Genomic DNA, 57671 nt, shown 5'->3' on the forward strand with positions numbered 1-57671 from the left:
GATAAGACTTAATTTAAAAGGAAAGAGTCCGATAGAATATCGAACTCTTTATTATCAAAAGATTATTTAATTTTGTCTAAACTTTTGGGTGCACTCTATTTGGGAGCTTTTTTAGTTTAAATATGATGCATAACGGGAGCTTATTTTTTATCAATTCCAAATCCTGTACATCCCTGAAACAGAAATAAGGTCAGGAACATTAAATACAGGGTTTGCGGAAGATAAAGAAAATAGCTCAGCCAGGTAAAAGGATCCATTTCATAAATTCCGGTCTCCGGTTTAATAGGGATAAGTTCTTTTGGAATTGTATTCAGATCATGGGTAAATAATGCGACAAGTATAATGATAATTAAGACCGAAGCACTTATTCTTGTCCATAATCCAAGCATCAGAAACAGCCCAAACATACACTCACAAAAAGCAGTAAAGTGAGCCGTAAACCCAGGAAAGGGAAATCCGATACCGCTAATGGTATTGAACATGTATCCCTGAAAAATAGGGTGGAACAGTTTATTAAAGCCTGCGATAAAGAAGAACAGACCAATTAATATACGACATATGATATAAATGGTATTTGTGTTTTTTTCGAATTTTGATCTTATTGTATTCATGATATTTTCTATTTCATTTTTTGATTCATACCTACGACCAGCCCATAACCAGGACTTTGTCATAGTATTTAATATTTAACAATTGAATAATAGGATAGCCATACTGCCTCTTACCTATTTCATACAGTACGGATTGTTGTCTCATTACCAGTACATATCACAATACATCTTATCATAGATTGAATAAGACAGTATAGTGTAGCAGTTGATTATATGAGAATTAACAGTTTATTTTAGGAGGGATCCAAATAGAATTAAAAAAAGATGAATAGGCCGGATCATTGTATAAAAAGAAACGGTTTCTTATATCCCGCCCTAATAATGAATTGAATGTAAAAGAAGAAAATGAAGTGGTAAAAAAGGATGAAAAATTATTACAGTAATTGCTGTTGCATTTCATCGGACTTTTAGTATTGTGCTCAAGATACATCCTGTTACATTCCTGCTCGGAATCTATTTTAAAATGATGAAAAGTCTTTAATACGGCCGTAGAAAAGCGGTTATAATCAGCTTTAAGAATAAACAAATGAGACAGTACTAAAAATACACTCAGTATTTTTATATAATGCAATAAACCAGTTTGTTTAAGTGTCATTCGTTTTTCCACTGAGACAAATATACTGAAATATTTATGGCTGGTTTAAATGAATAAAAATAGCTGAAATTGACTAATTAAATTCGTTTTCTATTCAATAGCTTTGTAAAGCAATAATTATTCAATACTAAAGAAGTAGAAAATGATGAAAAATAAATTATTTTTAACCATATTATCCTTCTCAGGATATATTTTATCAGCGCAGGAAGCAGATAATTCTTTACAGGGTTATTATAAGGCAAGTAATGATAAAACACTTTATAATAGTTTTAATTTTGACGGCAATGGAAAAGTCTTAATATCTGATATGGATTATGGGGATTATTTCACAAGAAATGACAGTCTGATTATTTATCCTGATAAAAGTATATTCATTTTTAAAATCAAAAAAGGAAAACTGACCGGAATCTCAAATTGGGTAGATAAAGGAGTCTGGATTCCCAAAAAAGACAGTTCTGAAATCAATAACAGACACCATCCGGCAGATGCCAAAAAGAAAGCTCAGCTATTAGCCGAATACTATGATAAAACAAAGAGTTCCACCGGATCAGATCTTGATTTTGAAGCATTAGCTTCCGGTAAAACCTCAAAAATTAATGAAGACCTATGTAATAAAGGGTTGGCAAAGGCTTGTATGAATCTTTTTGGGTTAAAAATGTTGGAATATACTCCTGGTCTTTTAACAGATCCTGCGAAGATTTCTTCAAAAAAAATAAAACCTCACCCTGAGTTACTCTCACTATCAAAGAAAATTATAGATCTTGGAGAGCCGGAAGGATATACCGTATTGGGAAGCTATTATTTCACATTGGGATTAAGGGAAAAAGCCTTTAAAACGTGGGAAGAAGGAGAAAAAAACGGAAGTTTAAAATCCGGTAGCACAAAGGCTTTAATTGAGTTCCAGGAAGAACTGGACAAAGAAAATAAAGACTAAAGGTAAAGCATACAAATATCTAACAATACATTAACCAACGAGCACCTATCTCAATATCAAACTTTTACAACATGCATTTCAATACAATATATTTTTCATTACTGTCTGTGGCAATGACTCTAAGCTGCAAACCGGAAAAGAAAACCATCCCGGAAACTCAACCTCATGATACTATTAAGACCCATATAAGCAGTACTAAAGAGCATGATAGCTTTACAAAGAGCAAAAAAATTCCTATTATTGATACAACAGCAGTACTGATGGCTTTTAAGAAAGCTTCACAGACAGAAAAATTTGGTAAAGATTTATATTTCAACTTAAAAGATGAGCTTTCCGGTTCTATTTTTGATTCGGAACGGCCCATTCTTATAGGAGATCTGAATGGAGACCACTTAGAAGATGCTATTATGCCTTTTTCTATTGAAGGCCGTGATGGCGGCAATAACTGGGATGCCCATTATGCTGTTTTTATCAATAAAGACGGTCAGCTCAAGTATCAGTATTCTTTCGACAGGGGAGCCGATCTGGCAGAAACACAGACCTTTTTCAAAAGTATAAAAGATGGGGTAGTAGAGGGAATAATAGAACCCGGATTTCATGTTCAGGAAGGAGAAAGTATACCCGTCAATTATATTTACAAAAACAACAGGCTTGTGGAAGTGACACCTCCTTCAAAGGTCAAATAAGAGAGGTAGAAAGCAACCCATATTGGAAATCAATAATAATCGGGAGAAGCTTAATTAAACGTTTGCCTGAATTCAAGAGGTGAGATTGCAGTCCTGTTTTTAAATAAACGGTGAAAAGACTGCGGATGTTCAAATCCTAAATGATAAGCAATCTCAGATACGGTCATCATGGTTGTGGACAGTAATTCTTTAGCTCTTTCGATCAGCCTGTTCTGAATGTGCTGCTGCGTAGTCTGGCCTGTATGAACTCTAAGCATATCACTTAAATAATTGGGACTGATATTCATTTCTGAGGCAATAAACTGTACTGTAGGAATTCCATCGATAATTAATCGGTTATTTTTAAAATAATCATCCAGTACACCTTCAAGCTGAATCAAGAGATCATGATTCATTTTCTTTCTGGTCAGAAACTGGCGGTTATAAAAGCGGTCACAGTATTTCAGCAGTAAGTCAATATTGGAGACTAATAAATCCTGAGTAAAAACATCCATATTATTTTCGGTTTCCCTCCGGATATTATCAATGATATCCGTAACAGACTTTTCTTCTCTTTCAGAAAGGTGCAAAGCCTCATGGGCTGCATAGGAAAAATAGCCATATTCTTTTATCGTAGCTGCTATAGGATATCCCTGTAAAAAATCAGGATGAACAAGCAATACACTGCCCTTGACTTCGGAAAGTAAAATATCCTCGAACTGCATCACCTGATGGGGTGCAATAAAATACATGATCCCATCCTGAAAATCATAATATTGCTGACCATATTTAAATTTTCCTGCACAATCATTCTTAATGGCCACAACATAAAAATCTGTAGTTACAGCAGTACGAAGACTGCTGGGGTCAGCGGCAACTTCAGTAAAGTCAAAAACACTGATCAAAGGATTGGATGGCCTCCCCAGCTTTAAATAAAGATGCAGTGTCGTAATGGAGGTTATTTTTTCAGGTGCTTTCATTCGCTTTCTGCTTTTACCACTTTAAATCTATTGATAAATTACCTAGAAAAGGTACAAAATTTTATTTTTGGAGGTCTTCCCACCCTCTTCGGAGGAAGGTTTACTTTGCTGCCAGCTGTTCTTTTCGGATTTGCTCAATTCCTTGTCTGTAGGTCGTTACCTTAAAATCGGGAAATCTTTTTCTAAATTGAGAATCATCAAACAGATTATCATACTCATACCTTGGAAGCAGTTCCAGCAGTTCTTTTGCATTTTTATTGAAAAGAGCGCCTATCCTGAAAGCCATTTTAGGAATGACAGAATAGCGGAATTCTTTTCCATATATCTCAGAAACCAGGGCAATGAATTGTTGATAAGTCAGTTTATGATCATCTACCGGTAAGTGCCAGGTCTGACCGAAAGCGTCAGGTGTATTTCCTATTAAAGCGGTAGCACTGCTGGCATCAGGAGTCCAGATCAGGCTTCGAAGTTTATTATCTCTCAATGGCACTTTCAGTTTTTTATCTTCTTTAATGGCATTGAAAATAAGACTATTGGTAATACTTTGTGTCTTTCCCGGTCCATAAAACTCAGGTGCTCTGCAGATCACCGCTTCTATAGTTCCGGCTGCCATTTCCTTCAAAAGCATATCGGTCATCTCTTTTCTTACCCTTCCTTTTCTTCCTACAGGAGCAAAAGCAGTCTGTTCCGTCAGGACCTGGTTATTTTGAGGGTACATATAAGTATTGTCAAAAAACACCAACTTGGTTCCATTGATTTTACAGGCATCAATTACATTTCTAAGAATCATTGTAAACTGTTCCTCCCATAGATCCGTATCCATAGGAAGTCCCAGGGTAAAATAAGCAATGTCACTTCCTTTTACCGCTTCTATTGCTTTATTCCTGTCTGTGAGGTCTGCAGAAAATACAGTATCGGTATCATTTACTTTAACGGCCTTTCTGCTGACGATTCTGATATCGGAGGTATAGTTCCGTTTCAGTTCCTTTGCCAGTTCCTGTCCAATCTGTCCATTGGCTCCTAATATTGTTTGCATACTATTTTATTTTCAGAGTTTTGTATGAAAGCTGATCATTAACAGTTGAGTACCATTGATGACCCTCTTTATTTCTGATACAAAATTCGGGTATTATGATCAAAAATAGGTATCCCAATCATCGGAATTTGTAACGCAATCTCTGAAAGGCGGCTGAAGGTGAGAAAATTTCCCTCACCTTCAGCTATTGTATCACTTCCTGTCCACGGCAAGATTATCATCCTCTATTTTGCTGATCAGCATATAAAATAACCCGGCATAGATCATTTGAATTCCCATGGCCTCCCAGTTTTCAACCGTACTGCTTCCAAAAAGCAGCATCACAATGAGTGACGCTCCACTCATAGCGGCAATACGGGTTTTGAAACCTATCATAAGCAGCAGGCCAATTGTAAACTCGAGAAAGGGTAGTGCCATACTAAAAGCATGTACCAATACCTGTGGCAGCCAGCTTTTCTCAAAACCGGCAGTCATTCCGTCTGCAAAATCCTGTAATTTGGTAAGCCTCACAAGCCCATGTCCAAAAAAATTGATTCCCATTGAAATACGAAGGAAAAAATATCCTGTTTTTTTACTCATTATTGTTATTTTTTATTTGTTGTATTGTTTTAAAGATGGGAAAGCAGAAGGCAAAAAATCATGAAAGCATTACACATGATTCTTAATTTCTGTAAAGGAAATAATAGTAAGCTATCCATCACTTTAAGAGTCTCTTTCTTCCGACACTCTGACTCCTTACTTATTATATTTCTCTTCACTGTTATCCACAGGAGTATTGGGATCATTCATCACCATTTTGGCAATATCATCCTTTCTCATAAAGACAACCCCTTGTTTCTTCTGAGTGTATTTGATAAATTCTTCCATAGCATGAATCATAGCAGGCGCTCCGCCAATTCTGTCATGAAAACTTATACTCATCATTCTCCTTTTAGAAGCCCCTTCCTCATAGAGACGGTCAAACTCAAATTTCAGTTGCGTCAGAAACTGATCAGGGCTCCAATGTTTTCCTTCAATATTCACAATGTCATTATTACGGATCGTATAGGGGATTACCATAAAATTTTTCCCTTGAACTTTAGTAATGAAAGGCTCATCATGGCTTACATCGTCTATATGGTACAGAAAACCGAGTTCCTGTAGTACTTTCAAGGTATTCGGACTTCTCCTCAGCCAGTTGCTGTTATAGCCTACCGCTCTTTTGCCGGTTATTTTTTGGACAACATCTACACCTTCTTTCACAAAATACAATTCATCGGCATAGCTTTTATTCCACTGGTTATCCCAGGTGAACCCATGAGCCGCTACTTCATGTCCTTCATTTGCAATGGCTTTGGCAACCTCCGGATATTTTTCGGCAGCAGTTCCCACGATATGGGATGTTACTTTAATGTTGTACTTTTTCCAAAGATCCAGCATACGGTAGATACCTTCATTGCCTCCATAACGATACCAGCTTTCCGCTGGAAGATCTGGCTGGCCTGCAGGAAGAGGAGTGCTGCTAAAAGGGCTTTCAGCACCTTCAGGCTGTCCGCCGGTTTCAAACTGCATAGAGACGGAAATGACCAGCTGAGCACCATTGGGCCAATACTTTTTTCCTTTGGTTGGGGTTTCATTTTGGTTACTAATTCCCCCTTTGATTCTGTCTTTATTATTGAAACAGGAAACCAGGAATACTGTAGAAAAAAGCATCAGCGCTGATTGTCTTAAATATTTCATTTCGAATGTTTTTTGTTATGCAAAATTGCTTCGAATGTCAGCATTATGTATTGTAAAAATTAATGGTAAATTTGTAAAAATCCATTCTTTATGAAACGCATTGTTAATTTCAATTCCTTTAATGTTTTCAGTATTGAAAAAGAAGTATGGGATGTTGAATACCATAATCACAACTTCTATGAATTGATTATCATTGAAAAAGGAAAAGGATTTCACCATCTGAACGGTATTGTATTTCCCTATAAAAAAGGCGATGTCTTCCTGCTCAGACCCAGTGACGGACATGAGTTTTCTATCAAAACTAAAACAAAATTTATCTATATAAAGTTTACAGAGCAGTACATATGGGAAACCCTGTTGATAAACAAAAAGAATGAGCTGAAAAAGGTCATTCAGCTTCTTATGGAAGATCGGTCTTTTGTTTACGAATCGGCCATTAAAAATAAAACAGACAGGGTTCATCTGTTACAGCTGGCCCATATTCTTCTCTATGAATTCAGCCATCAAAGCAGATACAATAAAGACATTGTAGTTGATATCTTTTCAGCCATTATAACCGTTCTGATTAGAAATACGATGGAAACCACGACCAATAAAAAATGGATTTCCCAGCATCTAAGCAGAATTGAAAAGATTCTATATTATATCAATGTCAATGTACTGGATACAGATAAAATGAAAATTGAGAACCTGGCCAAAGAATTCATGCTTTCTTCCAACTATATCAGTATTTATGTAAAAAAACAAACCGGATTTTCTATACAGCAGCATATCATTCAGTACAAAATAAAAACAGCAGAAAAACTTCTCCTGCAAAGTCCGTACAATATCAATGAAATTGCTGATAAATTGGGGTTTAATGATACCAGCCATTTTAATAAAATATTCAAAGGGTACCAACAGCTGTCTCCCACTGAATTCAGGAAAAAAAATAAATAATTCTGGAAACACCTAAATTAAGTGTCAGCTGTATTAAAATAAGAATATTACAGGTGATATTAAATTTATCGCCTATCCTTTATCCCGATTACTTTTAAAGCATGGGCGGTTAAATAAATATCATCGAAGACAGTAAGGGATTCCACATCATTGTAACCCAGGGGAATCATATCGTTTTTATTAAAAGATAATTCTATGGAAGGATCATATGACGCCACGATTCTCACCTTTGAGTACCCGTTATAATCTACTTTAAAACCTTCAAACATACATTTTTGCTCTGCATTCTGGTATTCGGCGTATTCTTCAAATCCTACCGCATCGGTTCTTTTTCCGTCATTATGTTCCAGAGACTTCCATGAAGCATAATTTTTAGGCTCCTTCAGGACATTTCCTTCCGTATCTACAGGAACAAACATTCCAAGATAGAGAGGCTTTCTTAGAAAATTGGCATAATTATTCATCAAATTTAAAATTTGAAGATCGGCATAACCTTCATTCGAATAGTATTCAATTACAAAGGTTGTCATCGGAATCAGCTTGAGAGAAGCATCAGTCGGCATAATGAATGTTTTCTTTTATCGGAGGATAAAAATAGTATTTTTATTTTCTTTTCCCAACGGAAGTCTGCAATAGGATGGAATTTATACCCATTCTGAATAACAATAACAAACATCAATCTGTTTATTTTTTCGGTATTTTTGAAGAACAATAACGTAATAATGATAGTGAACACCTTTCTACAGGATATTGATGAAGTTTTTGATCTTTATAAAATGGCTTCCGATTTTAAGAAAACAGTATCCGGGGTACAATGGCCGGAGTTTGACCGAAGCATGATAGAAACAGAAATTAAAGAAAACCGCCATTGGAAAATTATAGTAGACGGACAGATCGCCCGCGTCTGGAGCATTACATTTAATGATCCTCAGGTTTGGGAAGAAAGAAATGCAGATCCTGCTGTTTATATTCACAGGATTGCCACCCATCCTGATTTCAGAGGACAAAAATTTGTAGAACAGATCGTTGAATGGTCTGCAAAATTCGCAAAGGAAAATGAGAAACACTATGTCAGAATGGATACCACAGCAGGAAACCAGAGGTTGGCGGATTATTACATACGATGCGGATTTACTCAATTAGGACCAAAAAAAATAGCCGATACCGAAGGGCTTCCCGCTCATTATCATAATGCGACTATGGTACTTTTTCAGTTGGAAGCTTAACATTTTACTTACAGACAGGTTTAACATCGTTTAGTAAGGTAACTAAGGTTTTTCCGGGTTCCTCAATGGGGATCAGATGGGCAGAATTTTCAAACCATATCCCTTTTTTAAACGGAGCTTTTACATTTTGCAACCATTGCGCAGTGGGCTCAGAAGGGGTAGTGTAATCATGCCTTCCCATAAACATAAAAACCGGAATAGGGAAGGTTTTAATATTCTTAAAGTCAGTATCCAGAAATTCAGGAAGCACCTTTGCCAGGGTAAATACACTGCCTTTACCAATAGCCTCAGCATCCTGATAAGAATATTCCGGGGATAATAACGGAGCTTGGAGGAAATACCTGGAATTATTCCTGAAAGCTGTAAGTCCGCCATAATACTGGGGCCATTTCCGTGCAATAATGATCCTTTTTCTGGTAATAGGAGTGGTTCCCGGATAGGGTGCTATAGATGCCAATTCTTTCAAAGCCTCTTCATTTTTTAACCGGGTACGGCAAAATCAACACTCAAACGTTCATTGTCTCTAGTATTGATGACCTGTCCGATTCCTACATAAGCATAAAACAGATCCGGTCTTTTCAACCCCGCCCTCATAGAAATAATCGTTCCCCAGCTGTGACCAATCAGCAATACTTTCTTCTTTTTATACTTTGCTTTGATTAATTCAGCCAGTTCAATAGCATCATCTACATATTGACTGATATGAATGGTGTTTTTTAATGATAAGGTATCATTGGCATGATAAGTTTTGCCGGAAGCCCGCTGATCGTAATTGACAACAGTGAAATACTCCTCAATAGGTCTTTGAAACATCCACATGACCGGCGAAAGAGGTGAAGCCGGACCACCGTGTACAAAGAGTATCACCGGATTATCTTTATGCTGACCACGCACAAAAACCCATTGCTGAACACCCCGATATTTACTTTATATCTTTCCTGAATTCCATTGGGACTTACAATTGAATCCAGGTCCTTTATAATTTCCCTAGCTTCAGCATACTCATCTCCGGGTTTGCTGTTTTGTCCGAATATCGAAAGAGAAAACAATAATATGATGACGAATATTATCTTATTTTTCATAAGTCGCTGATTTTGTAAGCCAAATTAAAAAAGATAATTTTAATAATCAAATAAAATGCATTCATAGGTCGATCTTATGATCATGCTAATCTCTGTACTCAGATGCTTATTAAAATCCGAATAAATTTCTTCAAAATAACGCTTAAGTAGCATTAAATTTAAAAGGCCTACCTTTACAATAACCAAACAAAATTATTAATATGTCATTTGTAACCCCAGAAGGAGCAAGGAAAGCTCAGTTATCTGTAACAGAAAGAGAGCCCGTTGCCCATGCCGTACTCTCAGGTGCAGAGAATATCTCAAAGTATAATACCGGAGTATGCCACGATGTTGTAGCATATGCTTTGTATATGCGAGGCGCCCGGATAAGCCCCACTCAGCTGGCTGAATCAGCTGGCCAAAAATGGCTCACTGTATTCAGATATCCGGACGGAGAAAAGTGGGATGGCTATGCCCCCATTCCGGCAGGAAAAGCAATTGGTTTCTACAGACTTATCGACAAAACCTGGTTTCATTCAGCCATCACTACAGGAAACGGTAACGAAATCCGATCTGTAAACGGATTTTCATTAGGATCAGCATGGTCTGTTCCCGTAGATATGGACTGGGTTTTCTTAGGTAAAAGAAATTCAGACGGAACCTTTAATTATGACGGTACCAAAATAGAAGTGTACATTTCACCTTTATAGCCGTCATGATAAGACAGAAATAGTTCTACTAATAAATTATTTCTGTCTTATTTTTATCACAAGCTATTTCTTTTTCTTCCGAAACAACAGGAGTTCACCCATTGATTCCTTTATTTTCTCCAAATACCCTTTCCCTGTTAAGGCTATCGTAAGCAAAAACAAAACCTCCCCCGTAATAAGCAGGATCAGGATGGTGGATGCTTTATTGGGAAAATCCACAAAGAAAAGGACCGGAACTCCCGCTAAACACAATGTTCCCAATCCTAAAAAGATAAATACCAGTTTATTTTTAAAGCTTAGTTTTTCCTTCGCCATCGTATGTGAATCTGAGTACAAAAAAACTGATTTTATGTACATCATATTTCTATTTTGTGATCCAAACGTATATTCAGACCTTTGAAATGTCGATTTTTAAATATGAGACCTATTGTTGAATTTCAGGATCATATCTTTTCTTAAAATTATTGGGACAAATGATATTCACATCATTCCGTATAAAGCGTTGAAAAAATAATTTTAATGTAACACATAATTAACCTTAGTCTTGAAATAAAATCACGGGCTTATCAAATACTTCCTATTTACAGTATAATTTTAGTGTTAAAAAAATTATAAATTTCTCTAAAATCAGTCCGAATTCAGCCTTAAAAAAAGAATATTAAGACAAAATATCCCTCATATTTTCAATGATTTAAAGCTTTTTCATAATAAAAAACAAATCCCCATGCGGCTGTTTCAATAAAATGGCTATATTTACCACCAAGGAGTTCTTAACACCTTCTTTATCAACCGAAACTGGTTACACTTAGCTGTGTATTAAAAGGGAATCGTGTGCAAATCACGAACTGTCGCGCAACTGTAAGTAACATGAAGGTTTTTATCAATATATGTCCACTGTTTACCTGGGTAAATGGGAAGGATGATAAAAACTGTTACAAGTCAGGAGACCTGCCTATTTCGAATTGACGATGCTTTCGCGATCTGAAGCTTATAGTCAGGTATGATACGATATAGATAACTGTGCGCTGTTTTTTCGTAAGTTATTTTTTTGAGATAGTTGTAATGTGGCCGTGTGCCTTTTCATTATGTCTATAAGCTCATTCGTATTTCCCTTTCCATAGTTTTTATTTCCCATCAGGCATTGTGAAGTTTGGCAAGAGCTTTTTAAAAGGATTTTATCATTTAAAAAGTTGAAGAATGCAAACATATAATCGCTATGTAAGAATCAGTAACTGGCTTATAATGGAAAAGAGCAGTCCATTCCCTTGGATCAATAAGGTTTTGCTAAAAGCTTTCAACACAGATTTAATTTCTGTTCATCATTATCCGTTATCATCAGGTATTCCTATACATCAATAACTCCTATTGCTTTTATCAGCAATCCCATACACCAAAACAAATTTTTAACAAAACAATAGATATTAAATGATTAAGAATGAAAGTATGCAGTCTCCCGGGTTACGATTCCGCGAGGCTATGCAGAAAGAAAAACCTCTCCAGATTGTAGGAGCTATTAATGCCAACCATGCATTATTGGCACAGCAGGCAGGTTTTAATGCAATTTATCTTTCGGGAGGTGGTGTTGCCGCCGGTTCTTTAGGAATTCCCGATCTGGGAATTACTACCCTGGAAGATGTACTAACAGATGTTCAGCGCATCACCAATATCTGTGATCTCCCCCTTATGGTGGATATTGATACGGGATTTGGTCCGTCGGCTTTTAACGTAGCCAGAACAGTAAAATCTCTGATTAAAGCTGGAGCAGCAGCCTTACATATTGAAGATCAGGTAGGAGCCAAACGTTGTGGCCACCGTCCCGGAAAAGAAATTGTGAGTAAAGAAGAAATGACAGACAGGCTGAAAGCTGCCGCAGATGCCCGTGTCGACGAAAATTTTGTTATCGGAGCACGAACGGATGCATTTGCCAATGAAGGACTGGAAAAAACACTGGAAAGAGCTATTGCCTATAAGGAGGCAGGTGCCGATTTCATTTTTGCAGAAGCAGTACCGGACCTGAGCTACTATCAAAAATTTGTAGATGCTACAGGAATCCCTGTATTGGCCAATATTACAGAATTTGGAATGATCAGCATGTATACTGTTGAAGAATTGAAGACCGCGGGAGTAGGGTTGATTCTTTATCCGCTTTCTGCTTTCCGCGCAGCTAATAAAGCCGCTCAAAATGTCTATGAACATATCCGTAAAGAGGGTACCCAGGCTAATGTGATAGATACCATGCAAACCAGAGAAGAACTCTACCAAAGTATTGGATACCATGATTATGAACAAAAATTAGATAACCTTTTTAAAAAGAATACTGATGTCAACAAATAATGAACCTACCTTCAAGCCTAAAAAAAGTGTCGCGCTTTCGGGAGTAGCAGCCGGCAATACAGCACTTTGCAGTGTCGGAAAAAGTGGAAACGACCTGCACTACAGAGGATATGATATTTTGGACCTTGCAGAAAAAACGCAGTTTGAAGAAGTGGCTTACCTGCTGATCTATGGGCATCTGCCTACCGAAGCACAGCTGAAAAATTATAAGGCAAAATTAAAATCATTAAGAGGGCTGCCACATTCTGTAAGAAATATTTTAAAAAGTATCCCTGCTGCTGCACATCCAATGGACGTTATGCGGTCAATGGTATCTGCTATCGGTAGTATTCAGCCGGAAAAAGATGATCATAATATGGCGGGAGCCAGAGATATAGCCGATAAATTACTGGCATCATTCAGCTCAGGCCTTTTGTATTGGTACCACTATACCCACAACGGAAAAGAAATTGATGTAGAGACAGATGATGATACTATCGGAGGCCATTTCCTTCATTTACTGCATGGAAAAAAACCTTCCGATTCCTGGACAAAAGCCATGCAGATCTCTCTGAATCTGTATGCAGAACATGAATTTAATGCTTCTACATTCACAAGCCGTGTTATTGCAGGTACAGGTTCCGATATTTATTCTGCCATTACAGGAGCTATTGGAGCATTAAGAGGACCTAAACACGGGGGTGCCAATGAAGTGGCTTTTGAAATTCAGAGCCGTTATCATTCTCCGGACGAAGCAGAAAGCGACATCAGGCAGCGTATTGCCAACAAAGAAGTGATCATTGGATTCGGACATCCGGTCTATACCATTTCAGACCCAAGAAATGTAGTGATCAAAAAAGTAGCTAAAGAACTTTCCGAAGAAGCAGGGGATATGTTACTTTTTAATATTGCTGAAAGACTGGAAACCATTATGTGGGAAGAAAAGAAAATGTTCCCTAATCTGGATTGGTTCTCTGCGGTATCCTACCACTTAATGGGAGTACCTACGCTGATGTTTACGCCATTATTCGTAATTTCAAGAGTTACAGGATGGAGCGCACATATCATGGAACAGAGACAGGATGGTAAAATCATCCGTCCAAGCGCCAATTATACAGGTCCTGAAAACAAAGCATTTGTATCCATCGATCAACGATAAAAGAATTAAACTATTTTCAACTAATTAAAATTTTCAACAAAAAAAATGAGTTCACACATTTCAAATGAAAGGCCACAGCCGGATAAAGTACTGGCAGATATTGCAGATTATGTATTAAACTACGAAATAAAAAATGACCTTGCCTGGAAAACAGCCCATTACTGTCTTCTTGATACGATTGGGTGTGGTCTGGAAGCTTTGACCTATCCGGCCTGTACCAAACTTTTAGGACCTGTAGTAAAAGGGACTATCGTTCCGAATGGTGGTAAAGTTCCGGGAACACAGTTTCAACTTGACCCTATTCAGGCTGCATTTAATATTGGGACAATTATCCGTTGGCTGGATTTTAATGATACGTGGCTGGCTGCTGAGTGGGGACATCCATCAGATAACTTAGGCGGTATTTTAGCAACAGCCGATTGGTTATCCAGAACCAATATTGCAGAAGGAAAAGCTCCTCTTAAAATGAAGCAGGTATTGGAGGCCATGATCATGGCTCATGAAATACAAGGGGTAATGGCGCTGGAAAACTCTTTTAACAAAGTAGGTTTAGACCATGTTTTGCTGGTAAAACTGGCTTCTACAGCAGTAGTAGGAAAATTGATAGGGTTAACCCGCGACGAATTGATCAATGCCGTATCATTAGCTTTTGTAGATGGTCAGTCTTTAAGAACATACCGCCATGCTCCTAATACAGGGTCCAGAAAATCATGGGCAGCAGGAGATGCTACATCAAGAGCCGTTCGTTTAGCATTAATAGCACAAACCGGAGAAATGGGATACCCTTCCGTTCTGACAGCAAAAACCTGGGGATTCTATGATGTATCTTTCAAAGGAAATGAATTCAAATTCCAGAGAGACTACACTTCCTATGTGATGGAAAATGTACTATTCAAAATTTCATTCCCGGCCGAGTTTCATTCCCAGACAGCCGTTGAAGCTGCAATGACATTACATCACACCTTACAGGACCTTGGAAAAACAACAGATGACATTAAAAAAATTACCATCAGAACTCATGAAGCGGCCATCCGGATTATAGACAAAAAAGGTCCGCTGAACAACCCTGCAGACCGTGATCACTGTATTCAGTACATGGTAGCCGTTCCATTAATTTACGGAAGACTTACCGCTGCCGATTATGAAGACAGTATCGCTTTAGATCCGCGAATTGATATCCTCCGTGATAAAATTGAATGCGTAGAAGATGTACAGTTTACCACAGATTATCATAATCCTGAAAAACGTTCTATTGCCAATGCTTTGACTGTAGAATTGAATGACGGAACCATTTTAAATGAAATAGAGGTAGAATATCCTATAGGTCACAAACGAAGAAGAGAGGAAGGAATTCCTGAATTAATTAAAAAGTATAAAATCAATTTGGCAAGAATATTCCCTGAAAAACAACAGCGGGTAGTATTAGAAAACTCGTTGGAGTATGACACCCTTGTCAATCTTAATGTCAATGAATTTGTTGATTTATTGGTCATATAATTTTAAATGAAGGGTTGAATCTCAATTATGTTTCAACCCTTCATTTTCACCTTTCACCTTAACAAAAACTATGTCACATACAGTACAAATATTAATCAATGGAAACTTTATAGAAAGTAAAGCTTCTGAACATTTACCTGTTGAAAATCCTGCCACACAGGAAATTCTTGCAGAAGTTCCCCTAACGCTATTGTCTGAAATAGACGAAGCGATTGAAGCTGCCCAACTGGCCTTCAAAACATGGAAAGAGGTAGCCACCCCGGAAAGGGCAAGGTTATTCTTAAAATACCAGCATCTTTTAAAAGAAAATCAGAAAGAAATCGCTGAAATCCTGTCCAGAGAGAATGGAAAAACACTTGCCGATGCTATGGGAGACGTATGGCGGGGTATTGAAGTCGTGGAACATGCCTGTAATATCCCAACGCTGATGATGGGCGAGACCGTAGAAAATGTAGCAAGAGGTGTAGATACCTATAGCTATATTCAACCACTTGGAGTCTGTGCGGGAATTACCCCTTTTAATTTCCCTGCAATGATTCCTTTATGGATGTTCCCTATGGCTATTGCCTGCGGCAATACCTTTATTTTAAAACCTTCCGAGCAGACCCCAATGACCTCCATGAAAATGGCAGAGCTGTTTTTGAAAGCAGGCTTTCCTAAAGGGGTACTGAATATTGTCCATGGTTCCAAAGACCAGGTAAACCATATTCTTAACCATCCGGAAATTAAAGCTATATCCTTCGTAGGCTCTGTCCCTGTAGCGGAACATGTTTACCGTACCGGAACAGATAACCTGAAAAGAGTACAGGCTTTTGGAGGAGCAAAAAACCATATGGTGGTAATGCCTGATGCCAATAAAGAGCAGGTGGTCAATAATTTAGTGGGAGCCTCATGTGGGGCTGCCGGCCAGCGTTGTATGGCAATCAGTGTTGCCGTTTTGGTAGGAGAAGCTCAACATTGGGTGGAGGATATTAAAAACGCTTTAAAAACCATTAAGCCGGGAGTATGGTCAGACGAGTCTGCCGCATTTGGCCCCTTAATCAACAGGCAGTCTAAGGAAAAAGTGCTACGACTGATCAAAAGTGGCTATGAACAGGGAGCTGAAGTCTTATTAGACGGAAGTGAATGTACAGTAGAAGGCTATGAAAACGGATATTTTGTAGGCCCTACTTTATTCAGTAATGTATCTGTGGATATGGACATTTATAAAGAAGAGATCTTCGGTCCTGCATTACTTTTGTTAAAAGCCGACACCTTAGACGAAGCCATCAGTATCATCAATGCCAATCCTTATGGGAACGGAACTTCAATATTTACCAATTCCGGAGCTGCAGCCCGAAAATTCCAACATGAAATTGAAGTAGGCCAGATTGGTATTAATCTTCCTATTCCTGTGCCGCTGCCATTTTTCTCTTTTACAGGATGGAGAAAATCTTTCTTCGGAGATCTGCATTCATACGGAAAACAGGGCATCCGTTTCTATACCGAAACAAAAACAGTTACAGCCCGCTGGTTTGAAGAAGATGTGCCGGGAGGAAATCTCAATATGACCATCAGTCTAAAATAATGGAAAGCAAACGGTGGAAAATGCCTATATGCTCTCCACTTTCAACACTCAGCTTTCAACTTAAATTTAAATACAATGGAGTTTAACCTAAATGAAGATCAGCTGGCTTTTCAGGATGCGGCAAGAAGATTCGCTGAAAAAGAATTTTTCCCCTACGCTTCAGAATGGGATGCCAAAAAGATATTCCCAAGAGAAGCAATTGCTAAGGCCGGAGAACTTGGGTTTTGTGGCATTTATACAAGTGAAACAGCAGGAGGTCTGGGATTGTCAAGATTGGATGCAGCCATCATATTTGAAGAGCTCGCTTCAGCCTGTCCTTCAACTACGGCTTATATTACCATACACAATATGGTTTCCTGGATGATTGACAAATTTGCGAAAGATGATGTCCGGGAAGAATTATGTCCGGCTTTAGCTTCAGGTATATTACTGGGCTCTTATTGTCTTACTGAACCCGGGTCAGGTTCTGATGCTGCAGGATTGAAAACCACAGCTGTAAAAAAGGGCAATACCTATATCATCAATGGAACAAAGGCCTTTATTTCCGGAGCCGGAGAAAGCGATATCCTGATTGTAATGGCCCGTACAGGAGATCCCGGTTCAAAAGGAATCAGTGCTTTTATTGTACCTGCCAATACAAAAGGAATCAGCTTCGGAGAAAAAGAAAAAAAACTGGGCTGGAATACCCAGCCTACACGTTTTGTATTCCTGGATCATGTGGAAGTAGAAGAGAAGTATCTTTTGGGAGAACCTGGAGAAGGTTTTAAAATTGCCCTGAAAGGACTGGATGGGGGCAGGATAAACATTGGAAGCTGCTCAGTAGGAGCCGCACAGGGCGCTATCAATCAGGCTCAGCAGTATATGCATGAAAGGCAGCAGTTTGGAAAATCATTGGCTCAGTTTCAATCGCTTCAGTTTAAAATTGCCGATATGGTAACAGATCTTGTTGCTGCCCGCCAAATGGTTCATCTGGCTGCTTTTAAACTGGATTCCAAAGACCCGAATGCTACAACCTATTGTGCTATGGCCAAAAGATTAGCAACAGATATGTGTTTTAATATCTGTAATGAAGCTATTCAGGTCCTGGGAGGGTATGGCTGCACACAGGATTTCCCTGTAGAAAGACTGATGCGGGATGCCAGAATCCATCAGGTAGTGGAGGGAACCAATGAAATTATGAAACTGGTAATCTCCAGAAAGATTTTAGAAGTAGGAGCGACCCTACAAATCAGATAGTTATAACAGATAAAAACGGAAAGCTGAAACCGGATAATAATCTACATCTGTTTTAACATTTCAGCCCATAAAATTTTTAAAGTTCAATTTTCAATTCAATACAATGAGCTTAGTACTAACAGAAATAAAAAACAAAGTCGGGATCATCACTTTAAATTCCGAAAAAACACTGAATTCTCTGTCATTACCTATGATTGAAGAATTACAGAGCATTCTGACAGATTGGAAAACATCCGATCAGGTAGTCTGTCTTTTTCTTCAGGGTGCCGGTGAAAAAGCTTTATGTGCAGGGGGAGATGTACGGAAGCTCTATGATGCTATTATGGCACAAAGAGCTATTGACCCTACGGAAGTCCCTAAAGACTGCTACGATTTCTTTTCAAAAGAGTATCAGGTAGATTACGACATCCATACCTATCCAAAGCCTGTAATAGTCTGGGGAAGCGGTATTGTAATGGGTGGCGGTATCGGTCTGATGGTAGGAGCTTCCCATCGTATCGTCACCGAAAAAAGTAAACTGGCCATGCCTGAAATTACCATTGGCCTGTATCCGGATGTAGGAGGTACCTGGTTTTTGAATAAAATGCCTTCTGCCTTTGGAATATATTTAGGCTTAACCGGGGCAAGATTAGATGGTGCAGACTGCAAATATTTAGGACTGGCAGATTATTATATGGAATCCTCTTCAAAAGAAGATATTATAAACGCTCTGAAACAGGCAGACTGGACAAGTAATCCTTATCAAACAGTTTCCGATATTTTAAATACGATCTCGGAAAATACAGATATTCCTGAATCCCAGGCTGCATTACATCATGAATTTATCCAGAATTTTGAAGGAGTAGATGCTGTAGAGGAATTCAGTGATCTGATAAGGAATTATCCTGAAAAAGATGACTGGATCAATACAGGATTAAAAAGTTTTACCGCAGGATCTCCAAGTTCGGCACACATTATTTTCAGACAATTGAAACAAGGCAAGCACCTGAGCCTGGAAGAGGTCTTCCAATCTGAATTGAACCTTTCATGTCAATGTTGCATCCACCCGGATTTTGCAGAAGGAGTAAGGGCTTTATTGGTGGATAAAGATCAGTCTCCCCAGTGGCAGCCCGCCACTTTAAATGATATTACCACAGAATGGATAGACAGCTATTTTGCGGAATTAAAAGTAGAGGACTTTCAATCTTTATCCTGATTAGACATAAACATCTGCCTTATCTGCACAATCTGCGAAAGGTAAAAAACATATAGGTTTTGGCTAACGCCATACTATCTCACTTCTATTCAAATAATAATTGATTACACCTTTTCTAATCTCAAGTCTCAAATCTCTAACATCTAATTCAAAAAAAATCATGTCAAATATAGCATTCATCGGTTTAGGAAATATGGGAGGCCCTATGGCTGCCAATCTTATCAGGAAAGGTCATACCGTTACAGGTTTTGATCTTTCGGAAACAGCATTAAAGGTATTGGAATCAGCTGGTGGTCAGACGGCCGGATCAGCTTTAGATGCTGCAAAATCCGCAGACGTAATTATCTCGATGTTACCTTCAGGAAAGCATGTTGCAGAACTCTATTCTGAGGACTTCATCAGTACTCTGAAACCGAATACATTATTGATTGACAGCAGTACTATTGATGCTGTTACAGCCCGCTCAGTTGCGACATTAGCCATTTCAAAAGGGTGCAAAATGATAGATGCTCCCGTTTCCGGGGGTACCGGTGGGGCACAGGCAGGAACATTGACCTTTATTGTGGGTGGTAAGCAGGAAGATTATGAAAAAGCCCGACCGATCTTGAAATGTATGGGACAAAATATATTTCATGCCGGAGAATCCGGAGCCGGACAGGTCGCTAAAATCTGTAATAATATGCTGCTAGCCATTCATATGATTGGCACCTCAGAAGCGATCAACCTGGGAGTAAAACATGGTCTGGACCCCAAAATATTAAGTGAAATCATGCAGAAAAGTTCCGGTAAAAACTGGTCTTTAGAAGTATATAACCCATATCCCGGTGTGATGGAAAATGCTCCGGCTTCCAGAGCCTATTCAGGAGGCTTTGCCGTAGATCTGATGGCTAAAGATTTAGGCCTTGCCGCAGAAGCCGGATTGGAAACCAAAACCTCTACACCATTAGGGAATACCGCACTGAACTTATACAGAATCTGGAGTGAAACAGGACATGGGAAAACAGATTTCTCCAGTATTCTTCAATTTTTAAATGGAAAAGGGAATATTGAAAATTAAAACAGCCATTCACCCTCTATTTTCATTCCCAATATTTAACCTTTAAATTTCAACGTAAGACAATGAATTTTGAAACATTAATATATCACCAGGAAGGCCATATCGGAACACTAACGATCAACAGGCCACAAGCTTTGAATGCTTTGAATGAAACAGTTTTAAAAGAACTTACTTCATTTACGGAACAAATACAATCAGACCGGAATATAAGAGTCTTAATCATTACCGGGTCCGGGGAGAAAGCTTTTGTTGCAGGAGCTGATATCAAAGCCATGCAGGGGATGAGTCCCAAAGAAGCAGAAGACTTTTCAATGGTGGCACAGACGGCATTTAATGCTGTTGAAAACCTGCCGTTTGCAGTGATTGCAGTCGTAAATGGATTTGCCCTGGGCGGTGGTTGTGAACTGGCATTATCCTGCGATATTATTTTAGCAAGCGGAAAAGCGAAATTCGGGTTACCGGAAGTTACATTGGGCTTATTACCATGTTTTGGGGGTACCCAGCGTCTTCCAAGAGCGATTGGTTTATATAAAGCCAGGGAAATGGTTTTCTCAGGAGACTTTTATTCCGCGGAAGCCTGCAAAGATTTCGGTTTTGTTAACCATGTTTTTGCACCCGAAGAATTACTGAATGAAGCTCTAAAGCTGGCCAAAACCATTGCATCAAGAGGACCTGTGGCTGTTGCAAAAGCAAAACAGTCTTTAAATACAGGTTCTGAACTTCATATCTCTGAAGGATTAAAACAAGAAGCGGCTTTATTCGGAGCATTATTTACCACACAGGACCATAGCGAAGGCATAGGGGCATTTATAGAAAAAAGAACCCCTGATTTCCAGGGAAATTAATACGATCGAATATAGAAAAGTTCGACCGCCCTTTTTAATCTGGTCAGGATGAGGATGTCTGAAAATTTTTGTACATCCTCATCTTTTTGTATCAGATCGTTAATCCATGGGTATTTTTCACTTCTGCCATTACAAAGGTACTATGTGTACTTCCGATAGAATCTACAGATCCCAGTGTATTGAATACAAAATCCTGATAATGTTTCATATCCCGGACCTGAACTTTCAGCAGGAAATCAAAATCTCCCGAAATATTATAACATTCTGCCACTTCTTCTATATCCATAATTTCATTAACGAAATCATACCCTACAGAACGGTCATGAATTTTCAGTTTGATCTGGCAGAAAACGGTAAAACCCCGGTTAAGCTTATCAGGATCAAGAACTGCAGCATATTTTTTCACATAGCCTTCCTGTTCCAGACGTTTCACCCTTTCAAAAACAGGAGAAGGAGAAAGGTTAACTTCTTTGGCAAGCTCCTTAACGGTAAGTTTTGCATTTTTCTGAAGCAGTCTCAGCAGCTGTATATCTTTGGTATCGAGATGTTCCACAGGATATTATTCTTTTTAGTATTAATTTTCATCAAAGTTACAGAATTATATTCTTTTAAAATTGAACTATAAGGATATATTTGCTTTATTTTAAATCAATACTTGTTCATTTATTCTGTATATGTAATTTTACACAAAATTAAAATCTTCTATCAATACAGATAGTCAGTATAATTAATAAAGAATAGTTCTTTACAATACTTCATCAAACAGGAGAGGTTTTACGTAAGGTAAATTAATAGGGAATCGTGTGCAAATCATGAGCTGTCGCGCAACTGTAAGTAACACACCAAAGGTTTCTGTCCTTGTGATCCACTGCCTGAAAGCGGGAAGGACGACAGATACTGTTACAAGTCAGGAGACCTGCCTTTACTGAATTGACAATGCTTTCGCGGTCTGAAGCTTTGGGTCATACAGATGATATATTTTTTAGTACGTTTTTCTCAGAGTAAAACGGGATTATCAGGTATGTCATTATTTTCCCCAAAAATAGATACCGGCAAAAGCATTACGAAGCATTCAAAGAGCTTTTAAAAATAAGTTTAATTAAAAGTTTAAAAAATGCAAACGCACATTCTAGGCTATCCGCGAATTGGTAGCAAAAGAGAACTCAAAAAAGCCTGCGAGCAATATTGGTCAGGTAAAATTCTTTTGGAAGAACTTCTTACTACAGGAAGGAATATCTGCAATCACAATTGGAATATTCAGAAGGAAGCAGGGATAGACCTTATCCCATGTAATGATTTTTCCTATTACGATCAGGTACTGGATATGAGCTTAATTGTAGGAGCTATTCCGGTACGTTATCATGAAGTCGCCCTTAAAAAAAATAATTCAGAACTGGATCTGTACTTTGCGATGGCAAGAGGATACCAGAAAGACGGACTGGATATCACGGCCATGGAAATGACCAAATGGTTTGATACCAATTATCATTATATTGTTCCAGAATTTTATAAAAATCAGCAGTTTAAACTGACTTCCGACAAAATATTCAACGAGTTTGCGGGAGCTAAACAAGCTGGAATTAATGCCAAGCCGGTACTCATCGGGCTTGTTTCTTACCTTCTTTTAGGAAAGGAAAAGGAAGAAGGATTTGATAAACTGGATCTTGCAAAAAATCTTCTTCCGGTATACACCGAAATCATAACAAAACTTCAGGATCAGGGTGCCCAATGGATTCAGTTTGATGAACCGTTTTTAACCTTAGATATAACGGAGAAAGCAAAAGAAACCTATCAGTACGTTTATCGGGAACTTAGAAAGCAGTTTCCAAAACTGAAATTCATCATCGCAACCTATTTCGACGGATTGAAAGACAATGCATCTCTTGCGGTTTCACTTCCGGCAGACGTTCTGCATATAGACCTGGTGAGAAATCCTGAGCAGCTGGAAGATATTTTAAATACTATTCCTGAAAACCTAAGCCTGTCATTAGGAGTGGTAGACGGAAGAAATATCTGGAAAAACAACTATGAAAAGTCTTTGACTTTCATTAAAAAAGCTACCGAAAAACTGGGTACAGAAAGAATTTTTGTGGCTCCGTCATGTTCATTACTTCATTCGCCTTGTGATCTGGATTTTGAAACGGCCCTTCAGCCTGAAATTAAAAACTGGCTGTCTTTTGCAAAACAAAAAGTGAAAGAAGTCGTAAGTCTTAAAGCTCTTGCTTCAGGAACTGAGGATGAAAGTATCCTTGCAGATTTTGAAGACAATAAAAAGGCTGTTGCCAGCAGAAAAACATCTTCTCTTATTCATAATGATAAAGTGAAACAAAGAGTGGCTGCCGTAACTGAAGAAGATGCTCAGCGAAAGAATTCATTTAGAATCCGTAAAGAAAAGCAGCAGGAATCATTACAGCTTCCGCTATTCCCAACCACCACCATAGGCTCATTCCCGCAAACTACTGAAGTAAGAAGCTGGAGGGCCCAGTTTAAAAAAGGGGATCTTAGTGCAGAACAATACGATGCTTTATTGAAAGAGGAAACTCAGAGAACCATCCGTTGGCAGGAAGAAATAGGAATTGATGTCCTTGTTCACGGAGAATTTGAACGTAATGACATGGTAGAATACTTCGGGGAAAAGCTTGAAGGATTTATTTTCACTAAAAACGGCTGGGTACAGAGCTATGGAAGCCGTTGTGTAAAACCACCCGTTATTTTCGGAGATATTTCCCGTCCTGATCCAATGACTGTATACTGGTCTCAATATGCGCAATCCCAAACCAGTAAATGGGTAAAAGGAATGCTGACCGGTCCTGTTACCATATTACAATGGTCTTTTGTACGGGATGATCAGCCCCGTGCCGAGACTTGTAAGCAGATTGCTTTGGCGATCCGTGATGAAGTAGTGGATCTTGAAAAAGCAGGAATCCGGATTATCCAGATTGATGAGCCTGCCATCAGAGAAGGTCTTCCATTGAGAAAAGCAGAATGGCAAAACTACCTGAAATGGGCTGTAGAAGCCTTCAGAATCTCAGCAAGTGGAGTAGAAGATGCTACCCAGATCCATACCCATATGTGCTATTCTGAATTTAATGATATTATTAAAAATATTGCCGATATGGATGCAGATGTTATTACGATAGAATGTTCGAGATCTCAAATGGAACTTTTAAATGCTTTTGCAGATTTTAAATACCCAAACGAAATAGGTCCCGGAGTTTATGACATCCACTCTCCAAGGGTTCCTTCTAAAGAAGAAATGATTGAGCTTTTAAGGAAAGCTCAAAATGTAATTCCAGCCAGCCAGTTATGGGTAAATCCTGACTGTGGCCTGAAAACAAGACATTGGGAAGAAACTGAAAAAGCTTTAATTGCAATGGTAGCTGCTGCTAAAGAAGCTTCAGCAGCCTATGCATAATCATCGCTTGTTCCAATATCATCATGAAAAAGCATCTCCAGGGATGCTTTTTCTTTGTTTAAGCATGCGCGCATCTCGGACAGATTCCGCTGATGATAAAGTTATACTCCTGAGCTATAAAATTCTCAGGTAAACTAATTTCGGGTATAGCATTTTCAATACAGGTAACAGAATGGCATTCTTTACAATTGAAATGAACGTGATTGTGAAAATGCTGTTCGTGAGTACATTTCCCACTACACTTAGCAAAATTCACAACTCCGTCAATATTGACGATCTTATGAATAGCGCCTTCATTTTCAAGTCTTTCCAAAACCCTGTAAATGGTAACTCTGTTACACAAATCCCCTAGTTTCTTCTGAATATCAGAGTGGGTAAGTGCCACCTCAGAATCGTTGATAAGGTTCAAAATCTCAGTTTTGGCATGGGTATTTCTAACTTGTTTCATATTTTTAATGCAACAATGTTGCGTTATTTAAAATTTTGTATTTACTTTGCAACAAAGTTACAATAACAAAATTAAATCATCCTTTTTATGAAGTCAAAAATTCTTGATGCAGTAGGAATCTCCGCAGCCGTTTTATGTTTGATTCATTGCATAGTCTTTCCTTTACTGATGATCATCCCATTGGGAATATCACATAATCATTATATTGATCTGGCTTTTCTGATCATTGGAGCCCTCGTAGTTTTCAGAATAACGAGACAAATAACCAACCGACGCCTCAAGTTTCTGTTTTGGGCTTCTATTCTGCTGATCTCCATTTCTGTACTGGCAGATTTTATATTTGAAATTCATATTCCTCTTATTTATGTAGGAGCAGCAGGTTTAATTACAGGTCATATCATCAATTTTAAAAATCATAAACATTAATACATGACAAAGAAACTTCCTGTAACTGTACTCAGTGGCTTTCTGGGAGCCGGGAAAACAACTTTACTGAACCATATTCTGCACAATAAACAGGGACTAAAAGTAGCCGTTATTGTAAACGATATGAGTGAAGTGAATATTGATGTACGCCTTATCGAAAATCAGAATACGCTTTCCAGAACGGAAGAAAAGCTTGTAGAAATGAGTAACGGATGCATTTGCTGTACACTCAGGGAAGATCTGATGATTGAAGTCGAGCGTTTAGCGCATGAAAAACGTTTTGATTACCTGCTGATTGAAAGTACAGGAATCAGTGAGCCTATCCCCGTAGCCCAGACATTTACCTATATTGATGAAGAAAGCGGCATAGACCTTTCCAGGTTCAGCTATGTAGACACCATGGTGACCGTAGTGGACAGCTTCAATTTTATGAAAGACTTTTCAACGAATGAATTATTGATGGACAGAGACCTTACGGATATGGAAGGGGATCACAGAACCATTGTTAACCTTCTTACGGATCAGATTGAATTTGCGAATGTCATTATCTTAAATAAAACAGATCTTATCGATTCCGAAACTCTTGGATTTTTAAAAGCAGCTATAACAAAACTGAATCCTGAAGCCCATATCATTCATTCAGAATTCGGGAAGATTGACTCCCGGCTAATTTTAAATACCCAACTCTTTGATTTTGATACGGCACAGTCTTCAGCCGGCTGGCAAAAAGAGCTTCAGTCTGATCACCACAATCCTGAAACAGAGGAGTATGGTATCGGGTCATTGGTTTTCAGAGACCAAAAACCATTTCATCCCGAAAGATTATGGAACTACCTTAATGAAAGATATCCTGAAGGTATTTTAAGGGCTAAAGGGCTTTTCTGGCTGGCTTCCAGACCGGATGACGCATTAAACTTCTCCCAGGCTGGAGGTTCGTTCCGTTTGGAAAAAGCAGGGGTCTGGTGGTGCAGCATGCCCATGAATCAAAGATTAAACTATAATTCATTTGCAGAAAATCAGGAATTTATTGAAAGCAGATGGGATAAAAACTGGGGTGACAGAATCAATGAGCTCGTTTTTATAGGTCAGGATATAAACAAAGACCAAATGGTACAGGATCTCCAAGACTGTCTTATTAATGATAAAGAATTATTAAGCCAACAGCAGGATTTTCAGGATCCGTTTCCTGAGCATATTTAAAATTAACCTTTAATTAATGCAACAAAGTATCAATAATATCATAAATAGAATACCTTTCAGCATTATTTTTACAGCATATGGACAGACGTAAATTTCTAAAAGGATCAGCATTACTATCAGGTCTCTTTACAATATCTCCGCTTGAACTTTGGAGTTCCAAAAGAAATACTGAGCAACTCCATTCCGGAAGTGCAAAGAATATTATATTTATGGTAAGCGACGGGATGAGTCTTGGAACACTTTCAATGGCCGACCTGTATTCCCGGAATATTTTGGGAAAGGGAAGTAATTGGCTTAATCTGTATCATGATCAAAAAGTTTCACGGGCATTGATGGATACGGCTTCAGCCAGTTCTATTGTTACAGATTCAGCTGCTGCCAGCTCGGCTTTCGGAGGGGGAATCAGAGTGAAAAACGGGGTATTAAATATGGGAGCCAATGGCGAAAAGCATCTTCCTATATGGCAAAAATTTAAAAAAGCAGGAAAAAAAGCCGGCTGCGTCACCACGGTAACGATTACCCATGCTACACCCGCCGGATTCTGTGTAAATTCTGCCCAAAGAAATGCAGAGCCTCAAATCGCTGAAATGTATGCCGAGCTGGAATTAGATGTTCTGATGGGCGGCGGCGATGAGTTTTTTAATCCTGAAAAAAGGGAAGATAAAAAAGACCTTTATGCTGTTTACAGAAAAAAAGGATACCAGGTCCTTAAGGAGCGCAATCACCTGAAAGACATTAAAAAAGGAGAAAAGATAATAGGAGTATTCAGTACAGGAGCGTTGCCTTACAGCATCGACAGAACCAGTCTTCCTGATTTCAAAAATACACCTACACTGGCCGAAATGGCAAAAACAGCGATTGATCAGATGAAAGATCATCCGGGAGGTTTTGTACTTCAGGTAGAAGGAGGAAAAGTAGACTGGTCTGCTCATGCCAATGATGTAGCCGCATTAATCCATGATCAGCTTGCATTTGATGAAGCAGTCAAAACAGTAATGGATTTTGCAGAGAAAGACGGAAATACGCTGGTGATCATAACTACGGATCATGGAAATGCCAATCCCGGAACGATTTACGGAACTGATGCTACCAAAAAATTCAACAGTATTTCAGACTACAAATACACTAATGAATATATTCTGAATCAGATCCATAAAGATTTTTCTGTGAAAGATATTAAAGACTGGATTTACGAAGGCAACCAACTGGCTCTGAATGATGATGAAGCCAAACATCTATTAAGTTTCTATAACGGTCTTGAAAAAGAAGAAGGGCTTTACAATTATAAAAAACTTCCGTTCAAACTCTATTCTGATATTCAGAAAAACCGTAATTCAGTAGGGTGGATCAGCATGGATCACTCCGGAGATTATGTAGAAGTGGCGGTTTACGGTCCGGGAAGTCAGCTTTTGAAGCCTTTCATTAAAAATACAGATCTGCATGACCTAATGCTTAAAGCTTCTCCTTTATAAACTTATTCATATTTTCATATCATATTAATTTTTTGGTGTAACAGGGCGAATTGTATTTTGCCCTGTTTTGGTTATTATACCCGGGAATAAATGCAAAGAAAATCAGACCATCTAAATTACAGAGTACACAAGCGGCAAATCTTTTCTGCCTATCGGCCACGATCTACCCGCATACTCTTTATAATACGACCCAATCTCTTTAAAGCTTCTTCCACTTTAGTATTCCATACATTATTACAGCTGATCCTGATATAGTGGATATAATCACCATTATTGGAAAATAAAGGCCCCGGAGCAATATTTACAAACTGATCAATGGCTTTTTGCTGAAGTTCAAAAGCATTGATATATTCTGGCAATTCTATCCAAAGCACCAGACCTCCTCCGGGACGGCTCATCCGTATATCAGATGGAAAATAATTTTCTACAGCCTGTATAGTCAATAACATAAGCCTGTGCAGTTCGGGTCTCAATTTTCGCAGGTGTCTGTCATAAGCACCCGTTTTTAAGAGCTGTAGCAAAGACAGCTGTACAATACTTGCCGTAGCTACATTGGTAACAGCTTTTAACTTTACAACCTGATCAGTAAACCTTCCTGCAGCACACCAGCCAATTCTGTAACCCGGTGCTGCTGATTTAGAGAAAGAAGAACAAAGCATTACCCAGCCCTCTTTATCATAACTTTTTATATTTGTCGGACGCTGGGCCTGAAAATGAAGATCACCATAAATATCATCATCTATGACCGGTATCTTCATCCTTTCAGCAAAAGCAGCTATAGCCTGCTTTTTTTCATTGCTTAGCATAATACCGTTCGGATTATTAAAGTTTGAAATCAATAAACAGGCTGAAATCTTTTGACTCTTGCAAATCTCTTCCAATTCCTCAATATTGATTCCAGCTAAAGGGCTGCCTGATAATTCAATTATTTTTAATCCGAGGCTCTCTATGGTTTGTAATATACCATGGTAGATGGGTGACTGAACAATGACAGTATCACCCATTTTCGTTACAGCACGCAGACATAGACTCACCGCTTCCAGCGCACCATTGGTTATGATGACATCATCTGCGGCCAGCTTTCCCTGCCAAAGAAAAGACCTTTTGGCAATTTCTGTCCTTAGGTGAATATTTCCTGCAGCCGATTCATACTGCAAATGTTGTCCGGTTAAATCTCTGGAAGCTTGTTGCAAACTCCTCCGCAGAGCATTAAAAGGCAGAAGGTCAGGACTTAAAACAGCATTAAAAAATGATACATAAGACTTATTTTCAAGGTCAGGAAATGAAGCTTCCTGCAGGACTTTTCCAATAGCAACCTCCTGAGCAAATGTTTTATTTTCTACATACTGAGGAAGATGTATGGAAGAAACAGAGGTACGGAGTACCATAAAACCCGATCTTTCTTTTCCTACAATCAATCCCTTGTCTTCCAGAACCATAAAAGCTTTGAGGATGGTACCTACACTTACTTTTAATTGCTCCCGGATGCTACGCAATGATGGAAGCTTGGATCCCACAGGATAGGTACCGTTATTAATAGAAATCTCAAATTGATCTGCAAGAGCTATGTATTGAAAATCTTTCATCTGTTACATTAATATATTCATTTTTTGTATCTGTTACAACATGGTAAAGATATATACTTTTGTTGAGAACAAAAAAAGAAGAATATGAAAAAATTAGGATTAGTAGGAGGGATCAGCTGGGCTTCTACCTTAGACTATTACCGCTTATTGAACGAAGGGATCAATCAGGAGCTGGGCGGATTGAATTTTGCAGAGTGTATCATTTATTCTGTAAACTTTAATTATTTTCAACAGTTTAACGCCGATTACGATTGGAATGCAACCTTCGACCTGCTTTTTGATGCTGCTCAAAACTTAAAAAAATCCGGAGCAGAAGCCATTGTTCTTTGTGCCAATACAGCTCATATCGTTGCTGATAGAATGGAAGAACTCATAGGGCTGCCACTCATCCATATTACAACTGCTACAGCCAATGCTGTTAACCGGAAAGGATTAAAAAAAGTCGGTTTATTGGGAACCAGTTATACGATGGAGCTGGATTTTTATAAAGATAAATTGATTGAAGGCGGCCTGGAACCTTTAATTCCGGAAAGCAGTGAAGACAGGGATTATATAGAAGATATTTTGAGAAACGAGTTGAGCCGGGGGATTATTAATCCTGAAACCAAAAAGAAATACCTTACCATCATTCAGGGGCTGATTGACCGAGGTGCTGAAGGTATTATTTTAGGATGTACAGAAATCCCTTTATTGATCAAACAGGAAGATGTTTCAGTTCCTGTATTTGATACCATTAAAATCCATGTTGATGCTGCTGTAGAATTTGCAGTTTCAAAACAGAAAATAGAATAATCAATGGATAGGAACCGGGTACTCATCTCCGGTTCTTATTATTTAATCCTGGAATAATTCCGTTTTCCTATGATCAGTATTTCTACTTACATCACTTTGAGTAGAAATACTCTTGTCCTGCTTTATGGTAAGAGGTAATTTTATGGTATCAAAATCAACAAACAACCTAAAACTTGATATCATGAACCATGTAAAATACAGGATAGGAAAATGGCTTCCTTCCGACAGAGCGTTTTTAAATAACTGGATAGAAAAAAAGATCCAACAGGTTAAAAACAGCAATACCCCATTAAGCCCGGCCGTAGCAGACCTGAGAGATGCTATCTACAGTGATCCCGTTTTATATATGAGCTTCACCAGCATGTACGATGAGATTCCGCAAGGCTATAATGAACCTGTAAAAAACTTTGAAACCATGTTACTGATCATTAATCAGGTTTTGAAGGAAGCTCCTTGTTACAGCACAATAGAAGATACAATAGGATTAGTGGGATTTCCAATCAACGCCATATTGGATTGGGCAATGGGTACTCAGGCAGGATATTTAACCTTTCTGCATCCTGTAGTGAATGAAAAGCTCAGTGTAATACTGGCAGAATGGAAGACCTTCCTGGAATCCCCGGATTCAAAATATGTTTTGGTAGACGGCCCCGTTATTCAGCCACAACCCGATTATACGCAGCCTATAGGATGGCTTTCTCCGGATTCTTTAGAAGCTATTGCAGCCATGGATCCTTTAAGAGGAAAGGGCAAAGATCCTGAAAATGCGTTGGATAACTTCATATACAACTACCAATGTGATCCTTCACAGCCTCATTTTGGATATAAAAGCTGGGATGATTTTTTCACCCGGGAATTTAATCCGGGAATCAGAGAGGTAAGCCCTGAAGACCAGGATCAGTCCGTAATTGTGAACGCCTGCGAATCAGCTCCCTACAACTGTGTGACCAATGCAAAAATGAAAGATAAATTCTGGATGAAAGGGCAGCCTTATTCTTTACTGGATATCATGAATAACCATTCGCTAGCTCAGCAATTTGGAGACAACAGCACTGTGTATCAAGCCTTTTTATGTGCTAAAACTTATCACAGATGGAACAGTCCGGTAGACGGTAAAATAGTAGCCATTGAAAATGTTCCGGGTACCTATTACGCAGAAGCTCCGATAGAAGGGTATGATCCGTCAGGACCCAATGACTCTCAGGGCTATATTACAGAACTGGCGGCCCGCGCTCTAATTTTCATCCAGTCGGATAATGAAAAAATAGGACTGATGTGTTTTGTGGCTATTGGTATGGCGGAAGTTTCCAGCTGTGAGATTACAGTGAAGGAAGGTGATCATGTGAAAAAAGGAGATCCCATAGGTACCTTCCATTTTGGAGGTTCTACCCATTGTCTGATATTCAGACCGGGAGTGAATATCAAATTTGATTTTCATGGACAGACTCCGTGTTTAAATACCTATAATATTCCTTTAAAAGCTAGAATTGGAGTCGTTACAGACTAATAAATACTATAAATCATAGTAACGGTAAGTGTGTTAAACAAAAAATGAGGTATTTTATGACCTCATTTTTTTATTTTTATTCCAGGATGGTTATATTCCACCCATTACATACATGTTTTCCATAGTAGGAACCGGGCTTCCACCTTCTTTTTCAAGGGTGATGGCAAAGGCCTGTGCTTTTGAAATAGTCGCCAGTGCAATCTGGCTGTCTTTATCTTCAGTATACATTCCTGCGCTTACCGGCTTTCCATCTTCAAGAGCCCAAAGCTGATACTGCATACCTTCCGGAGTTTTAGGAAGACTTTCAGCATTCAGATATACTTTTTTTGTTTTTTTGTCCCAGAAAACCATGGCCTTGGCATCCTGATGTTTTTCAACCCCTTTTAACATCACCATTTGCATATCCGGATTGGAAAACATATTCAATTTCCGATCCATCTTTTTCATAGCGACATCCTGGGATTGCTTTTCTGCTGCCAGTTTTGTCATTTCCTGTTTTACTGCAGATTGACTGTTCATCCAGAACAGATTTCCAGCCACACTTAACAGGAATAAAACAGATGCTGCCACAGCATAAGGTTTCCAGTTTGTTTTTCCCTGGATCTGTTCCCGGGTTTTCATTTCCCCGTCATCTTTTGCTTCCGGAATATCTGTAGAAAGAGACGGTCTTATTTCTTCAACAGAAGACTGTTCCTGTTGAATTCTGTTCCAGATTTTAGATTTCAGATCACTTGGAGGTGTTACAGCCTGAGCCGTAGCAAGATGTTCCAAAGTTTTTTGGGCTTCTTCAAAAGCCGCTTTTACTTCAGCATTATTCTTCATCACACACTCCAAAATCCCAGCTTCCTCGGGAGAAGCATGGCCTAGAATATAAGATTCTATAATTCCGGATGATATGTATTCTTTTGTGTTCAATTTATTGATAATCTTTTAGCAAATCTTTTAATTTCATCAATGCATTCCGCATTTTCGTTTTTACCGTTCCCAGGGGTATCTTCAGTTTTTCGGATATTTCGTGTTGGGTATATCCCTGATAATAAGCAAGATTAATAAGTTCCTGCTTGTCTACTTCCAGACCTTCCAGCACATTGTTAAATCCAATATAATCGGATGAATTGTTGGTCGTTGAAAGTTCTGTAGTATTATATACGAAATCCGGAAGTGGTTGGTTTTTAAGCTCATTCTGAAACCCTTTAGATTTTAAATAATCTATTGCAGTATTTCGGGCAATATTGATCATCCATGTATAAAATCTTCCTTTAGAGTCATCATATTGGTGGATAGAATTCCATATTTTAACAAAAACATCCTGAATGACTTCTTCAGTATATTCTTTAGACTGAACAATACGAAGAATAATTCCGTACAGCGCACCCGAATAGTGGTCATACAGATAATGAAAACCGGTTTCGTTTTTTTCTTTTAATAAAACGATAAGCTCCTCTTCAGAATAGGTTGTCTTAATAATTGTTATTTTTCCTTCCAAATGTAGCAAAATAAAACACATTCCAAACGAAATCATTAAAATCTTTTACTTTATATATGATTTTATTTGAGAAAACTATTTAAACTTTTTTACTAAACCACAAATCGAAGATTCAACGTAGTCAGACACAAAAATTTTTATTTTTTAGACACTTTAGTACACTTTAGAAAGTTTAAAGGAATACCGCACAATTAAGTTCACATAAGATCAAAATCAAAGATTTTCTTAAAACTTCAGTGTACTTTATATGCGCAAAGCTGGAAACTTTAATAACTTAAGTGTTTAAAGACTTTTGTGACTTTTGTGGTTACAAGAAAGTTTTAATCCTAGGGTTGGATTCCTACGGAATGACAAACAGAACACTAGCATACATCATCTCAATATTGCAAATATTTAAAACACTTTAGAGCACTTTAGCAAGTTTAAAATAATAGTGTATAAGTAAGTGCACTTAAGATGAAAATCAAAGATTTTCTTAAAACTTTAGTGTACTTTATATGCGCAAAGCTGGAAACTTTAATAACTTAAGTGTTTAAAGACTTTTGTGACTTTTGTGGTTACAAGAAAGTTTTAATCCACTAGGGTTGGATTCCTACGGAATGACAAACAGAACACTAGCATACATCATCTCAATATTGCAAATATTTAAAACACTTTAGAGCACTTTAGAAAGTTTAAAATAATAGTGTATAAGTAAGTGCACTTAAGATGAAAATCAAAGATTTTCTTAAAACTTTAGTGTACTTTATATGCGCAAAGCTGGAAACTTTAATAACTTAAGTGTTTAAAGACTTTTGTGACTTTTGTGGTTACAAGAAAGTTTTAATCCACTAGGGTTGGATTCCTACGGAATGACAAACAGAACACTAGCATACATCATCTCAATATTGCAAATATTTAAAACACTTTAGAGCACTTTAGAAAGTTTAAAATAATAGTGTATAAGTAAGTGCACTTAAGATGAAAATCAAAGATTTTCTTAAAACTTTAGTGTACTTTATATGCGCAAAGCTGGAAACTTTAATAACTTAAGTGTTTAAAGACTTTTGTGACTTTTGTGGTTACAAGAAAGTTTTAATCCACTAGGGTTGGATTCCTACGGAATAACAAGCAGAACACTAGCATACATCACTCTTTATAAATCTCAACATTGCAAATATTTAAAACACTGTAGAACACTACCTGTGTACTCAATGATCACCCCTGTTCTTACCTGAAACCTATAGAAAATTTACTTTGACTTCATTCTTTTTTAAAAATAAACAATTGATAATCAGATAATTGTAAATTATTTCATTTTTTATCAATCTAAAACAAAACCAACCTCGTAAATGACACTAAGAACACAATCAAGTATAACTCAATAAAAATCAACCACAATGAACACACAATCAAAAATCGCAGTTTTAGCAATGATCACCTTATCATTCGCTTTTAGCGGGAAGCTAACTGCACAAACGATGAAAGAAAAAACAGTAATGGTAGGAGGGGCTGCCATGTATCCATCTAAGAATATTATTGAAAATGCCGTCAACTCTAAAGACCATAAAACCCTTGTCGCTGCAGTAAAAGCTGCGGGATTGGTAGAAACATTACAGGGAGCGGGTCCTTTTACCGTGTTGGCACCTACAGACGCTGCTTTTGCAAAGCTTCCGAAAGGAACTGTGGAAAATCTTGTAAAACCGGAAAACAAAGCCATGCTTACCAGTATACTGACTTACCATGTTTTGCCGGGAAAATATAATGCTAAGGAAATATGGGCAGCTGTAAAAGCCGGAAACGGGAAAAGTATGATGAAAACAGTACAGGGAGAAGAACTTACATTCTGGACAAAAGGTAAAGATCTTTATATAAAAGATGCCAAAGGAAACAGTGCCAAAGTGACCATTGCGGACGTAAACCAATCTAATGGAGTTATTCATGTCATAGATACAGTTTTAATGCCATAAGGATTAACAAAACAGCATATTGAGGTATGCTGTTTTTTCTTCTATTATCTCAACAAACACTTAAACAATTAATATTATGAAAAAAACGATTCATGTTTCTAATCAGGGAGCAAGTCTTGATACAAGCAGAAGAAACTTTTTGAAACTGGGAGGTATAGGATTGGCTATGGCCGGTCTCACTCTGGTAGGTTGTGATGATAATGATGATTTTCAGATCATAAATGATGGAAATATATTTGATCTGGGAACAGGAGATGTAGGGATATTAAATTATGCCTATGCCCTAGAACAGCTGGAAGCAGATTTTTATACTAAAGTGGTTAATAATTTTTACACGGGAATTTCCAGTACTGAAAAGGAAATTTTCACGGATCTTTATCACCACGAAGTCATTCACAGGGATTTCTTCAAAGCAGCCATCAGCAGTGCTACTCAGAACGTTCTTCCAAAGCTGGAATTTCAGTATCCCAATGTAAACTTTAATAATCGGAGTTCTGTGCTTGCTACGGCAAAAGCATTAGAAGATACCGGAGTCGCGGCATACAATGGAGCCGGGAAGTATATTACCAATGCGGCTTACCTTGTAATTGCCGGGAAAATAGTTTCCGTAGAAGCCAGACATGCCTCAGCGATCAGAAATCTGATCAATCCGGGATCTGCAGATTTCTCAGGAGACGATGTAGTGGATTCCAACGGTCTGGATCTTGCCAAAGAGCCCAAGGATATTGTCATGGCTGCAGGAGGGTTTATAAAAACGCCTTTCACGTGGAAAGAAAGAGGTATTAATTAATCATTCATCTTCAAATCTTGTATTATGAACATTCTTAAATTATTAGATAAGCTTTCTCATGATAAATTTTTTACGGCGGAAGCTTCAAGACTGGAAACACTTACGAATATGTCATTATTCGGAAAAAAAGCAGCAACTGCCGCAATTCCTTTTGGATTAGGTGCCATGATGGTCACGCCGGTAAAAGCAGAAACGGCAACAAAAGAATTTAGAGGTACTGCTTTAAAAAGTACATTAACCGATGCTTTACAATTGGCTTTGGTATTAGAATATCTTGAAAATGAGTATTATGCTTTAGGGCTGTCTGCAGCAGGGCTGATTCCCAATTCGGATAGGCCGGTTTTTATGCAGATTTCAAAACATGAATCGGCCCACGTCAGCTTTCTGAAAAGCACCCTTACTTCTTTAGGGACAACTCCGGGAGCGAAACCTACTTTTGATTTTACAGCTAATGGAAGTTTTTCTCCTTTTACAGATTATAATCAGTTTCTTATCCTGGCACAGGCTTTTGAAGATACGGGAGTAAGAGCCTATAAAGGACAGGCAGGAAATGTCATGTCCAATAAAGTTGTACTTCAGGCCGCCTTACAGATTCATTCCGTTGAAGCAAGACATGCATCACAGGTAAGAAGAATGAGGGCTAATAAAGGCTGGATTGAACTGGCTAATGGTGGAAATATGCCTTCAGCCACAGACCCTGTATACGCCGGAGAGGACAATGTAAACCAGTCCGGATACAATACAGGAACCTTATTTGGGGCGGCGGCAGGTTCCGCCGCCTATGACGAAGTGATGAGTGGCAGTGATGCCCAAACTATTGCCTCCTTATTTATAGTGTAATTGTGATTGGATGGCAGTGGAGGAGGTGTCCTTTTCCGGCATATCCGGAAAAGGACCTTTATCAAAAAAAAGTGTACTCATCGCCAGACCTTAAAAAAACAGATGATCAATAATTAATTTTTATCCATCCTTTTACGACAAGTACCATATATAATGTATGGTACTTTTGTGTTATCAGCTTCTATTTTTAACCTATATCATGGAATAATTATTGCCTTATTCATGATCTGGTGTATTCTAATATTTTTCTATTATGAAAATAGCAACCTATAATGTCAACGGAATCAATGCCCGGTTACCTTTACTCTTGCAATGGCTGAAAGAAGCCTCCCCGGATATAGTATGCCTTCAGGAGCTCAAAGCTCCACAGGAACGATTTCCTTTAAAAGAAATTAATGCTGCCGGTTATCAGGCCATATGGAACGGACAGAAAAGCTGGAACGGGGTAGCCATACTGGCAAAAAACAGAGAGATCACAGAAGTACAGCGGTCTCTGCCAGGTGATCCTGAAGATCTTCAGAGCAGATATATAGAAGCCATTATTGATCAAATGGTTATATGCTGCTTATATCTTCCCAACGGCAACCCTTATCCTGGAGCAAAATTTGATTACAAGCTCTCATGGATCAAACGCTTACAAAGGAGAACAAACCAGCTTATTAAAATGGAGCTTCCTGCGATCCTTATCGGAGATTTCAATATTATTCCCGAACCCATAGATGTCTACAAACCTGAACGCTGGGAAAATGATGCACTGTACAGAATTGAAGTAAGAAAAGCATATAAAGAACTGCAAAAGAAAGGATGGATGGATTCTATTCGTACCCTTTATCCTGAAGAAAAGATCTATACATTCTGGGATTATCTATACAAAGCTTACGATCGTAATGCAGGAATACGGCTTGATCATATTTTATTAAGTCCTTTCCTGAGTCCCCAACTGCAATCAGGTGGAGTAGACCGTCATGTCAGGGGTTGGGAAAAGAGCAGTGATCATACACCGGTATGGATTATATTGGACCGATCCTCGAAGCCGTGATGACCGTTATAAAGGTTTTAGTAAATAAAAAATACAGCCAGTCTTTTTTGATAAGCTGGCTGTATGGTATATGTATGCTATAGAAATCAGAGATCTATAGCAATTATATTATGATAATTTACGGCGACGACCGGAAACCTTACGGTCAAGATCTTTGATATCCTGTCTCAATTCCCGAAACATCTCTTTAAAATTATAGCTTTCATAATCACCGGGTTCAAAGTCTTCCGGAAAAATTCCTGAAGCATACTGCCATATTTCCACCACCTCATCAAAGGGGATTTCGTAAGGCTCATAGAATGAATTATCCGCACTTACACTGATGGTATTTTCATTCTTTTCTTTAAAACGTTTATAGGTAATTCCGTCATTTAAAGTGACAAAAACATAGGTTTTCCCTTGTTTCAGGTCATTTATTCCTTCTACATATTTCCCTACAATATAAGAACCGTTTCTAAACGGAGGCATAGAGTCTCCATCTGCAGGAAATGCTCTGTATTTTCCATTCGTTAAAAAGGGAAGGGCAATCCTTTGAAGGCTTTCAATATATTCTACATCGCTATATCCCTCCAGATATCCCATTGATGCTTTTTGAGGAATGATTTCAATAGTATCATTTCCATGATGATCTACAGCTACCGGAAGTACAATTCTGTTGTCCGGAAGTTTCAGCATTTCATCCATAGGATATTTCTGGATATCTACAGAGACCAGAAGATCAATACTCACATGGAAATATTTGGATATTTTTACCAGAAGCTCAATCGGAGGCTCAGATATTCCATTCTCATATTTAGAATATCTTACTCTGGAGATCGTTAATTCGTCAGCTACATTTTGTTGGGAAAGTTTTCTCTTAGCTCTTAAGAATCGTATATTATTTGAAAAAATTGACATTGATAAAATAAAAGTATATCAGCAAAAATACAAAATTGATTTCGTTATCAGTGATCAGCAACGCTTGTTTTCCTGTACAAAGTGGAAAAAAATCACCTTTTCTGGTATATTATACCGGATGCTGAAGGAAAAAGGTGAATTTCAGCACTCCCGTTTTTACTATTTATACAGAGACAGACTGTTTTTTTCAGTTTTGAAGAATATTCATTAAAAAACAATATTTACTCTTAAATTATTAACTCTAAATTTTCGAATTTGAAATATGTTTTTTAACATTTAGTAAATCAATCAGATATAACAATAAATGATATTCTCATCATTTTCCTTTTATATTAATGAAATATTAAACTATAAAAACATATTATTAATTTTTTAAGAAAAATTTGGGAACTTATTATTATTCTTCTTATATTCGTAATGTAATAATCATATAAAATTATAGTTATGAAAAACTTAAAAAAATTAGACAGAAACGAATTAAAAACAATTTCTGGTAACGGATTACTTGATCCAATCGGTGGATTACTAGGAGGACTAGGTGGTGTAGTTGGAGGTGTTGTAGGAGGTGTAGGCACTATCGTTGGTGATGTTGTTACAGGTGTTGGTACTCTTGTAGGTAACGCATTATGCCAAACACAATGTGTAATCAATGGTGTCATTCACATCAGATTACTTGAGTGTGGATCTACTTGCTAAGAAAAAACAAGTAATAAAAACTATACCGCTCTTTTCGGAGCGGTTTTTTTGTGACAGTACAGCACTTACTAACCAAGGGAAAGAAATCACCACCAGTAAAGAGTTTACAAAATCAAGACTACCTTTCTCTTATAAGTACCTGAGCTTCAAATCAAACTATTTTTACTTTTTTTGAAAATAATTTTGGCCTTTAAAAAATATTGTTTTACATTTGAGTCATCAGATGACATGACGATATTATGACAAAGATTATTAGACGCAAAAGTTTAGCAGAGGAAATTGCAGCAACCTTACACCAGCAGATTCAAAATGGCACTTATAAACTGGATCAGAAATTACCCATTGAGCCGGAGCTGATGAAAATGTTGGGAGTTGGGAGATCTTCACTTCGTGAGGCTTTACGTATTTTGGAAAACTCAGGTATCATTACTGTAAAACATGGGGTAGGTTCTTTTGTGACTTCACAGACTTCACAAACAACTTCTTTGGCAACCCAGCTGATGAATGCTTCCCAGGCGGAAGTAAAAGAGGTGAGGGAGCTGTTAGAAATCAAAATTGTGGAAAAAGCGGCACTTAACAGAACCCAAACTGATATAACCACTATTACATCATTTCTTAAGAAGAGAAACCAGGCGGCTGATGACAGCAATTTTACGGCATGGGTGGAAGCAGATATTCATTTTCATATTGCCATAGCTGAAGCCAGTAAAAATACCGTATTAAGTGATCTGTACAAAACCTTTGCTGAGCAGCAGCTTAAAAAAAGTATATCAAGTACCATCAAAGAACCTGCCGTTATGCATCGTTTTACCAGCCTCCATAACGACCTCTTAGAAAGTATAATCAACCAGCAGCCTGAATCTGCGAAGGCCTTAATTGAAAGTATGAATAAAAAAATATGAAAATATTTACCGTAAGTCATCTGCTCACCTTATGTCTTAATTATGAAAACAGCATTCTTATTTCCCGGTCAGGGCTCACAGAAGCCAGATATATTATCCTCATTACTTGCTCAGGAGTCTGATGCCGGATATCTATCTTATTTGACAGAGCAAATCCTTCAAAAAAGCATTTCAGAAATAGACAGCAGTGAGGGTTTATTCTCAACAGTCAATGTACAGGTAAATTTACTAATTGCAGGAGTGCTATCTGCAAAACAGCTGCTTGCCAGAGGCGTAACTGCAGACTTTGTGGCAGGACATTCAGTAGGAGCATTTGCCGCAGCAGTTGTTAGTGAAGTCATTACATTTCAAGAAGCTGTCAGCTTGGTGCATCACCGTGCACAGCTCATGGAAAAAGCATTTCCGGCACATTATGGAATGGCTGCCCTGCTAGGATTTACCGAAAACAGATTAATACTTTATTTAAAAGATCATAATAGCCGCCATACTCCTGTTTATCTATCCAATATTAATGCTTCAGATCAGCTGGTTGTTACAGGTAAAATAGACAGTATAGCCATCCTGATTAACGAACTGGAAAAAGCAGGAATACGAAAAACCAAACTGCTGGATGTAAAAGTACCTTCACATTGTGAATTGATGACAAGTGTTTCCCAATCTCTGAAACAACAGATTGAACAACTGACTTTAAAATCTCCTGTCATTCCCTTTGCCTCAAATGTAACCGGCAGACTCTTAAAAACCGCCGATGCCATTGGTAAAGATTTGTGGCAGAGTATTTCATCACCCGTAAAATGGTATGATGCCACGACACTGATCTACGAACTCGGTACACGGATATTTATTGAAATGGAGCCCTCAGGAGTATTGGCAAAATTAGCAACAGAAGCTTTTCCAGAAGCGGAAATTCTGAATATGGACAGTAAACAAATAGATCAAATAACTGTTCTGTGGAATAATTATCAACATAAGTAATAAATTAAAGTATTATGGAAAATCAAATGATAAGTACATCATGGACAAAGAAACGTGACGAGAAAAAACGCAGGATCAATGCCGTAAAACATCTGGTTGAAAACATCTTTATAAAAAGAGAAAATATAGTTGAAACCTTACAGGTATTGATTCAGCCCGGAGACCGTGTAGTACTGGAAGGTAATAATCAAAAACAGGCATCGTTTCTGGCTGAAGCCCTGCTCCAATTAGACCCCGCCAAAGTGAATAAGCTCCATATGGTCATGTCCAGTATTTCTCTGCCTGAGCATTTGGATATCTTTGAAAAAGGGATTGCCGAAAAGGTTGATTTTGCCTATGCCGGGCCACAAAGCCTGAGAATTGCCCAAATGCTTGAAGATGGGATACTTAAAATCGGTGAAATCCATACCTATCTTGAGCTTTATGGAAGACTATTCATTGACCTCATCCCAAATGTTGTTTTAATTGCAGCCGATAAAGCCGACCGGCTGGGTAATCTTTATACCGGTCCCAATACGGAAGAAACTCCTACAATAGCAGAAGCGGCTGCTTTTAAAGATGGAATCGTCATTGTTCAGGTCAATGAAATTGTGGATGAATTGCCAAGAGTTGATATCCCTTCCTCATGGGTTGATTTTATTGTGGAAGCAGACCAACCCTATCAATTGGAGGCTTTATTTACACGCGATCCTCAGAATATTACCGAATTACATATTTTGATCGCCATGCTTACAATACGAGGAGTGTATGAAAAGCATCACGTCAAATCGCTGAACCACGGAGTGGGTTTTAATACTGCAGCTATTGAACTGTTACTTCCCACTTATGCTCAAAGCCTTGGCCTTAAAGGGAAAATTGCCACAAACTGGGCACTCAATCCGCACCCTACATTAATTCCTGCTATAGAATCAGGATGGGTGGATACGTTGTATGCTTTTGGAGGTGAAGTGGGTATGGAACAATATGTGGCTGCCCGCCCGGATATTTTTTTTACAGGAAGAGACGGCTCATTAAGGTCAAACAGGGCCCTTGCCCAGGTTGCCGGACAATATGCCATCGATATGTTTATAGGATCTACACTGCAAATCGATAAAAACGGAAACTCTTCCACGGTAGTATCCGGCAGGCTGGCCGGCTTTGGAGGGGCTCCTAATATGGGGCACGACCCGCGTGGACGGAGACATTCCTCAAAAGCATGGCTGGATATGATTACTTCCAAAGACCCTCTGGCACATGGCCGTAAACTGGTTGTACAGACCGTGGAGACATTCCAGAATGGCAATACCCCAGTATTTGTAGAAACTTTAGACGCGGTAGAAGTTGCTAAGCAATCTAACCTGGCTACAGCCCCGGTCATGATTTATGGAGATGATGTTACCCATGTAGTTACAGAAGAAGGTGTCGCCTATATTTATAAAGCCGAAGGACAAGAAGAGCGGAGACAGGCTTTGGCTGCTATTGCCGGTGTTACCTCAGTAGGGCGTACCGCAGACCCCAAAACCACACAGGCATTGAGGGAACGTGGAGTGGTGGCATATCCGGAAGATATCGGAGTCCACCGTACAGAAGCTAAACGCAGCCTGCTGGCAGCTAAAAATATAAAAGACCTGGTAGAGTGGTCTGGTGGGCTGTACAATCCTCCCGCTAAATTCAAAAACTGGTAATTATTCTCATATAAATCTAAAAAAATGTTAGCAGAAATAATAACATATAACCTGGTGGCGGATACAATTGCCGATTTTGCCAGAGAATCCCTTTTAGAAGAAGTTTATCTTACCCCAAAACCGGGTTTGGTAGATAGGGAAAATAACGGATCACATCACGATCTGAATCTTACGGTAATGGAATCCTCTGCCTTAGCATTAAGATCGGTTTTCTACGAAATGGCTATAGTGGCAGCCCATAAAAAACCATCATTACAGCTAAGGGAGGAATTAGGAGCCATTGGACGCTATGGAGAACGGAAAATGCTGGAAGCCACCGGCGGTATCAACGCACATAAAGGAGCAATATGGAGCATAGGCCTTTTAGTGGCAGCAACAAGTATTTTATCATCGGGAGATTCTGTCTTTACGATAAGCAATCTATTAAATACGGCAGGAGCCATTGCCAGATTTGATGACCAGTATCAGCCTTCAGCCCCAAGCAATGGCAAACAGGTAAGCAAAAAATATAAAGTGGTTACCGCCCGGGAAGAAGCTGCACTGGGTTTTCCGTCGCTATCTAAAACAGCTTTACCAACCTGGAGAAAATATCAAAATGAATCGGAAAACATTTGCCGCATCAATGTACTGCTATCATTGATTTCAGTAGTTGATGACACCTGTATTCTGCATCGAAGCGATATGAAAGTACTCCGGATGATCAAGCAAAAAGCTAAAGATATCTTGGACCGGGGAGGTATGGGGATCCCTGAAAATCAGCATGTATATCAGGACTTAGATGATCTGGTCAGATACTGGTGGGTATCACCGGGAGGAAGTGCGGATATGCTTGCAGCCAGCATTTTTATTCATAAAGTAACTCATCATTTTACAATCAATTAATATGGAATCATTTTCATTTACAACTCCGGCTAAAAAGTCGGTTGCAAAAAGAGCGCATATAGGAGTGGTAGGATCTGGAGATCTCGAAATATTACTGGAACCGGGGACAAGCGGAACAACAATATTCAATGTCCGTACCGCTTCAGAAGGCTTCAAAGAAACATGGAGGGCAGTATTTAAACGCTTTACAGTACATCATGATATAGATGCTATTATAACGATCAATGATTTTGGTGCTACACCAGGCGTAGTCAGTTTACGGTTGGCACAGGCAGTAGAAATTTCCAATCAAACAAAAAAATAAGGACTTATGAAAACAAGTTTTATTGAGCTGAAAGGCCGTGAACGTGCCCAGGCTCTGCTGGATATCAATACTTTTGAAGAAATACTGGATCCTTTTGAAAGAATAGAATCTCCCCATCTTCCGGCACAGGGTATTGTACCGGAAAGTGATGACGGAGTGGTTATTGCCAGAGGGACTATCAGCGGGCAGCCGGCAGTCATATTATCCATAGAAGGGAGTTTCCAGGGAGGAGGAATAGGAGAGGTCAGTGGCAGTAAAATAGCAGGCTCACTGGAGTATGTGTTAAAAGACATTCAAAATGGAAAAAAAATAATTCCGGTTATTATATTTGATACAGGGGGTGTACGGCTTCAGGAGGCCAATTATGGTTTATTATGTATTTCAGAAATCCAATCTGCAATCGTAGCCTTAAAACGCCATGTCCCTGTCATTGGGTTGATCCCGGGAAATGTAGGGTGCTTTGGAGGAATGTCTATTACAGCAGCGTTATGTTCTACCTTGATCATAACGGAAACGGCCCGCTTTGGTCTCAACGGCCCTGAAGTCATTGAGCAGGAAGCAGGGATTGAAGAACTAAACTCACGCGACCGCAGGCTGATTTGGGATACGATTGGCGGTAGATCACGTTTCGAAACAGGCTTGGTTGATCAGTTGGTAGAAGATGATATTCCAGCTTTTAAAAAGGCCATTATTAAAGCTGTTACGGAACCTGATACCATCTCCCGAACCCGTCAGATAGAGCATTATCTTTCCCTAATTTCACAAATAGACTTGTCCGTTAAAAATACCAAAACGGATTTTATTGAATTGAACAAAAAGAAAAAAACTGAAGTAAAAGCAGTCCTTGAAAATAAACCTGTTGAAGGGAAGGGAAGGACCTGGTTTACAATACTTACAGAAGGAGCATCTTCTATCAGTGAATATCCAAGTCTGCTTGTTGCCGATACTCAGTTTGAGGGTAAATTAACACGTTTTATAGCAGTCGTTCCTAATGAAGCTAACCGTTTCCCCCGCGCACGTCACGGAGAGGTTGGATTACTGGAAGGTTGGGCAATAGCAAAATATGTTCGCCAGGCGATAGATGAAGATGCCCACAAAGCTGATAAAAGAAATATTGTAGCCATTATTGATGTACCCAGCCAGGCCTATGGTTACCATGAAGAATTATTTGGAATCCATTATGCCTGTGCAGCAGGAGTGGATGCCTATGCCAGTGCCCGGATTTCAGGTCATTCTGTAACTGGTTTTATCGTAGGCAATGCTATTTCAGGTGCTTTTTTGACCCACGGAATGCAGGCAAGCCGCCTTGTTGCCTTAAATGATCCTTCTATAAATATACAGGCTATGTCCAAAGAATCAGCAGCCCGGATTACGAAACGTACCATCGCAGAGTTGGAAAAAGCCACTCAAAAAGTACCGGCTATGGCATATGATGTTGCCAGTTTTAATGCTTTGGGTCCACTTGATGCTTTGGTAACTATCACTGATACCACTCATCCTGATTCAGTTGATATTCAGAAGGTAAGTGCAGCGCTTGGAAAAGCAATCCATAAAGCTGATGACACACTCAACCAAAGATTGGAAACACCGAATGCCATTAATCAGGGTAGAGCATACTCCCGTCTGGTGAGAACTAAAATTGGAGAACAATGGAACTGAACCCCCATGATCTTATCCGGATCTATAACCAGGATGACCTCTTAACGGATGCATCACTCCCCGAATGGGCTGTTTCAGCATTAGTACATGCTCCTTATGCGGTTGTACGCCGTGCTCCCTCCAAAAATGGATTGATACCTGTTGGAATAAGAGGAAGTAAAAAAAATGAACGACTCCCTGCATGGCTTATATCATCTGTGGTATATGAAGTCATTTCTCCTGAAATGTTGGTTTCTCCTTTACAATGGAAAATTAAACAACATGAACTAAACCCATCTATCCTGTCTTTAAAAAGCATTACTCCAATTTTAAACCAGGAAAAACTTTATTGGGGACCTACAGGAAGTACTGCATTTGAACTGGCAACAGGAATAAAAACACTGACTGAAGAAAGTGATCTCGATCTTGTATTGAGGTATAATAATCCCTTACCGGTTGCTGAAGGGCTCTCGCTGCTAGATAAACTTAATAAAGAAGCCGGCGTAAGGCTGGATATCCAACTCGAAACACCTCTGGGTGGAGTTTCTCTGGCAGAGTATGTGAATTCTACGACGGTATTGGTGAAAACTTTAACAGGCCCCATGATCGTTGATAGAAAGACCTTGTGGAGCAAGCTAGACCATGTTATGACCTTCAAACAATAAAGCTGTCTCAACTTTTTAGTGAAAACCACACACTTAAAGAGTCTTATGAATAAAAAGTTGAGACAGTTTTAATAAATACATACCTATTCTGATGAAAAATTCGAACCGATCTTTTTTTTCTCTTAATAACAGTCCGCCTCTGCTTAGTTCAGAAAATAAAAGCATCAGCAACAGTCCTTTACAACATTTACCTGTAGGTCTTTTTGGCTCAACGGTTGCATTATCAGGCTTATCTATAGCCTGGAAAACCTCTGCAGCCTTATTTGGTGCTCCTATAATGATCAGCAAGTATATTGGTTTTTTGGGCTGGACTGTATTTATCCTGTTAATAATAGGGTATCTGTACAAAATAATCATGTTTCCATATAAGGTAAAAGCTGAACTGACTCATCCGGTAAAGGCTAATTTTCTGGGTACATTTTTCATTTCTGCAGTCCTCCTTTCCACATTGGCGGCACCTTATTCACTGCTTCTTGCCAGGATAAGCTGGATAATAGGAACATTCGGAGGTATTATTTTTGTTTATATACTAACCGTGAGGTTATTTAAAGGGTCTATAGATTCACTTGATCTGGTACCGCCAGTACTGATACCGGGGTTAACAATCCTCAATGCAGTTACCGCTCATGCCAGTGTTGATTTAGGATGGGAAAGTAAAGAAATGGATACCATCCTTTTTTCTGTCGGGATCATGTATGCCATAGTATTCTTTATTATTGTCACCTATCGTCTGATACACCGTGAACCCGTTACATTATTTTTAAAACCAACTTTATTAATAATGTCTGCACCTTTTGAAGTAGGATTGTTGAGTTATCTGAGTACAAGAAAAGAAATAGACACCTTTGCCTCTGCTTTATTCTATTCCGGATTTTTCATTTTTATAGTACTCTTATTGGTGGTTTTTAATAAAAAACTTCCTTTTATGGTATCATGGTGGGGTGCCTGTTTTTCTACTGTAGCGTTAACTAATGCATCACTTCAATATGCAAGATTCAACCAGCTTTCATTCAATATGGGAATCGCTGTAATACTATTGGGCATTGTAACCATCTTCATCCTTATTACTCTGTTTCAGACGATCCGTCACCTGTTTACCGGAAAACTTTTAACACCAGGTTAATTTTTCCGGAAAAAATAAGTGTTTGTCAACAGCTGACGTAAGTATAATTTAATCGGTTACATTATTTATAATCATCTTTCAACCCGTTTTTTTGCAGATCTATCTCCCATACTATATTTTATTACCATACAATATGTTATGGGTTACCAGACTTTATAATTAGGAACATATTGCTTTTTCAATAATGCAACAAAGTTGCTTTAGTAGAATTAATTATCTAGCTTTGCCGGATTATTAAAGCATACGCATATGAAAAAAGCCGTTATTTTTTTGATGGGAGGGACACTTATTTCTTATCCTTCTGTGTTGAAAGCTCAGAACCTAAGGGCTAAAAAAACCGTTCAGGATATAGAGTCAATACAGATACAGGGAAAAATGAATAAGGAGGTGGTAAGCATTCCACGGAAAACACTGGATGTCATCCAATCCAATACCTTAGGAGAAACGCTAAGTAAAATTCCGGGTATTCAAAACTCAGGATATGGCCCCAATTCCGGAGCCCCTGTTATTCGGAGTCTGAGCGGAAATAGAGTAAGAATTCTGGAAAACGGAACTGCAGTCAATGATCTTTCAGGAATAAGTCCGGATTTTAATCTGGATATTCAAATGGATAATGTCCAAAATATCAGCATTTATAAAAATTCAGCAGCTGTTCTGTACGGTGGAAAAGCTATTGGGGGAGCTGTTGATATTGAAACCAATTATATCGTCCATCAGCTTCCATCCAAAAAAATTAATCTTCAGGCACTCCTGGAGGGTGGAAGTAACAGTGGGCAGAAACAGTCATTTTCTGCAAAAGGAACTATTATTAAAAACTGGATATGGACAATGGGAGGATCCAACCAAAAACAGGAAATTGTCCGGATCCCGGGAAAATCTAAAGACAGCAGATGTTATGATCCAAATCTGGTTGGGTTTAACAGCATTTTGCAATCCCTCTGCCAGCTGGATGTAAATTCAAGAAATGTTCTTAACATTAGTCTGTTCCCTTATATCAGCCAGTTTGCCAAAGATCATATGGTAGAATATGAACTTTCACAGGATGATCTTTACACATTCAGTCCCACTTATTATAATCCGTCGGATGGCCAATATTACCCCAATCCCAAAAACGATCAGTATGTTCCGGGACAGGATCCAACAAAAGACCGTTACAGAAGCGAAGTAAACAGCATTAAGGATTATGTCCCGACAAAAGACGGCGTCATTCCAAACAGTCATTCAGAAAGCAATTCATTTTACGTGGGGACCAGCTATATTGGCAAATCCTTTTATCTGGGAGGTGCTTATCAAAACGCCTATTCCTATTTTGGAGTTCCCGGCTATGCCCTGTCCAAAATTCCCAAACACTCTCACGGAAAACCTCAGAAGACATTGGAATACGTCCCCATCAATATAAAAAGCTTATCTCATAAAGCTATGCTGGAAACGGCTTATCAATTCAATCATTCTCCCATTGCCGGAATAAAATTTAATTATATGGGAGTGTTTTCCAGTAATTCGGAACTTCTGGAGCGCCACAAAGCCAATCAATTTCATGTACAACAACATAATGGCCGCTTGGAAATAGCACAACAGAAGCTGAAATTTTTAACCGGAACGACTGGAGTTGAAGTACAATACAGGGAAATGGAAGGCAGTGGAAGTCAAAGATATCTTCCTGACAACATAAGCCGTGAAATTGGCATATTCACAATGCAGCACCTCAATTTCGATTTTCTTGAATTTGATTTGGGATATCGGAATGATCATGTACAGCGCAGAGCCGATGCTGATAAAAAATACATCAGAAGCCGTGGACTCTCCGGAGGAAATCTTATGGGAAGAGATTTTACCCTGAATCAGTTTCATACAGCAGCCCAATGGAATATCTTAAAAAAAGCCTATCTGAAAGTACAGTATAATCATTCTGAAAGAGCCCCGGAAGTCAATGAACTGTATGCAGGAAACAATCATTTTGCTATTCTCACAGAAGAAAACGGAGATGATAAACTGGATAAAGAAATTGCAAAGACATGGGAAATTGGCGGTGGACTTAATTTGAAAAATATTCGCTTATCTGCCAATTGGTACCATACTTTCTATAAAAATTATATCTACCTTGCTCATACGGGGATTTCACGGGAGGTTTTCCTGGTAAAGGAATGGCGTTCTGATGATACCGAGATCAATGGAATAGAAGCTGAAGCAGCCTACAAAATGGATCTTCATACATTGGGAAAATGGGAAGTAGGTTCCTATTATGATCTGGTGAGAAACATCAGTACAGCCGACAGTTCTATAAGAAAATGGAGCGATGGAGATTATATGCCCAATATGCCGACAAGCCGTTTTGGGTTCAACCTTAGCGGAACAGTACAAAAACTGAACTTCAATATAGCATTGGACCATTATATGAAGCAAAAATATCTTGGGAAAAATATAAATCCGGAACTCCCGATGCCGGCATTTTCACTTCTTAACGCACGTGTTTCTTATGAAGATACCCATTTAAAAATGGGAAGTATAGAATATTATATAGCAGGAAGCAATTTATTAAATACAGAAGCAAGGCTTCAAAACTCTCAGCTGAAATTCCTTAGCCCACTCGCAGGAATTAATATTTCTGTAGGAGTGAAAATCAAAATATCATAACCATTAGATCCGGCTGTTACCTGTTTGAAACAATTTTGGCAAGGCAGGTAACAACGGATTTTATTTCACTAGCCGGAAAGTCATATTAATCCTTGGTTTCATAGGCCGCGAAGATTTGGCAATGCGATGTTCCCAGTTCATCTGGAGATCTCCTTTCATAATTAACAGGGAACCATGCTGAAGAGGCAGGCTGTATTTATTGGAATGGTCATCAAACTTTCTGAAGTCAAAACTTCTTACCTGCCCCAGGCTTATGGAAGCAATAACAGGACGGTTTCCCAATTCACTTTCCTTATCCCTATGCCAGGCTACAGAATCATTTTTATCCCGGTATAAATTCAATAACACTGAATTAAACCGATATCCTGTGCTTTTCTCGATGCGCTCTTTCAATTCCAAAAGCTCAGGCAGCCAGGGGTTAACATTAAACTGATGGCCATCCAATTGATATTTTTTGTCATCATCACCATACCAGGCTGTCAAACGGGGCGTCAGGACCATTTTATCATACATTTTCTGAGTTCTCTGTTTCCAGGGAGCAGTATGCATTAAAAGTTCCTCAAGTTCTGAAGCCTCATTTTCAGCTAAAAAATGTTCCGTATACTCCAATAGTTCACTTGGAAACCTGTAAAATTCTTCAGAATTAAATAAGCTAAGCTGCGACATTTTTAAATATATTTTCCATTATTATTTTCCGGAAATTTTATTTTCCAATTCCTTGATATCTTTTTTCAACTCCATAAACATTTCTTTCATATCCAGATCTTCTGTCTCATCCGATTCAAAATCTTCAGGAAAAATACCTGAAGCATATTGCCATATCTCCAAAACTTCCTCAATCAAAATATCATAAGGTCTATAAAATGAATTATCTGAGCTTACCCAGATTCTGTTTTTTCTTTTACCCATAAAACGTTTATAGATGATTCCTTCATTTAGAGTTACAAAAACATAGGTTTTTCCAGGTTTCAGATGATCTATCCCTTCCACATATTTTCCTACAATATAAGAACCCCTTCTAAAGGGTGGCATGGAATTTCCTTCCGCCGGAAAGGCTCTGTATTTCCCATGCGTCAGAAAAGGAAGAGCAATTCTTTGAAGATTTCCAATATACTGTATATCCCTGTAGCCTTCAAGATAATTCTCAGCCTCTTTTTGAGATATAATCTCTATGGTATCATTTCCCAGATGATCTACCAATACAGGCAGGATAATTCTGTTATCCGGAAGGTTCAATGTCTCTTCCATCGGGTACTTCCTGATGTCTACAGATACCAGAAGATCAATGCTCACATGAAAAGACTGAGAAACTTTCAGCAGCATCTCAATAGAAGGTTCCGATCTTCCATCTTCATATGAAACATACCGGGAGCGGGTAATGCTTAAAAGATCAGCAAGCTCTTGTTGAGTTTTTTCTCTCTTACCTCTCAAAAACCTTATGTTATCTGAAAAAATCGACATTGTTACAAATTATATCAACAAAAATACAAATTTTGTTCAAAAACGTAACTGATTTTGTAACATGGAACGGACGATTGTACATATGGACCTGGACACATTTTTTGTGTCCTGTGAGCGCCTTAACCATTCTGAATTTAATGGAATTCCTCTGATCATCGGAGGAGGAGACCGTGGTGTAGTAGCTTCCTGCTCCTATGAAGCCCGCCATTTCGGAGTGCGTTCTGCCATGCCCATCAGATTTCACACGAACAGATTATTCAAGATATGAAAATGCTATAAGGCAAGAGTTTGAGCAATACCTGGGACTGATCTATACCGATGAAGAATGGCTGATAAAAAACTGTAATTTTCTTACCAGTCATAGCTATTACACAGATTATGGTCAAAAAATCCTGATGAAATTTAAAGAAGTCAATATTCAATTAATGAATTGCTCCCAATAAATATTTAATATAAACCCACCTTTAATCAGATGCCAAAATATCTTCAAAAAATAGCAGTCAGTCTTATTATCTTTATTTCAGCCGGCAACAGGATTGCAGGACAAAATAATAATGATACGATTCAGGTTCAGGAATCAAAACAAGACAGTTCCATTGTTTCTTCAATTGAAAAAAGCCATTTGAACTACAAAAGTTTGATTTTACCTACCGTATTTATTGGTTATGGAGTAGCAAGCTTAACGGTCAAAGATCTTAAACAATTAAACTTTTCTACCAGAGACGAAATTAATAGACCATGTTAAACTTGACAATTACACCCAATTTGCACCGGCAGTGTTGGTTTATGGATTAAATGCTCTTGGAGTTAAGGGCAAGCATAACTTCAAAGACAGAAGTATAATTTATGGGACTTCAATGTTGATCACTTCTGCAATTACACTTCCTTTAAAACATATTGTAAAAGAAGAAAGGCCGGATCAATCCAATAATTTGTCATTTCCTTCAGGGCATACCGCTATAGCATTTGCTTCTGCACAGTTTATGTATAGAGAATACAAAGACACCAACTTTTTGTTAGGAATCTCAGGCTATTCATTTGCAGTATTCACAGGTGTTTATCGAATGTTAAATGATAAACATTGGGTAGGGGATGTAGTGGCAGGTGCTGGATTCGGGATTCTTTCCACAGAATTAGCTTATTGGTTATATCCTAAAATAAATAATTTATTGGGCGGGAAGAACAAAAATACAGCGACAATGGTAATGCCTTTTTATCAGGACAAAAGCATAGGAATAGGATGGGTTAAAACTTTTTAATTTTACTATAAAAAATAAAGATATGTGGTTCTATTATGCTTTACTATCAGCCTTGTTTGCTGCCTTTACAGCAGTATTTGCTAAAATAGGAGTGTCCAACATCAATTCTAATCTTGCCACCGGAATAAGAACCATTGTCATCCTTGTGCTGGTTTGGAGTATTATATATTTCAAAGGCGAAGCAAAAGATATGGGTTCTTTATCGAAAATGAATATTGTATTTCTGGTTTTATCAGGTGTGGCAACGGGATTATCCTGGTTGTTTTATTTTAAAGCGCTGCAAATAGGAAAAGTGTCACAAGTTGCAGCTGTTGACAAATTAAGTGTAGCCATAGCTATAATTTTATCCGTATTGTTTTTTAAAGAAACCCTGACTTTAAAAACTATAATCGGAGCTTTACTCATTATTAGCGGAACGATTTTATTTGCATTGAAATAGAGGCTGGGTGATTGAAGCTATTGTGTTCGCTACATCAATGTTATCCGGAAACCAAAGCAGATGATAAAAACTTCTATGGGAAAATCTCAAATAGAGAGTAATTAAAGTCTTTCAAATGATTAATTTTATTTATATTTTAGTTTTACTACCTCCCAAAAAGCCAGCCTCCATTAACATTAATTATTTCTCCTGTAATGTATGATGCCTCTTCGGAACATAAGAAATAACAAATATCTGCAATATCCTTAGACTTTCCCGCACGGCCAACAGGTATTTGACTTAATATCTCACTTGTTTTTTCTTTAGGAAAACTAGCTGTAAAACCAGTTTGTTCAATAAACCCCGGAGCTATTGAATTAACAGTAATTCCTTTGCTGCTAAGCTCTCTGGCCAAACTAAATGTCAATCCGTTTAAGCCAGCTTTTGAAGCAGCATAAGCTATACCTCCTGTTGCAATTCCTCCAGTAAATGCACCAATAGAGCTGATATTTATAATTCTTCCTCCAGGCCGTTTCATAATTTCTGCAACTTTTATTGCCATCATAAATGATCCTGTTAAGTTAGTAGCAATCACACTATTCCAGTTAAGCATAGCTTCTTCAAATGTAAGTTCTGTATTAACGGTCATATTAAATCCTGCCGAATTAATAAGATTATCAATAACCGGGTAGTTCAAACTGATAATCCTGAAAATTTTCTTGATGTCATCAGAACTGGCAATATTACCTTTTATAACTTCACAATTATTTGGGTAAGCATCCTTCATTGCCATTAATTTTTTTTCATCCCTCCCAATGACAATAACAGTATGTCCATATTCCATGAATTTTTCTGCAATAGCTTTACCAATACCGCTTGCACCGCCTGTAATAATAGATACTTTATTCATTTTGTTTAATTTTATTTACAAATATATATTACCTTTAATACTATGTTTTACCTTAATTAATACCTTATAAGTATGAATATAACATATCTCCGATATTTTACCGTAGTAGCCCAAGAACTGCATTTTGGAAGAGCTGCAAAAAAATTACATATTACCCAACCACCTTTGACCAGAGCCATACAACAGCTGGAAGAAGAATTGGAGGTAAAACTTTTTGAAAGACATCAAAGAAAAGTAACACTTACCAGTGCAGGAGATTATCTTCTAGCTCAATCGGACTTACTTTTTAGCAGGATTTCGATTATAGAAACTCAAATTAAAAGAATAGCAGAGGGTAAAGAGGGGAGTCTCCATATTGCATTTGTGGGTTCTGTTTTTCAGATTATTCAACCCTATTTAAAAAAATTCACAACTCTATATCCTAAAATAAAAGTGACACTTAGCCAGTACACAACCTTTGAACAAATCGAAATCATAAAAAACGGAAGTGCTGATATTGGCTTCATAAGGAGTCCTGCATTAGCTGATAATTTAGAAATTGTTGAAATTGAACGAGAGTATTTTGCATTAATTACACCTCCTGAATTTAACTATACAATAGATTCAGCAGAAAAGCTAAAAGCCTTAGGCACAGTCCCATTTATTTTATTTCCACGGAAGTTAGGTAGCGGAATCTATGACCAAATAATCTCTTTATGTAATACGGTTTCTCTTTCTCCTGATATTATTCACGAAGCAAGTCAACTAGATACTATAATCAGGCTAGTAGAATCTGGTTTTGGTTATTCAATTCTTCCAGTATCCAGTTTGAATGGGATCAAAACAACTACAAAACATTATGTACTTGATTTTATGCCACAGCAAGCAGTTGTTGCATATTGCTATAACAAGGACAATCAAAATGCTGTTCTACAATCTTTTTTAAAACTATTAAAAACCTGAACAATGAGTTTTAATAGTATGGGACTTACGAACAATTGTAGCTAAAACAAAAATTTATACAAGTAATGTATATAAAACCAAAAAATGTTAACGAAATTGCATGTATTTTATAACCAACTGCGAACTAAGAATTAATGACAGAGAAATTTCCGACAATAAATAGTACACTTTCACCCAATAGACTTGGTCAACTTATTCAACAAAAATATGAACTAACCGACAAAACGGAATGCAGCATATTTCGACTTGCCATGAATCATTTATACATTGTTCATGATGACGAAAACAAATACGTTTTTAGAGTTTACACCCATAATTGGAGGACTAAATTAGAAATTGAAGAAGAATTAAGACTTTTAATTCTTCTAAAAGAAGCGGGTAGACAGGTTGCTTTTCCCATAGCTGATAAATCGAACAAATTCATTCAAGAAATTGAAGCTCCGGAAGGGACAAGATTTGGCGTTTTATTTTCGTATGCTAAAGGCATAAAGACTGCAAAATTTTCACCACAAACAAGCTTTCTAATTGGACAAGCATTAGCAAAAGTTCATCAATCGGCAGAAAATATCGAACTGATGAGAATGTCTTACAATGCTCAAAACTTGCTCAGAACCCCTGTTTTAAGAACAAAAGAATTCTATAGTAAAAATACTAGCGAAATTGAATTTTTAGAAACCCTTTCTGTTTTTTTAACATTAAAAATGGAAAATATAGGCCAACAGAAAATGAGATACGGAGCCGTTCATCTTGATGTTTGGTTTGACAATTTGCATATTGACAATGAAAAAGAAATAACATTTTTTGACTTTGATTTCTGTGGCAACGGTTATTTATGCTTTGATATTTCTTATTTCCTATTTCAGTTATTTACAACCCATTTGAACGAAGAGGAATATCAAACAAAAGCAGAAAGTTTCATAAAAGGGTATGAGACAGTAACTCAAATTAGTAATGAAGAAAAAAAGTTTTTACCCTTCGCATGTTTAGCAATTATGACCTATTATATAAGTGTTCAGTGCGATAGATTTGAATATTGGACCAATATTTTCCTGAATGAAGATCATTTAAAAAGAATGGTTGGAAATCTCAAACGATGGATTGCTTACCACAAAATTGAGATTAATATAAACTGATTGTTGAAATCAAAACGCTATGGGGACTGAAGTATAGGATAAATCGATTTGGAATGGAACTTTGGATTCTGATGTAAATCTAAAAATGGCATTACCTTTTGAAAAGCTGAAATATATTCAATTTAACATAATATAAATTATAGGACAAAATAATTATCTAAAGGATAGAGCACTACCAGCCTCAGAATCCATTATCCACCTAATTTTCCTTGCAAATACTCTTTAACGACTTCTCGGAACTCTTCTTTGGTCATAAACCTATCCAGAAACTCTACCAGACTTCCTTCGTTTTCAATTTCATCGAAATAAACTTCATGGTCTGTTCCGTATACCGCTGGGTTCGACTGATCAGGATCTGTTGTACACACAAAATAATGATCCGGGTATCCATACGAATAAAATATACAGACAAAATCCATTTCTTTGCCTTCTACAGTTTTTTTTAATTCATTTTCCTCTACAAGCCCTTCTAATTCCTCATAATCTTCCGAGCCTGGTTTAAACGGCGTGAACATCCAATCTTTGAAAAAATATTGACCGTATGCACGGTCATGTAGGGAAAAATAATGCTCAGTTAAGTCGTTGTAAAATTTTTCATTATTTTCTTTATACAGCGCTGCATGATTTCTGTAAAACTCGTCGATACCGTAAACATCCCAATCTTTATCATACAGATAATTGTTGAATCTAATGCTCTGCCAGTTTTCTGTAAAGGTTTTATCAGGATTCACAGCATCTGTAACTCCACCTAAAGTATTGATTTTATGTATAATACTATCATTCATTGTGTGATTTATTTATATTTCTTAAACTGTACTCCAATTATATTATGTTAAATTGATCAATTCCGTTTTTCCCGTTCAACATACCTCC

General features: G+C 38.1%; 59 protein-coding genes, 1 pseudogene and 2 riboswitches. Of the genes and pseudogenes, 40 read left to right on the plus strand and 20 right to left on the minus strand.

The features are described from left to right. Positions 1-140: 140 nt before the first annotated feature. Positions 141-611, minus strand: coding sequence for a DoxX family protein (locus DRF57_RS18710; RefSeq protein ID WP_115920275.1), 471 nt, complete (start codon positions 609-611; stop codon positions 141-143). A 737-nt stretch (positions 612-1348) separates the two neighbouring features. On the opposite strand from DRF57_RS18710, the gene DRF57_RS18720 reads away from it, so the two are divergent. Both DRF57_RS18720 and DRF57_RS18725 read left to right on the plus strand, forming a co-directional pair. Further along, positions 1349-2140, plus strand: a complete 792-nt coding sequence (locus DRF57_RS18720) for a hypothetical protein (RefSeq protein ID WP_228405988.1) — start codon at positions 1349-1351, stop codon at positions 2138-2140. A 71-nt stretch (positions 2141-2211) separates the two neighbouring features. Then, entirely contained in the window at positions 2212-2826 is a 615-nt protein-coding gene (locus tag DRF57_RS18725) for a hypothetical protein (RefSeq protein ID WP_123863352.1), read from the plus strand. A gap of 50 nt (positions 2827-2876) precedes the next feature. Here the strand turns inward: DRF57_RS18725 and DRF57_RS18730 are convergent, their stop codons facing one another. The 4 genes from DRF57_RS18730 to DRF57_RS18745 form a co-directional block, all read right to left on the minus strand. Further along, a complete protein-coding gene (locus DRF57_RS18730) occupies positions 2877-3785 on the minus strand; it encodes a helix-turn-helix domain-containing protein (protein ID WP_084084194.1) in 909 nt (302 codons plus the stop codon). 100 nt (positions 3786-3885) lie between these two features. Further along, positions 3886-4821 (minus strand): NAD-dependent epimerase/dehydratase family protein, encoded by a 936-nt coding sequence (locus tag DRF57_RS18735; RefSeq protein ID WP_047493659.1) that lies wholly within the window; start codon positions 4819-4821, stop codon positions 3886-3888. A 192-nt stretch (positions 4822-5013) separates the two neighbouring features. Then, on the minus strand, positions 5014-5400 hold the full coding sequence (locus tag DRF57_RS18740) for a DoxX family protein (protein WP_115920187.1): 387 nt from the start codon (positions 5398-5400) through the stop codon (positions 5014-5016). A gap of 156 nt (positions 5401-5556) precedes the next feature. Beyond that, positions 5557-6540 carry a polysaccharide deacetylase family protein gene (locus DRF57_RS18745; RefSeq protein WP_115920189.1) on the minus strand — a complete coding sequence of 328 codons (984 nt, stop codon included), beginning with the start codon at positions 6538-6540 and terminating at the stop codon, positions 5557-5559. Between the two features lie 90 nt (positions 6541-6630). Between DRF57_RS18745 and DRF57_RS18750 the strand changes: the two genes are divergently transcribed. After that, complete coding sequence (locus DRF57_RS18750) at positions 6631-7479, plus strand: AraC family transcriptional regulator (protein WP_115920191.1); 849 nt, start codon at positions 6631-6633, stop codon at positions 7477-7479. Positions 7480-7544: 65 nt separating this feature from the next. Here DRF57_RS18750 and DRF57_RS18755 read toward each other — a convergent pair whose 3' ends face one another. Beyond that, on the minus strand, positions 7545-8042 hold the full coding sequence (locus DRF57_RS18755; RefSeq protein ID WP_115920192.1) for a hypothetical protein: 498 nt from the start codon (positions 8040-8042) through the stop codon (positions 7545-7547). 159 nt (positions 8043-8201) lie between these two features. Here DRF57_RS18755 and DRF57_RS18760 point away from each other — a divergent pair, with 159 nt between their 5' ends. Next, positions 8202-8705: a GNAT family N-acetyltransferase gene (locus tag DRF57_RS18760; RefSeq protein ID WP_115920194.1), complete on the plus strand. Its 504-nt coding sequence runs from the start codon at positions 8202-8204 to the stop codon at positions 8703-8705. A gap of 4 nt (positions 8706-8709) precedes the next feature. Here the strand turns inward: DRF57_RS18760 and DRF57_RS24010 are convergent, their stop codons facing one another. From DRF57_RS24010 to DRF57_RS24020, 3 genes are read right to left on the minus strand one after another with little or no spacing between them, the layout of a single operon-like run. Further along, on the minus strand, positions 8710-9171 hold the full coding sequence (locus DRF57_RS24010) for a hypothetical protein (RefSeq protein WP_206607205.1): 462 nt from the start codon (positions 9169-9171) through the stop codon (positions 8710-8712). 14 nt (positions 9172-9185) lie between these two features. Continuing rightward, positions 9186-9572: an alpha/beta fold hydrolase gene (locus tag DRF57_RS24015; RefSeq protein WP_206607206.1), complete on the minus strand. Its 387-nt coding sequence runs from the start codon at positions 9570-9572 to the stop codon at positions 9186-9188. Then, complete coding sequence (locus DRF57_RS24020) at positions 9569-9787, minus strand: hypothetical protein (protein WP_206607207.1); 219 nt, start codon at positions 9785-9787, stop codon at positions 9569-9571. The genes DRF57_RS24015 and DRF57_RS24020 overlap by 4 nt, the downstream gene beginning before the upstream one ends. 200 nt (positions 9788-9987) lie before the next feature. Between DRF57_RS24020 and DRF57_RS18770 the strand changes: the two genes are divergently transcribed. Next, positions 9988-10476 (plus strand): hypothetical protein, encoded by a 489-nt coding sequence (locus DRF57_RS18770; RefSeq protein ID WP_047493676.1) that lies wholly within the window; start codon positions 9988-9990, stop codon positions 10474-10476. Between the two features lie 63 nt (positions 10477-10539). Here DRF57_RS18770 and DRF57_RS18775 read toward each other — a convergent pair whose 3' ends face one another. Next, the gene (locus DRF57_RS18775) at positions 10540-10791 is read right to left on the minus strand and encodes a transporter suffix domain-containing protein (protein WP_047493679.1); all 252 of its coding nucleotides are present in this window, start codon (positions 10789-10791) and stop codon (positions 10540-10542) included. Positions 10792-11255: 464 nt separating this feature from the next. Beyond that, positions 11256-11446: riboswitch (cobalamin riboswitch) on the plus strand. Between the two features lie 227 nt (positions 11447-11673). Between DRF57_RS18775 and DRF57_RS23725 the strand changes: the two genes are divergently transcribed. From DRF57_RS23725 to DRF57_RS18815, 9 genes are all read left to right on the plus strand, one after another. After that, positions 11674-11835: a hypothetical protein gene (locus DRF57_RS23725; RefSeq protein ID WP_157969918.1), complete on the plus strand. Its 162-nt coding sequence runs from the start codon at positions 11674-11676 to the stop codon at positions 11833-11835. A gap of 66 nt (positions 11836-11901) precedes the next feature. Next, the gene (gene prpB, locus DRF57_RS18780) at positions 11902-12810 is read left to right on the plus strand and encodes a methylisocitrate lyase (protein ID WP_115920196.1); all 909 of its coding nucleotides are present in this window, start codon (positions 11902-11904) and stop codon (positions 12808-12810) included. Next, positions 12797-13948 carry a bifunctional 2-methylcitrate synthase/citrate synthase gene (gene prpC / locus DRF57_RS18785; protein ID WP_047493685.1) on the plus strand — a complete coding sequence of 384 codons (1152 nt, stop codon included), beginning with the start codon at positions 12797-12799 and terminating at the stop codon, positions 13946-13948. The genes prpB and prpC overlap by 14 nt, the downstream gene beginning before the upstream one ends. A gap of 45 nt (positions 13949-13993) precedes the next feature. Next, entirely contained in the window at positions 13994-15445 is a 1452-nt protein-coding gene (locus DRF57_RS18790; protein WP_115920198.1) for a bifunctional 2-methylcitrate dehydratase/aconitate hydratase, read from the plus strand. Positions 15446-15515: 70 nt separating this feature from the next. Then, positions 15516-17012 carry a CoA-acylating methylmalonate-semialdehyde dehydrogenase gene (locus DRF57_RS18795; protein ID WP_115920200.1) on the plus strand — a complete coding sequence of 499 codons (1497 nt, stop codon included), beginning with the start codon at positions 15516-15518 and terminating at the stop codon, positions 17010-17012. A gap of 75 nt (positions 17013-17087) precedes the next feature. Further along, positions 17088-18248, plus strand: a complete 1161-nt coding sequence (locus tag DRF57_RS18800) for an acyl-CoA dehydrogenase family protein (RefSeq protein WP_084084182.1) — start codon at positions 17088-17090, stop codon at positions 18246-18248. A 103-nt stretch (positions 18249-18351) separates the two neighbouring features. Further along, complete coding sequence (locus DRF57_RS18805) at positions 18352-19443, plus strand: enoyl-CoA hydratase/isomerase family protein (RefSeq protein WP_115920202.1); 1092 nt, start codon at positions 18352-18354, stop codon at positions 19441-19443. Positions 19444-19603: 160 nt separating this feature from the next. Next, positions 19604-20500 (plus strand): 3-hydroxyisobutyrate dehydrogenase, encoded by an 897-nt coding sequence (gene mmsB / locus DRF57_RS18810; RefSeq protein WP_115920204.1) that lies wholly within the window; start codon positions 19604-19606, stop codon positions 20498-20500. A 62-nt stretch (positions 20501-20562) separates the two neighbouring features. Then, positions 20563-21345, plus strand: a complete 783-nt coding sequence (locus tag DRF57_RS18815; RefSeq protein ID WP_115920206.1) for an enoyl-CoA hydratase/isomerase family protein — start codon at positions 20563-20565, stop codon at positions 21343-21345. 91 nt (positions 21346-21436) lie between these two features. Here DRF57_RS18815 and DRF57_RS18820 read toward each other — a convergent pair whose 3' ends face one another. Beyond that, the gene (locus DRF57_RS18820) at positions 21437-21898 is read right to left on the minus strand and encodes an Lrp/AsnC family transcriptional regulator (RefSeq protein WP_047493705.1); all 462 of its coding nucleotides are present in this window, start codon (positions 21896-21898) and stop codon (positions 21437-21439) included. 199 nt (positions 21899-22097) lie between these two features. Beyond that, positions 22098-22283, plus strand: a riboswitch (cobalamin riboswitch). Positions 22284-22459: 176 nt separating this feature from the next. On the opposite strand from DRF57_RS18820, the gene metE reads away from it, so the two are divergent. Then, positions 22460-24760: a 5-methyltetrahydropteroyltriglutamate--homocysteine S-methyltransferase gene (gene metE, locus DRF57_RS18825; protein WP_115920208.1), complete on the plus strand. Its 2301-nt coding sequence runs from the start codon at positions 22460-22462 to the stop codon at positions 24758-24760. Positions 24761-24818: 58 nt separating this feature from the next. Here metE and DRF57_RS18830 read toward each other — a convergent pair whose 3' ends face one another. Further along, positions 24819-25208: a Fur family transcriptional regulator gene (locus DRF57_RS18830; protein WP_047493711.1), complete on the minus strand. Its 390-nt coding sequence runs from the start codon at positions 25206-25208 to the stop codon at positions 24819-24821. Between the two features lie 87 nt (positions 25209-25295). On the opposite strand from DRF57_RS18830, the gene DRF57_RS18835 reads away from it, so the two are divergent. From DRF57_RS18835 to DRF57_RS18845, 3 genes are all read left to right on the plus strand, one after another. Beyond that, on the plus strand, positions 25296-25634 hold the full coding sequence (locus tag DRF57_RS18835) for a MerC domain-containing protein (protein ID WP_115920210.1): 339 nt from the start codon (positions 25296-25298) through the stop codon (positions 25632-25634). Positions 25635-25637: 3 nt separating this feature from the next. Continuing rightward, the gene (locus DRF57_RS18840) at positions 25638-26834 is read left to right on the plus strand and encodes a GTP-binding protein (RefSeq protein WP_115920212.1); all 1197 of its coding nucleotides are present in this window, start codon (positions 25638-25640) and stop codon (positions 26832-26834) included. 77 nt (positions 26835-26911) lie between these two features. Then, on the plus strand, positions 26912-28306 hold the full coding sequence (locus DRF57_RS18845; RefSeq protein WP_115920214.1) for an alkaline phosphatase: 1395 nt from the start codon (positions 26912-26914) through the stop codon (positions 28304-28306). A gap of 149 nt (positions 28307-28455) precedes the next feature. Here the strand turns inward: DRF57_RS18845 and DRF57_RS18850 are convergent, their stop codons facing one another. Next, positions 28456-29892: an aminotransferase-like domain-containing protein gene (locus tag DRF57_RS18850; RefSeq protein ID WP_047493723.1), complete on the minus strand. Its 1437-nt coding sequence runs from the start codon at positions 29890-29892 to the stop codon at positions 28456-28458. An 84-nt stretch (positions 29893-29976) separates the two neighbouring features. On the opposite strand from DRF57_RS18850, the gene DRF57_RS18855 reads away from it, so the two are divergent. Together DRF57_RS18855 and DRF57_RS18860 are read left to right on the plus strand one after the other, a co-directional pair. Continuing rightward, a complete protein-coding gene (locus DRF57_RS18855; RefSeq protein ID WP_084084172.1) occupies positions 29977-30684 on the plus strand; it encodes an aspartate/glutamate racemase family protein in 708 nt (235 codons plus the stop codon). A gap of 181 nt (positions 30685-30865) precedes the next feature. After that, a complete protein-coding gene (locus DRF57_RS18860; RefSeq protein ID WP_115920277.1) occupies positions 30866-32191 on the plus strand; it encodes a phosphatidylserine decarboxylase family protein in 1326 nt (441 codons plus the stop codon). Positions 32192-32281: 90 nt separating this feature from the next. Here DRF57_RS18860 and DRF57_RS18865 read toward each other — a convergent pair whose 3' ends face one another. Further along, positions 32282-33106 (minus strand): anti-sigma factor, encoded by an 825-nt coding sequence (locus DRF57_RS18865; RefSeq protein WP_115920216.1) that lies wholly within the window; start codon positions 33104-33106, stop codon positions 32282-32284. A gap of 1 nt (position 33107) precedes the next feature. Beyond that, positions 33108-33713: an RNA polymerase sigma factor gene (locus tag DRF57_RS18870; protein ID WP_228450433.1), complete on the minus strand. Its 606-nt coding sequence runs from the start codon at positions 33711-33713 to the stop codon at positions 33108-33110. 1343 nt (positions 33714-35056) lie between these two features. Between DRF57_RS18870 and DRF57_RS18875 the strand changes: the two genes are divergently transcribed. The 4 genes from DRF57_RS18875 (at position 35057) to xth (ending at position 38295) form a co-directional block, all read left to right on the plus strand. Then, a complete protein-coding gene (locus DRF57_RS18875) occupies positions 35057-35626 on the plus strand; it encodes a fasciclin domain-containing protein (protein WP_115920218.1) in 570 nt (189 codons plus the stop codon). A 76-nt stretch (positions 35627-35702) separates the two neighbouring features. Next, positions 35703-36416, plus strand: coding sequence for a ferritin-like domain-containing protein (locus DRF57_RS18880; RefSeq protein ID WP_115920220.1), 714 nt, complete (start codon positions 35703-35705; stop codon positions 36414-36416). 24 nt (positions 36417-36440) lie between these two features. Then, positions 36441-37256 (plus strand): ferritin-like domain-containing protein, encoded by an 816-nt coding sequence (locus DRF57_RS18885; RefSeq protein ID WP_084084168.1) that lies wholly within the window; start codon positions 36441-36443, stop codon positions 37254-37256. Between the two features lie 253 nt (positions 37257-37509). Beyond that, positions 37510-38295: an exodeoxyribonuclease III gene (xth, locus tag DRF57_RS18890; protein ID WP_115920222.1), complete on the plus strand. Its 786-nt coding sequence runs from the start codon at positions 37510-37512 to the stop codon at positions 38293-38295. Positions 38296-38403: 108 nt separating this feature from the next. On the opposite strand, the gene DRF57_RS18895 is transcribed toward xth, so the two are convergent. After that, complete coding sequence (locus DRF57_RS18895; protein WP_047493726.1) at positions 38404-39192, minus strand: XRE family transcriptional regulator; 789 nt, start codon at positions 39190-39192, stop codon at positions 38404-38406. A gap of 444 nt (positions 39193-39636) precedes the next feature. Between DRF57_RS18895 and DRF57_RS23730 the strand changes: the two genes are divergently transcribed. The 10 genes from DRF57_RS23730 to DRF57_RS18945 all read left to right on the plus strand — a co-directional run bounded on the left by DRF57_RS23730 (position 39637) and on the right by DRF57_RS18945 (position 50675). After that, positions 39637-39888 (plus strand): bacteriocin-like protein, encoded by a 252-nt coding sequence (locus DRF57_RS23730; protein ID WP_157969919.1) that lies wholly within the window; start codon positions 39637-39639, stop codon positions 39886-39888. A 239-nt stretch (positions 39889-40127) separates the two neighbouring features. Next, positions 40128-40790: a FadR/GntR family transcriptional regulator gene (locus tag DRF57_RS18905; protein WP_115920224.1), complete on the plus strand. Its 663-nt coding sequence runs from the start codon at positions 40128-40130 to the stop codon at positions 40788-40790. 42 nt (positions 40791-40832) lie between these two features. Next, the gene (locus tag DRF57_RS18910; protein WP_115920226.1) at positions 40833-41765 is read left to right on the plus strand and encodes an ACP S-malonyltransferase; all 933 of its coding nucleotides are present in this window, start codon (positions 40833-40835) and stop codon (positions 41763-41765) included. 14 nt (positions 41766-41779) lie between these two features. After that, positions 41780-43429, plus strand: coding sequence for a malonate decarboxylase subunit alpha (gene mdcA, locus DRF57_RS18915; protein ID WP_228450419.1), 1650 nt, complete (start codon positions 41780-41782; stop codon positions 43427-43429). Positions 43430-43453: 24 nt separating this feature from the next. Beyond that, entirely contained in the window at positions 43454-44311 is an 858-nt protein-coding gene (locus DRF57_RS18920; protein WP_115920228.1) for a triphosphoribosyl-dephospho-CoA synthase, read from the plus strand. Position 44312: 1 nt separating this feature from the next. After that, entirely contained in the window at positions 44313-44615 is a 303-nt protein-coding gene (locus DRF57_RS18925; RefSeq protein WP_115920230.1) for a malonate decarboxylase subunit delta, read from the plus strand. Between the two features lie 6 nt (positions 44616-44621). Continuing rightward, a complete protein-coding gene (locus DRF57_RS18930) occupies positions 44622-46274 on the plus strand; it encodes a biotin-independent malonate decarboxylase subunit beta (protein ID WP_115920232.1) in 1653 nt (550 codons plus the stop codon). Next, entirely contained in the window at positions 46265-46918 is a 654-nt protein-coding gene (locus DRF57_RS18935) for a malonate decarboxylase holo-ACP synthase (protein ID WP_115920234.1), read from the plus strand. Before DRF57_RS18930 ends, DRF57_RS18935 begins: the two co-directional genes overlap by 10 nt. A gap of 91 nt (positions 46919-47009) precedes the next feature. Beyond that, positions 47010-48041, plus strand: coding sequence for an SLAC1 family transporter (locus tag DRF57_RS18940; protein WP_052188736.1), 1032 nt, complete (start codon positions 47010-47012; stop codon positions 48039-48041). Between the two features lie 249 nt (positions 48042-48290). Then, on the plus strand, positions 48291-50675 hold the full coding sequence (locus DRF57_RS18945) for a TonB-dependent receptor (RefSeq protein WP_115920236.1): 2385 nt from the start codon (positions 48291-48293) through the stop codon (positions 50673-50675). 60 nt (positions 50676-50735) lie between these two features. On the opposite strand, the gene DRF57_RS18950 is transcribed toward DRF57_RS18945, so the two are convergent. Next, entirely contained in the window at positions 50736-51341 is a 606-nt protein-coding gene (locus tag DRF57_RS18950) for an alpha-ketoglutarate-dependent dioxygenase AlkB family protein (protein ID WP_047493748.1), read from the minus strand. Positions 51342-51362: 21 nt separating this feature from the next. Beyond that, a complete protein-coding gene (locus DRF57_RS18955; RefSeq protein ID WP_115920238.1) occupies positions 51363-52136 on the minus strand; it encodes a LexA family transcriptional regulator in 774 nt (257 codons plus the stop codon). Between the two features lie 61 nt (positions 52137-52197). Between DRF57_RS18955 and DRF57_RS18960 the strand changes: the two are divergent. The 4 genes and pseudogenes from DRF57_RS18960 to DRF57_RS18970 form a co-directional block, all read left to right on the plus strand. Further along, a pseudogene (locus DRF57_RS18960) lies at positions 52198-52374 on the plus strand (Y-family DNA polymerase); the annotation flags it as partial. 234 nt (positions 52375-52608) lie between these two features. After that, positions 52609-52881 carry a hypothetical protein gene (locus DRF57_RS24140; protein WP_228450418.1) on the plus strand — a complete coding sequence of 91 codons (273 nt, stop codon included), beginning with the start codon at positions 52609-52611 and terminating at the stop codon, positions 52879-52881. A 34-nt stretch (positions 52882-52915) separates the two neighbouring features. After that, positions 52916-53395 (plus strand): phosphatase PAP2 family protein, encoded by a 480-nt coding sequence (locus DRF57_RS24145; protein ID WP_241508036.1) that lies wholly within the window; start codon positions 52916-52918, stop codon positions 53393-53395. A gap of 22 nt (positions 53396-53417) precedes the next feature. Then, on the plus strand, positions 53418-53834 hold the full coding sequence (locus DRF57_RS18970; protein ID WP_047493759.1) for an EamA family transporter: 417 nt from the start codon (positions 53418-53420) through the stop codon (positions 53832-53834). A gap of 145 nt (positions 53835-53979) precedes the next feature. On the opposite strand, the gene DRF57_RS18975 is transcribed toward DRF57_RS18970, so the two are convergent. After that, entirely contained in the window at positions 53980-54723 is a 744-nt protein-coding gene (locus DRF57_RS18975; protein WP_047493762.1) for an SDR family NAD(P)-dependent oxidoreductase, read from the minus strand. 72 nt (positions 54724-54795) lie between these two features. Between DRF57_RS18975 and DRF57_RS18980 the strand changes: the two genes are divergently transcribed. Next, the gene (locus DRF57_RS18980; RefSeq protein ID WP_047493767.1) at positions 54796-55665 is read left to right on the plus strand and encodes a LysR substrate-binding domain-containing protein; all 870 of its coding nucleotides are present in this window, start codon (positions 54796-54798) and stop codon (positions 55663-55665) included. Positions 55666-55799: 134 nt separating this feature from the next. Then, on the plus strand, positions 55800-56798 hold the full coding sequence (locus DRF57_RS18985) for a phosphotransferase (RefSeq protein ID WP_115920240.1): 999 nt from the start codon (positions 55800-55802) through the stop codon (positions 56796-56798). A gap of 191 nt (positions 56799-56989) precedes the next feature. On the opposite strand, the gene DRF57_RS18990 is transcribed toward DRF57_RS18985, so the two are convergent. After that, positions 56990-57583 carry a hypothetical protein gene (locus tag DRF57_RS18990; RefSeq protein WP_115920242.1) on the minus strand — a complete coding sequence of 198 codons (594 nt, stop codon included), beginning with the start codon at positions 57581-57583 and terminating at the stop codon, positions 56990-56992. Positions 57584-57671: the final 88 nt, after the last annotated feature.

It is taken from the genome of Chryseobacterium rhizosphaerae (assembly GCF_003385455.1).
Lineage (GTDB): Bacteria > Bacteroidota > Bacteroidia > Flavobacteriales > Weeksellaceae > Chryseobacterium > Chryseobacterium rhizosphaerae.

Excerpts from the sequence above, each read along its gene's own strand:
- DRF57_RS18875 (WP_115920218.1), top strand. The coding sequence starts at position 35,057 with ATGAACACACAATCAAAAATCGCAGTTTTAGCAATGATCACCTTATCA.
- DRF57_RS18795 (WP_115920200.1), top strand. The coding sequence starts at position 15,516 with ATGTCACATACAGTACAAATATTAATCAATGGAAACTTTATAGAAAGT.
- DRF57_RS18935 (WP_115920234.1), top strand. The coding sequence starts at position 46,265 with ATGGAACTGAACCCCCATGATCTTATCCGGATCTATAACCAGGATGAC.
- DRF57_RS18985 (WP_115920240.1), top strand. The coding sequence starts at position 55,800 with ATGACAGAGAAATTTCCGACAATAAATAGTACACTTTCACCCAATAGA.
- DRF57_RS18845 (WP_115920214.1), top strand. The coding sequence starts at position 26,912 with ATGGACAGACGTAAATTTCTAAAAGGATCAGCATTACTATCAGGTCTC.
- DRF57_RS18885 (WP_084084168.1), top strand. The coding sequence starts at position 36,441 with ATGAACATTCTTAAATTATTAGATAAGCTTTCTCATGATAAATTTTTT.
- DRF57_RS18805 (WP_115920202.1), top strand. The coding sequence starts at position 18,352 with ATGAGCTTAGTACTAACAGAAATAAAAAACAAAGTCGGGATCATCACT.
- DRF57_RS18740 (WP_115920187.1), bottom strand. The coding sequence starts at position 5,400 with ATGAGTAAAAAAACAGGATATTTTTTCCTTCGTATTTCAATGGGAATC.
- DRF57_RS18815 (WP_115920206.1), top strand. The coding sequence starts at position 20,563 with ATGAATTTTGAAACATTAATATATCACCAGGAAGGCCATATCGGAACA.
- DRF57_RS18760 (WP_115920194.1), top strand. The coding sequence starts at position 8,202 with ATGATAGTGAACACCTTTCTACAGGATATTGATGAAGTTTTTGATCTT.
- DRF57_RS18745 (WP_115920189.1), bottom strand. The coding sequence starts at position 6,540 with ATGAAATATTTAAGACAATCAGCGCTGATGCTTTTTTCTACAGTATTC.
- DRF57_RS18930 (WP_115920232.1), top strand. The coding sequence starts at position 44,622 with ATGAAAACAAGTTTTATTGAGCTGAAAGGCCGTGAACGTGCCCAGGCT.
- DRF57_RS18720 (WP_228405988.1), top strand. The coding sequence starts at position 1,349 with ATGATGAAAAATAAATTATTTTTAACCATATTATCCTTCTCAGGATAT.
- DRF57_RS24140 (WP_228450418.1), top strand. The coding sequence starts at position 52,609 with ATGCCAAAATATCTTCAAAAAATAGCAGTCAGTCTTATTATCTTTATT.
- DRF57_RS18920 (WP_115920228.1), top strand. The coding sequence starts at position 43,454 with ATGTTAGCAGAAATAATAACATATAACCTGGTGGCGGATACAATTGCC.
- DRF57_RS18955 (WP_115920238.1), bottom strand. The coding sequence starts at position 52,136 with ATGTCGATTTTTTCAGATAACATAAGGTTTTTGAGAGGTAAGAGAGAA.
- DRF57_RS18950 (WP_047493748.1), bottom strand. The coding sequence starts at position 51,341 with ATGTCGCAGCTTAGCTTATTTAATTCTGAAGAATTTTACAGGTTTCCA.
- DRF57_RS18725 (WP_123863352.1), top strand. The coding sequence starts at position 2,212 with ATGCATTTCAATACAATATATTTTTCATTACTGTCTGTGGCAATGACT.
- mmsB (WP_115920204.1), top strand. The coding sequence starts at position 19,604 with ATGTCAAATATAGCATTCATCGGTTTAGGAAATATGGGAGGCCCTATG.
- DRF57_RS18990 (WP_115920242.1), bottom strand. The coding sequence starts at position 57,583 with ATGAATGATAGTATTATACATAAAATCAATACTTTAGGTGGAGTTACA.
- metE (WP_115920208.1), top strand. The coding sequence starts at position 22,460 with ATGCAAACGCACATTCTAGGCTATCCGCGAATTGGTAGCAAAAGAGAA.
- xth (WP_115920222.1), top strand. The coding sequence starts at position 37,510 with ATGAAAATAGCAACCTATAATGTCAACGGAATCAATGCCCGGTTACCT.
- DRF57_RS18730 (WP_084084194.1), bottom strand. The coding sequence starts at position 3,785 with ATGAAAGCACCTGAAAAAATAACCTCCATTACGACACTGCATCTTTAT.
- DRF57_RS23730 (WP_157969919.1), top strand. The coding sequence starts at position 39,637 with ATGAAAAACTTAAAAAAATTAGACAGAAACGAATTAAAAACAATTTCT.
- DRF57_RS18880 (WP_115920220.1), top strand. The coding sequence starts at position 35,703 with ATGAAAAAAACGATTCATGTTTCTAATCAGGGAGCAAGTCTTGATACA.
- DRF57_RS18855 (WP_084084172.1), top strand. The coding sequence starts at position 29,977 with ATGAAAAAATTAGGATTAGTAGGAGGGATCAGCTGGGCTTCTACCTTA.
- DRF57_RS18735 (WP_047493659.1), bottom strand. The coding sequence starts at position 4,821 with ATGCAAACAATATTAGGAGCCAATGGACAGATTGGACAGGAACTGGCA.
- DRF57_RS18830 (WP_047493711.1), bottom strand. The coding sequence starts at position 25,208 with ATGAAACAAGTTAGAAATACCCATGCCAAAACTGAGATTTTGAACCTT.
- prpC (WP_047493685.1), top strand. The coding sequence starts at position 12,797 with ATGTCAACAAATAATGAACCTACCTTCAAGCCTAAAAAAAGTGTCGCG.
- DRF57_RS18770 (WP_047493676.1), top strand. The coding sequence starts at position 9,988 with ATGTCATTTGTAACCCCAGAAGGAGCAAGGAAAGCTCAGTTATCTGTA.
- DRF57_RS18905 (WP_115920224.1), top strand. The coding sequence starts at position 40,128 with ATGACAAAGATTATTAGACGCAAAAGTTTAGCAGAGGAAATTGCAGCA.
- DRF57_RS24020 (WP_206607207.1), bottom strand. The coding sequence starts at position 9,787 with ATGAAAAATAAGATAATATTCGTCATCATATTATTGTTTTCTCTTTCG.
- prpB (WP_115920196.1), top strand. The coding sequence starts at position 11,902 with ATGATTAAGAATGAAAGTATGCAGTCTCCCGGGTTACGATTCCGCGAG.
- DRF57_RS18755 (WP_115920192.1), bottom strand. The coding sequence starts at position 8,042 with ATGCCGACTGATGCTTCTCTCAAGCTGATTCCGATGACAACCTTTGTA.
- DRF57_RS18925 (WP_115920230.1), top strand. The coding sequence starts at position 44,313 with ATGGAATCATTTTCATTTACAACTCCGGCTAAAAAGTCGGTTGCAAAA.
- DRF57_RS23725 (WP_157969918.1), top strand. The coding sequence starts at position 11,674 with ATGCAAACATATAATCGCTATGTAAGAATCAGTAACTGGCTTATAATG.
- DRF57_RS18710 (WP_115920275.1), bottom strand. The coding sequence starts at position 611 with ATGAATACAATAAGATCAAAATTCGAAAAAAACACAAATACCATTTAT.
- DRF57_RS18870 (WP_228450433.1), bottom strand. The coding sequence starts at position 33,713 with ATGATTTCGTTTGGAATGTGTTTTATTTTGCTACATTTGGAAGGAAAA.
- DRF57_RS18975 (WP_047493762.1), bottom strand. The coding sequence starts at position 54,723 with ATGAATAAAGTATCTATTATTACAGGCGGTGCAAGCGGTATTGGTAAA.
- DRF57_RS18940 (WP_052188736.1), top strand. The coding sequence starts at position 47,010 with ATGAAAAATTCGAACCGATCTTTTTTTTCTCTTAATAACAGTCCGCCT.
- DRF57_RS18840 (WP_115920212.1), top strand. The coding sequence starts at position 25,638 with ATGACAAAGAAACTTCCTGTAACTGTACTCAGTGGCTTTCTGGGAGCC.
- DRF57_RS18775 (WP_047493679.1), bottom strand. The coding sequence starts at position 10,791 with ATGGCGAAGGAAAAACTAAGCTTTAAAAATAAACTGGTATTTATCTTT.
- DRF57_RS18860 (WP_115920277.1), top strand. The coding sequence starts at position 30,866 with ATGAACCATGTAAAATACAGGATAGGAAAATGGCTTCCTTCCGACAGA.
- mdcA (WP_228450419.1), top strand. The coding sequence starts at position 41,780 with ATGGAAAATCAAATGATAAGTACATCATGGACAAAGAAACGTGACGAG.
- DRF57_RS18850 (WP_047493723.1), bottom strand. The coding sequence starts at position 29,892 with ATGAAAGATTTTCAATACATAGCTCTTGCAGATCAATTTGAGATTTCT.
- DRF57_RS18945 (WP_115920236.1), top strand. The coding sequence starts at position 48,291 with ATGAAAAAAGCCGTTATTTTTTTGATGGGAGGGACACTTATTTCTTAT.
- DRF57_RS18895 (WP_047493726.1), bottom strand. The coding sequence starts at position 39,192 with ATGTCAATTTTTTCAAATAATATACGATTCTTAAGAGCTAAGAGAAAA.
- DRF57_RS18790 (WP_115920198.1), top strand. The coding sequence starts at position 13,994 with ATGAGTTCACACATTTCAAATGAAAGGCCACAGCCGGATAAAGTACTG.
- DRF57_RS18800 (WP_084084182.1), top strand. The coding sequence starts at position 17,088 with ATGGAGTTTAACCTAAATGAAGATCAGCTGGCTTTTCAGGATGCGGCA.
- DRF57_RS18980 (WP_047493767.1), top strand. The coding sequence starts at position 54,796 with ATGAATATAACATATCTCCGATATTTTACCGTAGTAGCCCAAGAACTG.
- DRF57_RS18750 (WP_115920191.1), top strand. The coding sequence starts at position 6,631 with ATGAAACGCATTGTTAATTTCAATTCCTTTAATGTTTTCAGTATTGAA.
- DRF57_RS18970 (WP_047493759.1), top strand. The coding sequence starts at position 53,418 with ATGTGGTTCTATTATGCTTTACTATCAGCCTTGTTTGCTGCCTTTACA.
- DRF57_RS18910 (WP_115920226.1), top strand. The coding sequence starts at position 40,833 with ATGAAAACAGCATTCTTATTTCCCGGTCAGGGCTCACAGAAGCCAGAT.
- DRF57_RS18835 (WP_115920210.1), top strand. The coding sequence starts at position 25,296 with ATGAAGTCAAAAATTCTTGATGCAGTAGGAATCTCCGCAGCCGTTTTA.